Source organism: Nonomuraea antimicrobica (assembly GCF_039536965.1).
Taxonomy (GTDB): domain Bacteria; phylum Actinomycetota; class Actinomycetes; order Streptosporangiales; family Streptosporangiaceae; genus Nonomuraea; species Nonomuraea antimicrobica.
In genome coordinates, this window is the sequence record NZ_BAAAZP010000078.1 from 1 (window position 1) to 40,848 (window position 40,848).

The window sequence follows — 40,848 nt, forward strand, 5'->3', positions numbered from 1 at the left end:
CGAGCCGGGCCGAGCCGGGCCGAGCCGGGCCGAGCCGGGCCGAGCCGGGCGAAGAGGGCCGTGATCGCCGCTCCCCCAACCGTCCGTCAGGCGCACAGTCGTCCGTACGGGGCACGGTCATTCCTACAGGGCACGGTCGTTCGTACAGGCCGCCGGTCGTCCGTACGAGGCACAGTCGCCTGTACAGGCCGCCGGTCGTCCGTACGGCGCACAGTCGCCTGTACGGGGCGCAGTCCTTCGTACGGGGCGCCAATCTGCCGATACGAGGCGCGGTCGGGCAGCGGCAGGCACAGGGTGCACGACGAGCAACTGGTCGGCCGGGCCTGGCCATCGTCGTCCAGCTCGGCCGTTCTCTTGGATCGGGCCCACTTCGTCTCTCGCGAGGACTGACGCGTCTGTGGTGAGGGCGGGTGCGTCTTCGGTGGGACACGGTGCGGGTGGGTGTGTCGGGAGGGGCTTGGTGGTGGCGACGGCCGCACGAAGAACGGTCGTCGCCACCACGTTGGTCGGCCCGTCCGCGGCCATGCGCCGCCTCGCGGACCGGGCCGGACGATCTTTGCCCCCTGGCACGGTGTGGTCTGCGTGAGCGTCCCGGCCTTGGCCGGTCGCTATTACCGATCTTCTCACCGTATCGGTAGTGACGTCGCGGGTTCAGAGGGAGCGGTGCCGGATATGTGGGCTGACTTTGCGCAACAAGATGATCGTACGGCGTGCGGGCGGTGAGTGTGGAGTGTGCCGACGGTCAGTTGTGGGCGAACCAGTCCGGATGGCGGCCCAGGTAGGCGAGGAGGTGGTCCTGCGCGGGCGCGTACGCGGGCACACGCACAGGTGGCGCGAACCTGACCGGACGGTCCTCTTCCGTGACGAACAGGTGGGCCAGGTCGAGCAGTTCCTCGGCCATGAGAGGCGGGATCGGGTGGTGTTCGCCGCAGGCTCTGGCCACGTCCCAGCCGTGTACGGCGATCTCGATGGCCCCTGCCACGGCCACCATGGGGGCGGTCAGGTGGCGGTCGCCCACAGAGACGAGGTCGTCCTCGGCGGTCGTGGCGGTGATGGCGGTGGGGGCGACGGTGGCGACCCATCGGCCGAGCACCTCCGTGGCGTCGTCCCTGAGCAGGAGCGCGTCGAACGGACGGGCGGTGGGTGGTGCGCCTTCCTGGGCCGAATGGGGGGTGGTGGCGTCGCGGTCCTGATGGTGGGTGGTGGCTTGGTCGGCCGAACGGGGGGTGGTGACGTGGTGGATCTCATGGCAGGTGGTGACGTGGTCGGCCGAATGAGGGCCGGTGACGTGGTGGATCTCATGGCGGGTAGTGACGTGGTCGGCCGAATGAGGGCCGGTGACGTGGTGGAAGGTGGCGGCCTCGTTCAGGGCGTGGAGGGAGTCGTTCAGGTGCTCCAGCAGCCGCTGCAGGTTCCAGCCCGCGCAGGGGGTCGCCCGGCAGAGTGCGGCGGGTGTCACCACGCGCAGGCTGCCGAGCGTGTAGTCGATCGCCCGTTCCAGCAGCGCCACGCCCGCCATCAGCACCTGTCGTTGCTCGCCCATATCGCCTCCTCGTGGATGGAGACCCACGCCGAGATGAAAAATCATCGCCTCGCGGACGGCATTTCCCGCTGGCACCGGGGTTCGCGACACTGAGGCCGCAACGGCGTCCCCCGACGGCGATCGCGTTTTCCGGGCGTTTCCCAGTCAAGCGTCTGGAACCTCGCGGCCGGATCCGGAGTAAGGGAGGTGAGGGCAAGGAGGTTTCGATGTGGTGGTCCGGGGCGGTGGCCAGGGGTGTGGCGGTGTTCGGGCAGGCGTTCTTGGTGGCACTTGTGGTGACGGTGGCGGGCGGGTGCGCGGGGCCGGGGTCCGGCTCCCCCGGTGCTGCGGTCGGTACGCCGACGAGCCCCGCAAGGACCGGCATGCCGACCAGTTCCTTGGACGTCGGGACACCCACGAGCCCTGCAGGGGCCGGTACGCGGACGAGTTCCTCGGGTGCCGGGGCGGGGGCGGCGACGGGTGTGGGTGGTGGCGAGGGAGCTGCGACAGTGGGTGGTCCGAGTCCTACCGGTACCGGCGTGGGGTGCAACGGCACTCCGGTGTTCCTGGGCAACGGGTTCCCTGAGGTGCGGGGGACGGCTCGGGACGCGGAGTTGTGGGGCCTGTTGTTCGTGGGGAGGCCGCCGCTCGAACGGGGTGACGAGGTCAAGATCGTGTGGCGGATGACCGGGGAAGGGCCGCTACGGATTCGGGCCACGCTGCCCGACGGGACCGCCGCCAAGCTGGTCTGGGGCCCTGAGGAGCACGGCGGGTCGACCTGGCGGCGGCCCGGTCAGGAGTGGGGCACCGGGTTCGTGTTCCCGAAGGGCGGCTGTTGGAAAGTCGAGCTCGTCCGGACTCGGGGCTCAGGCCACGTCTGGCTGCCCGTTCAGTGAGACTCAGATCACGTCCGACTGCCCGTTCAGCGAGGCTCAGACCACGTCCGACTGCCCGTTCAGCGAGGCTCAGACCACGTCCGACTGCCCGTTCAGCGAGGCTCAGGCCACGTCTGGCTGCTCGTCCGGTGAGGCTCTGGCCGCGGGCTGCCCGTTCAGTGACGGCTTCCCCCGGTCGAACGGCCGGACGCGATGCTTTGGAGGGTGTGGTCTATGAAGGATGTGACGTCGTCGAGGACCTCGTCCTTGTTGGTCTCGTTGAAGGCCTCGTGCCTGGCGCCCGCGTAGATGCGTTCGGTCAGGGTGGTTCCCCGGATGGCCTCGATGCCGATGCGGGTGCCGGACAGCGGCACCAACTCGTCGTCGGCGCCGTGCACCCAGAGCGTGGGCAGGGTGCCGAGCGATCCGGTCTTGGTGATCGTGTCCAGGGTCGTCGCGAACGCCTCCAGCGTCGCGCGCCTGAACGGCCCGTGCCACACCAGCGGATCATCCGCGTACGCGGCCCCCACCGAGAGGTCGCGGGAGAGCGTGGCCGGGTCGATCGGCGTGTCGGGCGGCTCAGGGTAGGCCAGCAGCGTGGGTACGATCTCCCACACCCCGATCACCGGCCCGGACAGGACGAGGGCGGCCAACCTCGGGCCGTACCGCTGGGCGTGGCGGGCCGCGATCATGCCGCCCATCGAGTGGCCGATCAGTACGACCGGCGCACCGGGATGCTCGGCCCTCGCGTGCTCCTCGGCGGAGTGCACGTCAGTGACCACGTCCTCGAAGTCCTCGACGAGCACCCTGTCCCCCTCCGACCTGCCGTGGCCCATGTGGTCGACGCCGTAGACGGCGGCGCCGTGACGGACGAGCCGGTCGGCCACGTACTCGTAGCGGCCGATGTGCTCGCCGTAGCCGTGGACCAGGACGGCGAGGTAGCGCGGCCGTTCATGAGGCCATTCGCGAACGGTGTTGAGACCTTTGGTGCCGGTGAAGGTGTGCTCGCGGGATTCGGCCATGCTCTCACTCCTGACTGGTCACTTCCTGGCTGGTCACTTCGGGTTGGATGCTTCTGGCCGGACGCTTCTGGCTGGTCGCTTCTGGACCGGACGCTTCTGGCGGGAAATTGCGGTGAGCGTATGCCGTTCGTTCTTGGTCGTCCACGGAGGTGTGGGGAGGGTGGTGCGATGTCCGAAAACCGCTGACTTTCGAGGGGGCAGCGGTGTTGTAGGGAGTATGGATGTCTACACCACGATCGAAAGTCCGCTGGGTGAGCTGCTGCTCGCCGGGGACGGCACGGCGCTGACGCGCGTGTCGTTCGACGTGACCTCGGCGCGGGCGGGGTGGCGGCCGGAGCCGCTCGCGTTCGCCGAGATGGAGCGGCAGTTCCTGGAGTACTTCGCGGGTGAGCGCACCTCGTTCGAGCTGCCGTTCGCCACGCGCGGCACCGCCTTCCAGGAGCGGGTGTGGGAGGAGGTGGCGAAGGTGCCGTACGGACGCACGATCAGCTACGGCGCGCTCGCCGCGCGGATCGGCGCGCCCGCCGACCGGGTCCGCGCGGTCGGCGCGGCCGTCGGCGCGAACCCGCTGCCCGTCGTCGTGCCCTGCCACCGCGTCGTCGGCGCCGACGGCGGACTGACCGGGTACGCGGGCGGCCTCGAACGCAAGCGCGAACTGCTCACGCTCGAAGGCGTCCTCCAGCCCCGGCTCTGGAGCACGCCATGACGACCGGGCAGCAGACCGCTCTCGAGATGGCGCTACCTGGCCGGACGACGCCGACGCCGGAATCCAGGGACGGAACGCCGACGCCGGAATCCAGGGGTGGAGCGCCGTCGCTGGAGTTCGGCTGGGGAGAGTTGGCGCGGGAGGTCGACGCGTACGGATGTGCGCTGACGCCGCAGGTGCTCACCCCGGAGGAGTGCCGTGAGATCTCCGGTCTGTACGACGAGAGCGGGCTCTTCCGGGCCACCATCGACATGGGGCGCTACCGGTTCGGCGCCGGGCAGTACCGGTATTTCCGAAACCCGCTCCCACCGCTGGTCGAACGGCTGCGGGCGGCGTTCTACCCACGGCTGCTGCCGATCGCGCGGGACTGGGCGGCCCGTCTGGGGCAGCCCGCGCCCTGGCCGGACGAGTTCGGCCAGTGGCTGGACATGTGCCACCGGGCCGGGCAGACCAGGCCGACGCCGATCCTGCTGCGCTACCGGGAGAACGACTGGAACGCCCTGCACCGCGACCTGTACGGCGACCTGATCTTCCCGCTCCAGGTCGTGATCGGCCTCGACCGGCCCGGCGAGGACTACCGCGGCGGCGAGTTCCTGTTGGTGGAGCAGCGGCCCCGGGCCCAGTCGCGGGGCACGGTGACCCTGTTGCCGCAGGGGCACGGGCTCGTCTTCACGACCAGGGACCGGCCGGTGCGGTCGTCCCGGGGCTGGTCGGCCGCGCCGGTGCGGCACGGGGTGAGCACGGTACGCTCCGGGCTGCGGCACACGCTCGGCCTGGTCTTCCACGACGCCAAGTGAGACCGGACGAGCGGGTGAAGGGCCCCGCCGAACGGCCCCGAATCCGGGCAGTCCGCCGTAACGTGATCGATCGGGAAGCGTCATGATTCCACTGCCGCCGAGGGAGATCGCTCCCGGCGCGGTCCACGTGCCGGGGTGGCTCACGCTGGACGAGCAGCGCCGCCTCGTCCAGGCGTGCCGCGAATGGGCGAAGGGCCCCGTGCCGATCCGGCACACCGTGCTGCCGGGAGGCGGCGTCATGTCGGTGCGGACGGTGTGCCTGGGCTGGCACTGGCAGCCGTACCGGTACACCAGGATCGCCCACGACGTGAACGGCCGCCGGGTGGCCGAGTTCCCCGGCTGGCTGGCCGAGCTGGGCCGCCGCGCCCTGGCTGCCGCCTACGGCCAGGACGGAAGCGGCGCCGGGCCCTACGAGCCCGACACCGCGCTGATCAACTTCTACGACGACCGGGCCAGGATGGGCATGCACCAGGACAAGGACGAGCGGTCGGACGCCCCGGTGGTGTCGCTGAGCGTCGGCGACGACTGCCTGTTCAGGTTCGGCAACGCCGAGACACGCGGACGGCCGTACACGGACGTGCGGCTCGCCTCGGGTGACCTGTTCGTGTTCGGCGGGCCGTCGCGCTTCGCCTATCACGGGGTGCCGAAGGTCTATCCGGGCACCGGCGACCCCGCCACCGGGCTGGCCTCCGGCCGCCTCAATCTCACGCTGCGCGTCACTGGCCTGGGTTGACGTAGCCGAACTCGTCGTCGGAGAGCCCGCGCCGCAGCGTACGCAGCACCTTGGCCGGGTCGTCGTCAGGCCCCGGCACGTAGAAGGGCTTGCCGTCGCGGCCGAACGTGACGGCCGACTCTTCCTCCCACTTGCCGAGCACGTCGGCCCCGAGCGCGAAGAGGTCGTGCGGCTCGAAGCCGAGCGTGCGCCCGTGGTCGACCGACCCGAACACCAGGTGCCTGGCCAGCTCGATCGGCGCGTCCTGCCAGCCCGGGTACTCGCCGAAGAAGTATTCGCGGAAGCGAGCCAGCTCGCGGTCGTTGAGCACGTCGGGGCCGATGACGGCCTTGACGCCAATGCAGTAGACGTCGGCCAGGTAGCCACAGACCGTCAGCCGGTCCCAGGAGTGGCGCCGGGCGACGAGCACGCACACCAGGCCACCCACGCCCGAGTCTGGCGCCTCGTCCGCCCAGCCGCGCGCCGGGTCGACGCCGAGCCCCTCGCTCCAGCCGACGTTGATCCAGCATCCGGCCACCTCGGCCTCGCCCGGCCCGGCGGCCTGCGCGGCCTCGGCGTCCTCGCCCGCGATGGCGCGCACCAACGGCGCCACGACCGACGGCGACACCTTGAGCGCGCGGGCGATCTCCTTGGGAGACCTGCCCTGCCGGCGCAACTCGCGTACCTGGTCTTTCAGTTCCATTACGGCAGCCTAGCGGCACGCGGGGCGGTCATCACGCTCATTCCGCGAGGCGTCGGCTCAGCCACGCCAGGGCGAGCGGGTAGCGGTATTCGATGCCGCCGTGACCGGCGTCGAACAGCTCGAAGAAGACCCGCTCGTCCGGTACGCCCGCCGCCTCCAGTGCCCGGCGGAAGGCGACGGCCCCGAAGTCGAGGAAGTACTCGTCGCGGTTGCCGGCGTCCACCCAGATCGCCCGCATCGAACGCAGGGCCTCGGCGTGGCGCGGCTCGCCCGCCATCACGACCGGGTCGCAGGCCTGCCACCGCCGCCACACCTCCGGCACCACGGCTCCCGTGTCGTCGAACGGCAGGCGCACGGTGCCGTCGTCGTCGGCGGAGTAGGCAGCCGCGTAGGCGTACATCTCCAGCAGCTCCAGGTCGCCCTCCTTGGTGCCGGCCAGCCGGCCGCGGAAGTCGGCGAGGAACGTGTCGTACGAGCCGTCGTACATGTCGCGCAGCCTGCGCGCCAGCTCCGGGAACGAGCGCCGCGAGCTGACCTCGAACAACGCGTCACCGGCATGCGTGGCCAGCGCGCCGAACACGTCGGGCGCCAGCATGGCGGTCACCATGGCGCCGTAGCCGCCGCTGGACTTGCCGGTGACGGCCCGGTGGTCGCGGCCGGGCAGCGTACGGTAGCGGGCGTCCACGTACGGGACGATCTCGTCGCGCAGGTACGAGTGGTAGCGGCCGGTGCCGGGCGAGTCGAGGTACTGGCTGCCGCCGAGTGAGGTCCAGGCGTCCACGTACACGACGATGGCGGGCGGCACGACCCCTCCGGCGAACAGCGCGTCGGTCAGCTCCGGGTACGGCTGCCTGAACGGCATCCGGTTGAACCACATGGCGACGTGCCCGGTGTAGCCGAGCAGCACGTAGATCGAGGGGTAGCGGCGTTCGGGCGCGTCGTCGTAGCCCGGCGGCACGTACACGACGAGCGGCCGTTCGTGTGGGTCGCCCAGCGGGTTGCCGCGCAGCAGGGCGCTGTCGACGACGTGGTGGTCGAGGCGTCCGGCCAGTTCGGCGGACCAGGGCAGCATCGGGTCTCCTTCGTGGTGTCTCAGCCATGGCAGGTCAGTCGTGGTGTCTCAACCCAGGGACGCGGTCACCGTGTCGACGCCCGCCTGCCCGACGGAGCGGCCCGACACCAGCACGAGCACGAGGTTGCGCAGGTCGGAGAGGCGTTCGAGGGGGTCGCCCGCGACCGCGATGAGGTCGGCCCGCTTGCCCGCGTCGAGGCTGCCGGCCACCTCCCCCACCCCGCAGGCGTCCGCGGCCAGCACGGTGGCCAGCTCGATGATCTCCGCGTTGCGATAGCCGGCCATCGCGAACACCTCCAGGCCCCCGACGTACCCGTCGGTGGGGTTGCCGATGCCGCCGATCGCGAACCCGGCGTCGGTGCCCGCGATCTGGCGCACCCCCGCCTCCCGCATCGCGGACACGCCGCCCAGCCAGGCTTCGAGCATCGCCTCACCGTGCACCTCGCGGATCCGGTGGAACGCGCCGTGCACGGTGGGGCAGACGTACGTGCCGCTGGCCGCCACCACGTCGATCAGCTCGGGGTCGTAGCGGTGGCCGGACCGGGTGAAGAACGTGCAGTGCTCGATCGTGGTGACGCCGGCCTCGACGGAGCTGCGGATGGCCTCGTGCGCGTGGGCGTGGGCGGCGACGCCCTTGCCGCGCGCGGCGGCCTCCTCGACGACCACGCGGAGCTGCTCGGTGCCGTACTGCGACGTCCAGCTCGGCGGGGCGCCCGGCGTCATCTGGCCGCCGGAGGCCATCACCTTGAGGCAGTCGGCTCCGGCGCGCAGGTTCTCCCTGGCCACGCGGCGGATGGCGGGCTCGTCGTCGGCCTCGCCGCCCATGTACCAGCAGTGGCCGCCGGTGATGGTGATCGGGCGGGTGGCGGCCACGAGGTGCGGGCCGACGGCCAGGCCCTCCTCGATGGCGTCGCGCAGGTCGAGGTCGAGGAACCCGCGCGCGCCGAGGTCGCGGGCGGTGGTGACACCGGCCGAGACGAGCTTGCGGGCGTTCTCGGCCATCCGCAGCAGCAGGTGGTGGTCGCTCTCGGGGCTGCGCCTGGTCACCGGGTCCACCTTGGCGTCGAACCCCAGGTGCACGTGCGCGTCGATCAATCCGGGCAGCACGGTGTGACCGGGCAGCTCGATGACCTCCGCCGCCTCCCCAGCCTCCCCTGCGCTGCCGCGCGGCCCCACGGAGACGATCTTCGGGCCGTCGATGAGGACCTCGCCGTCCGCGATCACCTGTCCGGAACGCCCGGTGAGCACCTTTGTGGCGCGAATGATCCTCATGTGCTCCAGCGTGCCACGCGGCTAAAGGTCGCGAGAAGGGGATCGTAAGCACCTGCGGGCACGGTGGAGACCTCGCAGGCACCCAGCACGGAGGACAGCGACCATGCCCCAGACCGCCGAGTACGAGATCGTCCGCCGCTTCGACGCCCCCCGCGAGCTGGTATGGGCCGCCTGGACCGAGCCCGAGCGGTTCTCCCGCTGGTTCGGGCCCGTGTCGCTGACCGCGCCGCTGGGCCGGATCACCCTGGACACCCGGCCGGGCGGCGTCTGGCGGGCCACGCTGGTGGGCGAGGAGGGGTTCGAGATGACGCTGGACGGGACGTACCGGGAGGTGGCGGCGCCGGAGCGGCTGGTGTTCACGACCGGCGACCCCGACTCGCCCGGCGACGGGCCGGCGTCCGTCGTGACGATCGGGCTGACGGAGGCGTCCGGCGGGACCGAGATGCGCTTCCACCAGTACGGCGTCAACACCGACCAGGAGCATGCCGAGCAGGCCAGGGCGGGCTGGAGCGAGTTCTTCGACCGCCTGGCCGAGTATGTCAGGTCGGCCCACACCGCCCGCTGAGAGAACCGCGGCGCGGTGCCGACGCGGGCCTGCTCAGAGCAGCGCACATGCTCACCGCAACGGACATGCTCAGAGCAGCGGGCATGCTCAGAGCAGGTCGAGGGCGTCGTCGAGCTTGTACGTCGCCCCCTTCGCGTACGCCGCCACGAACGCCTCCTCCCCGAGCGCGTCGCGCACGCGCGCCGTGACCCGCTCGATGTAGGCCAGCTCCGACGGCCGCGTCGGGAGCCGGTGGTGGTGCCTGGCCGCGTCCGCCAGCCCGAGCAGCGTGGCGGCCAGCTCGGTCGGCCCCATGGCGCCGGCGGCGCCCTCCACGGCGCCCACCTTCGTCCAGGGGTCGCCGATCTTCCCAACCACGGCCAGCGCCTCGCTGTGCGACTCCATGGCCGCGGACAGGTCCCCGCGCAGTTCGTGGAGGTGGCCCAGCTCGATGAGCGTGTCCGCCAGGTGCATGGAGGGCTCCGCCTCGGGGTCGCGCGACAGCGGTTCGAGCAGGTTGCGCAGGTGCGTCTCGGCCAGCTCCAGCCGTCCAGAGCGGCGCGCGGCGTAGGCCAGGCCCAGCTCGGCCATGGTCGAGCCCTTCATGTAGCCCTGGTCGTCGGCCAGCTTGAGCGCCCGCCCGCACAGCTCGATGGCCTGGTCGTGGTCGCCGCTCTGCAGGGCGACCCAGCCCAGCCAGGCGATGTGCGTGGAGACCTCGGACCACAGCCCGAGATCCTCGGCCATGCGCAGCCCGTCGCCGAACAGCTTGGCGGCCCGTTCGGTGTCGTTCGTCATCTCCGCACCCGACGCCAGCCACTCCGTGGCCCGCAGCAGGCCCCACCGGTCCCCCAGCTCGGTGAACAGCCGGGCGCTCTCGCCCGCGATCCGTTCGAGCGCCTCGACGTCTCGCAGGGTGAAGGCGTCGCCCGCCTGCCTGGTCAGGGCGGTGGCGATGCCCCACCGGTCACCGAGTTCCCTGAACGTCGCCAGCGCCCGTTCCATCAGCTCCTGGCCGGACATCATGTCCTCGACGTGCAGCCCGGCGAACAGCTCGGCCCTGGCCCGCTCCCCCGGGTCCTGGATCGCCTCCAGCACGGGCCGCCAGTCGGCCTGCTCGCCCTGCATGAGTGCGAACCCGACCTCCCAGCCCGCCGTCCTGGCCAGGAGCCGCACGTCGTCGCCGGCCTCCGCCTCCGCCCGCGTATCCTGCTCGGCCCCCGCCTCGGTGCTTGGTGCCGGGTAGGTGGTCGGTGCCGGGGAGAGTGAGAGCGCGGTCGACAGTGCCCGCCTGCCCTCGGCCAGCCTGCCGCGCAGGAACCAGTACCAGGCCAGCGCGTTCACCAGCCGGGCCGCGCGGCCGGCGTCCCGCCGCGTCACCGCCGTGTCGAGCGCGGCCCGCATGTTGGCGGCCTCGGCGTCCAGGCGCAGCAACCAGTCGCGCTGGTCGTGCCCGTACAGCTCGGGCTCCGCGCGTACGGCCAGCTCCAGGTAGTGGTTGAGGTGCGCGAGGCGTACCCGATCGAGTTCGCCGGCGTCGGACATCCTGGCCAGGCAGTACGCGGACACCGACTCCAGCAGCCGGTAGCGCACCCCGGCGGGGCCGTCCACGACCACCACCAGGGAGCGGTCCACCAGGCGGGCCAGCAGGTCCAGCACGTCGAGCGGGTGGTCGTCACCGGCCACGCAGACGGCCTCGGCGGCCTCCAGCGTGCAGCCGTCGGCGTGCACGGCCAGGCGGCGCAGGACGACGCGCTCGTCCTCGGACAGCAGGTCCCAGCTCCAGGCGATCACGGCGGTGAGCGTCTGCTGGCGAGCCGGCGCGCCCCGCTGCCCGGAGGCCAGCAGCCGGAACCTGTCGTCCAGCCGGGCCACCACGCCCTGCACGCCGAGCGCGCGCACCCGGGTCGCGGCCAGCTCCAGCGCCAGCGGGATGCCGTCGAGGCGCCGGCACAGTTGCGCGATCGCCGACGCGTTCCCCGCGTCCAGCGCGAACCCTCTGGCGGAGGCGGCGGCTCTGGAGACGAACAGCCGTACGGCGTTGGAGCGCGCCATGACGGCCAGATCGGCGCTGGCGGGCACGTCGAGCGGCGGCACGCTCCACAGCACCTCGCCCTCCACGGCCAGCGGCTCCCGGCTCGTGGCCAGGATGCGCAGGTCGGGGCAGGCCCGCAGGAGCGACTCGGCCAGCTCGGCGACCTGCGCGACGACGTGCTCGCAGTTGTCCAGCACCAGCAGGGTCCGCCTGGGCCTGAGCGCGGCGGCCAGGGAGCCCGCGTCCTCCCTGATGTCCAGGGCCGCCATGACGGCCTCCGCCGGTGAGCGTGACCCCTGGTCCAGCGCGACCAGCCAGGCCCCGCCGGCGAAGCTGTCGACCAGCCGGTTCGCCGCCTCCAACGCCAGCCGGGTCTTCCCGACCCCGCCGCTGCCGGTGAGCGTCACCAGCCGCTCGTCCTCCACCAACCCGCACACCTCGGCCAGGGCCTCCTCCCGGCCGACCAGCTTGCTGACGGAGGCGGGCAGGTTCGTCGCGGGACGGTCGGCGGGCAGGCTCAGCGCCGGGTCCTGGCCGAGGATCGCCTGGTGCAGCGAGACGAGTTCAGGCCCAGGGGCGAGGCCCAGCTCGTCGGCCAGCCGCTCGCGCAGCTCGGCATAACCTGCCAGCGCCTCGCTCTGCCGCCCGGCCCGGTAGAGGGCGCGCATGTGGACGGCACGCAGGCGTTCCCTGAGCGGGTGGCGGCGCACCAGGTCACCCAGCTCGCCGACGAGCAGCCCGTGCTCGCCCAGCTCCAGCCGCGCCTGCGCGTGCTGCTCCAGCGCCGACAGCCGCTGCTCCTCCAGGCGGTGGACGGCCGACCTCGTGTACTCCTCGTCGGCGAAGTCCGCGTACGCCGGCCCCCGCCACAGCGCCAGCGCGTCGGCCAGCAGCCCCGCCCTGGTCCTGGGGCTTTCCGTGGTCTCGGCCCGCGCCAGCAACTCGGCGAAGCGTACGGCGTCCACGGCGCCGTCGTCGGCGCGCAGCAGGTAGCCGGGGGCGCGGGACACGACCAGGTTCTTGCCTCCGGCCTCGGCGTCCTCGAACGCCTTGCGGAGCTGCGAGACCCGCACCTGCAGCGCGCCCGCCGGGTTGGCCGGGGGCTCGGCGCCCCACAGGTCGTCGACCAGCCGGTCCACGGACACCGGATGCCCCTCGTGGACGAGCAGGTCCACCAGCAGGGCCCGAACCTTGAGACCGGGGACGGTGACCGCCTCTCCTGCGTCCGTCCACACTGCCAGCGGGCCCAGTACCCCGAATTTCATGCTGGTCACCCTATGCGTGCTTATGGGGCCACGAGAAGCGGCTTCCGCGCAGCCCCGATCGGCGCGAACAGCGGCTTGCGCGCGGGCCCGGTCAGGTGGGCGGCGCCTTCCGCGCGGACCCCCGGTAGAGGTCGGCGTCGTAGCGGCGGTCGTTGTCCGCCAGCTTGGCCCGCGCCGCCGCCACCAGGTCCACGCCGAGGACGTCGGCCAGTCGCACCAGGTAGAGGGTCACGTCGCCCAGCTCGGTGCGCATCCTGGCGAGCGCCTCGGGGTCGGGGTTCGCCGACTCCTCCGCCGTGAGCCACTGGAACTCCGCCACCAGCTCCCCGACCTCGCCCGCCAGCGCCATCGCGAGGTTCTTCGGCGTGTGGAACCCCTCCCACTCCCTGACCCGGGCGAACTCGCGCAGCCGCTCGGCAAGGCACTCCAACTCCGTCGTCACGCCACCCGACCTTACCGACCCGCGCCTCACCCCGGCCGCCCCCACGGCCGCGACCACCGCTGCCGCTCCTGCCGCCTGACCGCGCTACTGCGTGGCGCCCTTCAGCAGTGCGCGCAGACGCTCCACGAGGGCAGGGTCGCCGGAGAAGCTCAACGCCCCGCCGTCACCCCGCCCCCACAGCCACAGCAGCACGTCCTGGGGCCGTCCGAAGACCGACGCCCTCTCCACGTCGCCCTCCCCGACCTCGACCGCCCCGATCTCGGCGGCCTCGACCCCCGACGGGGCCAGACGCACCAGCCAGCGGCGCCCGCCCGCGCCGACCGAGACCGTACGCCCGTCGGCGCCCTTGAGACTCTCGCCCAGCTCCTCCGGCCACCTCATGGAGGTGTAGGCGAGGAAGGTCACGAGGACCTCGTCGATGCCGTCGAGCGCCAGGTCGTCGGGGATCGGCGCGATCGGCTCGCCCGCCGCCAGCTCGGCGTCCACCCGGTGAATGACCGTCTCCTGCGCCATCCGGCGGCCCCAGAAGGCGACCGTCCTGTCGGGGTCGTACCAGGTGATGGTGGGCTCCTCGGGCCCTCGGGAGGTGAGCTGCGCGCGCAGCTCCGACAGGCCGCGGTCGAAGTAGCCCGCGGGGTGGGCCGGCTCGGGCTCGGGCGGCCACGGGTGCGGCCAGGCGCCGCCGCGCATCGCCTCGGCCTTGTGCAGGAACACCTCGCCGACGTGCAGCAGGACATGAGCCGCCGTCCACCCGGGACACGACGGCACCGCCGCGCCGAGGTCGCGCAGGGCGGTCTCACGCAGCCGGGCGCAGTCGCGGTCGAGAAGCTCCAGGTACCGCTGATAGTCCATTCCCGAATTCAAACATACGATCGAGCGAGCCCGCCCATGTGAACCGATCAGCGCAGCCGCGAACGTCTCCCCACGGCGAATGCGCCCGAGCGCCGACGGCCGCGGGCGGTGCAGGGCCCGCGTCCCGGCCCGGCGGAAACGGGGTGACCGATCCCCTTGAACGCTCCAGACGGCGAGCGAGAGCCGCTCCTGCGGCACCGTACGATCGTGCTCGGCCGGACGCTCGTTCACGACAGCGCCGACCGGGTGGTCGCGGACCTGCTCCTGCTGGCGCAGGAAGATCCCCTGACCGACATCGTGCTGTTGATCGACTGCCCGGGCGGCTCGGTCGAGGCCGGGTTCGGCATCGTCGACACCATGGCGTACGTCACCTGCGACGTCGTGACGTACGCGACGGGGACGGCCGCGGGCATGGGTCACGTCATCCTCGCCGCGGGGGCCAAGGGAAAGCGTTACGCGCTGCCGCGGGCCCGCGTCACGATGCGTCGCCCGCAGGACGCGGACGGCCTCGGGAGACACGTGCACGCCCGGGGGGCGCGCTCGGTGCGCAACCGGGTGGCCCAGATCACGGCTCAGCACACCGGACGAGCCATCGAGCAGGTCATGAACGACCTGGACGCGGACCGAGGTGCGGTCGGCCAGGTCCACGTTCCTCGAACTGGCGGGCCTGGTCGACCCCCGCCACAGTTGGGGCGCGATCTCGCCGGCCTCGCCCGCCCGCCCGTCCCGCCGCCAGGAGACCGGACCGTATCTGGACGAACCCCGCCTCCGCCGCCCGGCTCTGCGCCCTGCATCGTGCGCGAATACCTCAACTGCGGCTCGCGCGAACTCGCCCACCTCGGACGGCGATGGGCCATCGGCCGACGCGCCACCCGCCCGGCCCTACGGCTCGTACGGGGCCGTGCTCTCCCGGACGATCAGCTCCGTGGCCAGCTCCACCCGCTTCGTCTCCGGCGCCTCCCCGCGCCCCATGGCCAGCACCGTCCGCGTGGCCAGGTGCGCCATCTCCTGGAGCGGCTGGCGTACGGTCGTGAGCGGGGGCCAGGCCGACTTCGCCAGGGGCAGGTCGTCGAAGCCCACCACGCTCAGGTCCTCGGGCACGCGCAGGCCCCGCCGCCTGGCCGCCTCGAAGACGCCGAACGCCATGAGGTCGCTGCCCGCGAAGATGGCCGTGGGCGGGTCGGCGAGGGAGAGCAGGGCGTGCCCGTGGTCGCGGCCCGAGTCGACGAGGAACGTGCCGCGCCTGATCAGGTCGGGCGCCACCGGGAGGCCGGCGGTCTCCAGGGCCGCGCGATAGCCGTCGATGCGGGCCTGGCTGCACAGCATGTCGGCCGGGCCGCTGATCATGCCGATGCGGCGGTGGCCGAGCTCCAGGAGGTGGCGGGTCGCGGCGAGGCCGCCGTTCCAGTTGGTGGCGCCCACCGAGACGACCCCGGGAGCGGGCTCGCCCTCCGGGTCCACCACGGCGAACGGCAGCGAGCGCGCGCTGAGCTGGGCCTGGATACCGGTGGAGAGACGGGAGGCGACGATCACCACGCCGTCGGTCCTTCTGGCGGCCAGGCGTTCCAGCCAGTCGCGGCCGGGGCCCGCGTGCGTGTGCAGGACCGAGATGACGACGCTGGCCCCGGCCGCGTGGGCCGCGCCCTCCGCGCCGCGGACGATCTCCATGGCCCAGGGCGACTCGATCTCGGCGAACACCAGGTCGACCAGCCCGGCGGGGGTGTCGTCCTGGCTGACGCGGCGCTGGTAGCCGTGCTCCTGCAGCAGGCGTTCCACCCGGTGGCGGGTCGCGGGAGCCACTTCAGGGCGCCCGTTGATGACCTTCGAGACCGTCGGGATGGAGACCCCCGCCTCCTCCGCGATCAGTGCGATCGTGACCCGCCTCTTCGCTGACACAAATCGGCAGTGTATCCGAAAGTTTCGGTTTGGGATCGCCCGGGGCCGAGGTGTTGACGCCTCATAGGGCGTTTCCTACGATCACGGCATCGAAATTATCGGAGGGCAAACGAAATTTTCGACTCACACGCCGAGGCCGTCAGGCTGAGGAAGGAGCCCCTATGAAACGCAGTCTGGTGTCGGCCGCGGCCGTCCTGCTCCTCGCGGGGTGCAGCGGCAGCGGCGGGGAGCCGGCTCCTCAGCAGGGCGCGGGCGGCTCTCCCGCGAAGGTCACGCTGGAGTGGTGGCACCTTTCCACGGCCGAGCCGCTCAAGTCGCTCTGGGCGCGGCGGGCCGAGCAGTTCGAGGCCAAGTACCCGCACGTGACGATCGAGGCGACGGTCCTGGAGAACGAGGCGTACAAGGCCAAGCTCACCACCCTGACGCAGTCCGGCAAGGCGCCCGACGTCTTCGCGTCGTGGGGCGGCGGCGTGCTCCAGCAGCAGATCGACGCGGGGCTGGTCAAGGACATCTCCGGCGACGTCTCCGCCGTGCTGCCGACGTTCACGCCCGCGGCGCTGAGCGCGTACCAGGTGGACGGCAAGACGTACGGGCTGCCGACCGACATCGGCCTCGTGGGTTTCTGGTACAACAAGAAACTTTTCGAGCAGGCGGGCATCACGCAGCCTCCGGCGACCTGGTCGGCGTTCCTCGATGACGTCAAGAAGCTCAAGGCCGCGGGCGTCACCCCGATCGCGCTGGCCGGCAAGGAGAAGTGGCCGGGCCACTACTACTGGGCCTACCTCGCCATGCGCATCGCCGGTCTGGACGCGCTCAAGCAGGCCGCCGTCGACCACGACTTCACCAAGCCCGACTTCGTCGCCGCCGGGCAGCAGGTGAAGGCGCTGGCCGACCTGCAGCCGTTCCAGAAGGGCTTCCTGGGCGCGGCCTACTCCACCCCCGACGGCCAGTCCGCCACCGTGAGCAACGGCAAGGCGGCCATGGAGCTGATGGGGCAGTGGGCACCCAGCGTGCAGACCTCCTCGGGCAAGGGTCTCGGCGAGGACCTCGGCTTCTTCCCGTTCCCGGCCGTCGAGGGCGGCAAGGGCCAGGCCGGTGACGCGTTCGGGGGCGGCGGCGGGCTCACCGTGGGCGCGGACGCGCCGAAGGAGGCCGTGGACTTCGTCACGTTCATGACCGAGATGGGCAACCACTCCGAGGCCGTCGGGTCCGGCGGCGTGCTGCCGGTGCTCAAGGGCGAGGAGAGCGCGGTCAAGGACCCCAACCTCAAGCAGGTGGCGACGCTGCTGGCCAGTGCCGTCGGCTACCAGCTCTACCTGGACCAGGCATATCCACCGGCCGTCGGCCAGCAGGTCAACGACAGCGTGGCCGAGCTGATCGCCGGGACGAAGACGCCGGAAGAGGTCGGCGCGGACATCACAGAAGTGGCCAAGAGCGAAGGATGACGACACTCACGACTGGGCCGGAGGCGGTCAGGCTTCCGGCCCCGGCCCCTGCCGGCGGGCGCCGGGGCCGCTGGGTGAGCATCGCGCTGTTCCTGCTGCCCGCGCTGGCGCTGTTCCTGCTGCTGGTCGTGGCCCCCATGCTGGTGGCCCTGTACTCCAGCGTCTTCAGGTGGAACGGCTTCGGCGGCCTGCCGACCGACTTCATCGGCCTGGACAACTTCACCCGGCTGTTCACCAGCGAGATCTTCGCCAGGGACCTGTGGCACCTGCTGGTCCTGGTCGTGTTGTCGGTCGGCGTGCAGTTGCCGTTCTCGCTGGCCATCGCCATGCTGCTGAACCAGCGCCTGCGCGGGCGGGCGCTCTACCGGGTGGTGTTCTTCGCGCCGTACGTGCTCAGCGAGGTCATCACGGGCGTGCTGTTCTCGCTGATCCTCTCGCCCGACTCGGGCATGGCGAACCAGGTCCTGTCGGTGTTCGGGCTGGAGTCGGAGTGGCTGGCCAACCCTGACACCGTGATGCCGTCGCTCTTCCTGGTCATGACCTGGAAGTACTTCGGCTTCCACATGATGATCTATCTCGCCGGACGGCAGAGCATCCCGAACGAACTGGTCGAGGCCGCCCAGATCGACGGGGCCACGGCCTGGAAGACGTTCAGGTACGTGACGCTGCCGCTGCTCGGCCCCACGATCCGGATCAGCGTCTTCCTGTCCGTCATCTACACCATCCAGTTGTTCGACCTGGTCTGGATCCTCACCGGCGGCGGCCCCTCCCACGCCTCGGAGACGATGGCCGTCACCATGATGGACTGGGGCTTCAAGCGTTCCCAGGTCGGCTACGCCAGCGCGATCAGCGTGGTGATGTTCGCGCTCAGCCTCGTCTTCGCCCTCGTCTACCAGCGGTTCGTGCTGCGCCGCGACCTGGAGGGCGCGATGACCTCCCAAGGGGGCCGGTGATGAACCACGGGAAGAGGCGGCGGCGCACGACGCTGCCGCTGCACGCGATCGCGCTGGTCGTGGGCGTCTTCATGATCATGCCGGTGTTCTACGCGCTGCTCGGCGGCTTCAAGGAGAACAGCGAGCTGTCCGCCAACCCGTTCGGACTGCCCGAGACGTGGGTGATCGCGAACTACACGGACGTGCTGGGCTCCGGCTCGTTCTGGCGGCAGATGTGGAACAGCATGTTCATCGCGGTGATCACGACCGTGGTGACGGTGGCGCTGTCGGCGCTGGCGGCGTTCGTCTTCGCCAGGTTCGCCTTCCGCGGCAGGGAGCTGTATTTCACGTTGTTCACGGCGGGGCTGATGTTCCCGTTCGCGGTGGCGATCCTGCCCATCTTCGTGTTGCTGCGCACGCTCGGCCTGTTGGACAACCCGCTCGGCGTCATCCTCACGCAGGCCGCCTTCGGCCTGCCGCTGACGATCATCATCCTGCGCGGCTTCTTCCGCGGCATCCCGGGCGAGATCGAGGAGGCGGCCACGATCGACGGGTGCACGCCGTTCGGGTTCTTCTGGCGGATCCTGCTGCCGATGGCCAGGCCCGCCATCGCGACCGTCTCGGTGCTGGCCATCGTGGGGAGCTGGAACAACTTCATGCTGCCCCTGGTGGTGTTCAGCGAGGAGGCGAGCTGGACGCTGCCGCTGGGCATCCAGCAGTTCCAGGGCCAGTACGCCTCCGACACCGCCCGCATCCTGGCCTACCTCGTCCTGGCCATGGTGCCCGCGCTCGGGTTCTACGCCGTCGCGGAACGTCACCTGGTCGGTGGTCTCACCGCCGGTGCGACGAAGGGGTGACCTCATGCCGCACGCTCGGCGACGACCGGGCCGAGCTGGTCTTCGACCGGCTGCTGACCTCGTTCTTCACCGAGCGGGACGCCGCCCTGCCGGCCGGGCTGGGCATGAACTGCGTACGCATCCCGGTCGACTACCTGCGTACGCCGCGAACCCCTGCTCGACCTGCTGGCCGACAACCTGCGGGGGTGACCTGTCGCCGTGATGCTTGCGTAGGTATGCTTCGCCTGTCCTAATTTAGGTAAGCCTTTCCTCAGCAAGCGGGTGTTGAGCGACGATGTTCGCCAGCTATCTCATCGGACTTCGCGAGGGGCTCGAGGCGACGCTCGTCGTCTCGGTCCTCATCGCCTTTCTCGTCAAGAGCGAACGCCGGGACAAGCTGCCCCACGTCTGGACCGGGGTCGGCGCGGCGGTCGCGCTGTCGGTCGGGTTCGGGGCCCTGCTGACGTTCACCGCGGCCCGGCTCGACTTCACCGGGCAGGAGCTGTTCGAGGCGATCACCTCGCTGCTCGCGGTCGTGTTCGTCACCTGGATGATCTTCTGGATGCGCCGGGCCGCCCGCGCGCTCTCCAAGGACCTGCGCGGCAGGCTCTCCGAGGCCCTGGAGCTGGGCTCGGCCGCGGTGGTCGTGATGGCGTTCCTGGCCGTGGCCCGCGAAGGGCTGGAGACCGCGCTGCTGTTCTTCGCCTCCGTGCAGGGCGCCGTCGCCACGGCGGAGCCGCTCATCGGCATCTGCCTGGGGCTGCTCACGGCCGTGCTGATCGGCTGGGGGATCTACCGCAGCGCCGTGCGGATCAACCTGACGCGGTTCTTCACCTGGACCGGGGTGCTGCTGATCCTCGTGGCCGCCGGGATACTCAAGTACGCCGTCCACGACTTCCAGGAGGCCGGCGTGCTGCCCGGCCTCAACACCCTCGCCTTCGACCTCAGCGCCGTCGTGCCCCCCGAGTCCTGGTACGGCACCCTGCTGGCCGGGCTGCTCAACCTCACCCCGCAGCCCAGCGTGGCCGAGATGGTGGCCTGGGCCGCCTACCTCGTGCCCGTACTCCTCCTCTTCCTGCGCCCGCGGCGGCCCAAGCCCGCCGCGGCGCCCGCGTCCTCCGCGGCCTGAACCGGGAGCCATCATGCGCACCGTTTTCCGCCTGTCCACCGGCGTGCCGGTCGTCCTGACGGCGCTGGCGGCGCTGGCCGCCTGCGGGTCGGACACCGCCCCGGCCACCTCCGGCTCCACCGCGCCCGGCAAGGTCGCGGTGGCCGCGACCGACACCGAGTGCAAGGTCGCCGTCACCCAGGTCACCGCGGGCACCACCACCTTCGCCATCACGAACGGCGGCTCCAAGGTCACCGAGTTCTACGTGTACGCGCCGGGCGACCGCGTCATGGCCGAAGTCGAGAACATCGTGCCCGGCCTGACCAGGGAGCTCATCGCCGAACTGCCCGCCGGCGCGTACGAGACCGCGTGCAAGCCCGGCATGGTCGGCAAGGGCATCCGCAACGCGCTCAAGGTGACCGGCGAGCACAAGCCGCTCAACGCCGACGCCCGGCTCGCCGAGGCCACCCGCAGCTACGCGCGCTACGTCAAGTCGCAGACCGACACGCTGCTCGTCAAGACCCAGGAGTTCGTGGACGCGGTCAAGGCGGGCGACCTCGACAAGGGCAAGCGGCTCTACCCGGTGTCGCGTACGTACTGGGAGCGCATCGAGCCGGTCGCGGAGATCTTCGGCGACCTCGACCCGGCCATCGACGGACGCGAGGCCGACCTGGCCGACGGCGAGGAGTGGACCGGTTTCCACCGGATCGAGAAGGACCTGTGGATCCACCGGGACCTCAGCAAGACCGGCCCCGTCGCCGACAAGCTGATCGCCGACGTCAGGACCATCGTGGCCAAGGCCAACGCCACCGAGCTGACCCCGCTGAACCTGGCCAACGGCGCCAAGGAACTGCTCGACGAGGTGGCCACCGGGAAGATCACCGGCGAGGAGGACATCTGGTCGCACACCGACCTGTGGGACTTCGACGCCAACCTCCAGGGGTCCAAGGCCGCGGTCCAGGCGCTCAGGCCGGTGCTGGAGGAACGCTCTCCCGACCTGGTCAAGACGCTGGACGAGAAGTTCGCGGCGGCCGAGTCGGCGCTCGCGGCGCACCAGAAGGGCGACGGCTGGCGGCTGCACAACGAGCTGTCCAAGGCCGAGCTGAGGACGTTGTCCGACGCGATCAACGCGCTGGCCGAGCCGATCAGCGAGATCGCCCCGATCGTGGCGAAGTAGCGGGGAGGCGGGCGCGATGGCGACCGAGCAGGAACCGCCGCCCTCCGGGCGGGTGAGCAGGAGGAAGCTGCTGGGCCTCGGCGCGGCGGGGGCCGCCGTGCTGGGCGCGGGGGCGGTGGCGGCCCGGCCCCTGATGAACGAGCCGCCGCCCGGTGCGGTGGCGCCGGCGAACGAACCGCCTGGGGTCGGCGCGGCGGCGTCGGCGGCGAACGAGCCGCAGGGAGCCCATGCCGCCCCGTACCCCTTCTACGGCGAGCACCAGGCCGGCATCGTCACCCCCGCCCAGGACCGGCTGCACTTCGTGGCCTTCGACGTCACCACGGGCGAGCGGGCCGAGCTGGTGGAGCTGCTCCAGGAGTGGACGGCCGCGGCGGCGCGGCTGACGCAGGGCAGGGAGGCGGGCTCGTTCGGGGCGGTGGGCGGCGCTCCCGAGGCCGCGCCCGACGACACGGGCGAGGCGCTCGGGCTGCCGGCCTCGGGCCTGACGCTGACGGTCGGGTTCGGGACGTCGTTGTTCGACGGACGGTTCGGGCTGTCGGGCAAGCGCCCGGCCGCGATGTCCGATCTACCGAAATTTCCGGGAGAGCAGCTCATTCCGGAAATTTCCGGAGGCGACCTCTGCGTGCAGGCGTGCGCCCACGATCCCCAGGTTGCCGTGCACGCCATCCGCAACCTGGCCAGGATCGGCTTCGGCAAGGTCTCCGTACGGTGGTCGCAGCTCGGCTTCGGCCGTACGTCCTCCACCTCCCGCGCCCAGGCCACCCCGCGCAACCTCATGGGCTTCAAGGACGGCACCAACAACCTCAAGCTCGAAGACGCCGACCTGCTGCGCGAGCAGCTCTGGGCCGGTGCCGGGGACGGCAGCCCGTGGATGACCGGCGGCAGCTACCTGGTCACCAGGAAGATCCGCATGACGATCGAGACCTGGGACCGTACGTCGCTGGCCGAGCAGGAGCAGATCTTCGGCCGGGACAAGGGCGTGGGAGCGCCGCTGGGCAGGAAGGCCGAGTTCGACCCGCTGGACTTCGCGGCCAAGGGACCGGACGGGGAGCCGTACATCAGGGCCGACGCCCACGTACGCCTCGCGCACCCGACCTCCCACGGCAACGCCCACCTGCTGCGCCGCGGCTACAACTTCGTGGACGGCTCCGACGGGCTCGGCCGCCTGGACGCGGGGCTGTTCTTCATCGCCTACCAGCGGGATCCACGTAGGCAGTTCGTACCGGTGCAGATGAGCCTGGCGCGCAAGGACCCGCTCAACGAGTACATCAAACACGTCTCCAGCGGGTTGTTCGCCTGCCCACCCGGCGTACGGGACGCCGGAGACTACTGGGGCCGCACCCTTTTCGAGGGTTAATCCGGAAATGTCAGACCAGCCTCCCCCGTACGCGCTGCCCGATCGACCGACCCGGCAACTCCCATCAGCGGAAGGCGTACGGGGTGGTGCTGGAGTGGCCGGTGCCGTTCGTCGCGCTGACGCCGGTCCACGCGCCCGAGGGTACGTAGGGCGCCCACGCCGACTCCAGCCGGTCGCGTCCGTACCATTCCTGCGGCACGACCACCTCCGCGCCCCCAAGGGGTGCGAACCGCAGTGTGCCCCCGTGCAGGTTGTAGCCCTCGACGAGCACGCCGGGCCGGCCGTTCAGCTCCTTGCGGGAAACCGCGACGATGATCGGCTGCTGCCACCCGGCCGCGATGTCATCGGCCAGCGAGGGCGTGTCGTAGCGGGCCTGGCAGGTGAAGAAGGGCTCCCACCCGTAGGAGATGATCTTCGCGGCGTGCCGCCCCGCCGCCATGACCTGCTGGTCGAGGCGGCTCTTGGTGGTCCGCCCGCGCAGCGGCAGCGGTTCGACCCGGCCGCACTCGCCGGCGGCGGGGGTCGGTTCGAAGCCCTCCGCGTTCACCCACAGCTCCACCCCGTCGGGCACCCCGCGGGCCGCCGCCTCGACGTAGTCGCTCGTGGACCCGTAGTACGCCTGCGTGTTGCTCACGTCCCCCACGACCGGCACCAGCCGGGCGGCCACCTTGGCGTCGGCCTCGTGCGCCCCGTGCACCGGGACCTTGCCCGTGCCTCGCCCGTCCTGGACGGCGATGGCCATGGGCAGCCCGGCCCGGGTGCCCGCGATGTCCGCGAGCCCCTCCTCCATCTCCGACGGCGGGTAGCCGCGCCCCCGGCGACCGTCGATGTAGGGGCTGACGACGATCTTCGTCCCGGGCAGTTCGGCGGCGACCACGGCGTGCTGGGCCGCGTACAACTGGACGATCGGATCCTGGTCGGACCGGGCCCGGACAGCCAGCTCGAACGACTGGTACACGCCGCGGAAGGCTGACAGCGTCCTGAACCGTTCGCGGTAGTCGGCCAGCACCCGCGCGGTGAAGGCGTTGAGCGCGGCGGTGTGCGCGTGGTCGGGCTCCCACGGCTTGCCCTCCCGCTGCGGCGCGGCGGGCAGCCCGGGGAAGACGGTCATCCCGTACGCGCTCGCCTCGCGCATCAGGTTGCCCAGCCCGTCGCCGTCGGTGGAGACGAGCACGAGGTCGTGTACGGGGTCGGCGCAGCCGACGGCCAGCGACAGCCGGTAGAAGACGCGCTCCCCGCTCACCACCCGCCGGTCGATCCCCGGGCAGCGCAACATGCCCTGACCGAACTCCTCGCTGGTCACGTACGTGTAGACCTGCCGGACCCGCTGGCCGGGTAACTCGGCGCACGGCCGCCCGTCGACCAGGCAGTCGGCGAACTCCGGCTCGGCGCGCGTGTCGAACCGCGGCCCGAACGTGATCAGCGTGTCACCGCCGATCGCGTGGACGGCCTCGACCATGCGCTGGGTGACGCACCGGTCGGCGCGCGGGATGACCCAGTAGCCGGTCACCGCGTACGGGGCCAGGACCCTGGTGTCGCGCGACGGGCACTCTGATAACTCGGGGTCGTCGGGGATGACCAGGCCCACCACGAAGGCCACCGCCACGACCAGCCACAGAATCCGGTGCACCCACGCCCCTTCCACGCCACCCCAAGCCTACGCATCCCGGCACCGGCACGGGCCCCCTGACGGCCGCCCCTGGGTGTCGAGGGCGCCCGAACCGCGCTCGCCTCCGTCGCCGCCCCGGGCGCGATGGCGCGGACTTCACGGAGATCAAATCACTCTTTGCAGGCACATTCAGATCATGTTAGAAGGGAGGTAAGCAGAGAGGACCGGGCACAGTGACGGTGATTCTCGACGGCATCTCCGTACGGCAGCGTGGCGAGACCTGGCTCGACGACATTAACCTCGAATTTCCCCGTGGAATGACCACCCTCCTCGGCCCGATGATGGCGGGAAAGACGACGTTGATGCGCGTCGCCGCCGGTTTGCTGGCACCGGATCGCGGGCGGGTGGTGGTCGGCGGGAAAGACGTCACCAGAATTTCGGTGCGGAAACGTTCGGTCGCCTTCGTCTATCAGCAATTCATCAATTATCCGTCGCTCACCGTCTACGAGAACATCGCCTCCCCCCTCCGCCTCGACGCCGCCTACCGGCGCGACGGCGTGGACCGGCGGGTGCGCGAGGTGGCCGAGCTGATGGGCCTGTCGAGGCTGCTCGACCGCAGGCCCGCCGAGTTGTCGGGCGGGCAGCGGCAGCGCACCGCGATCGCCCGCGCCCTGGCCCGCCCGGTCGACGTGCTGCTGCTCGACGAGCCTCTCGCCAACCTCGACTTCAAGCTGCGCGAGCAGTTACGCGCCGACCTGAAGGCCATGTTCGCCGACTCCCCCGGCGTGGTGCTCTACTCCACCGCCGACCCGAACGAGGCGCTGACGTTCGCCGCTCCGACCGTGGTCCTGGGCGAGGGACGGGTGCGGCACACGGGCGACGCCGCCGACATGTACGCCCGCCCGCCGACCTTGACCGTGGCCGCCACGCTCAGCGACCCGCCGCTCAACCTGCTGCCCGGCGTCGTACGCGACGGGCGGATCGAGGTGCTCGGCACGTCGTTCCCTATGCCCCCCGCAGAGGTGCTCGGCACGTCGTCCCCGGCGCCCTCCGCAGAGGTGCTCGGCACCTCGTTCCCGGTACCCCCCGCGGGCGCCGCCGGCCGCGACGTCCTGGTGGGCGTGCGCCCCCACCAGGTGACGATCACCCGCGACCGGCCCGGCGCGCTGGAGCTGCCCGCCGAGATCAGGGTGGCCGAGGTCACCGGCAGCGCGACCTTCCTGCACCTGCTCCTCCAGGACGGCCGCCACCTGGTCGCCCAACTGCCCGGCACCCGCCGCTTCACCCCGGGCGAGACCACGGTCGCCTACGTGGACCCCGCGCACGTCTTCGTCTTCGGCGAGGACGGCGACCGGCTCCCGTCCACCGGCGACCGGCTCCCGTCCACCGGCGCCGCGGAGGTGGACCCGCATGGCTGACATCCGGCTGGAAGGCGTCGGCCACAGCTACGACGGCGGCCGGACGTGGGCGCTCAAGCCGACGACGTGGACGTGGCACAGCTCCCGTGCGTACGCGCTGCTCGGCCCCAGCGGCTGCGGCAAGTCCACGCTCCTGAACATCATCTCCGGCCTGCTCACCCCCACCGTCGGCCGGATCTTCCTCGACGACCGCGACGTCACCGGCGTGCCCACCGCGGGCCGCGAGATCGCGCAGGTCTTCCAGTTCCCTGTCCTGTACGAGGAGATGTCCGTCTACGACAACCTGGCCTTCCCCCTCCGCAACCGCAAGTATCCCAAGGACGAGGTGGACCGGCGCGTCCGCGAGGTCTCCCGGCTGCTCGGCCTCGACCAGGTGCTGCGCCGCAGGTCGCGGCGGCTCGACCCGGGCCGTCAGCAGATCGTCAGCCTGGGCCGCGGGCTGGTCCGCCCGCACGTGGCGGCCGTCCTGCTCGACGAGCCGCTGACCGTGGTGGACCCGGCGCTGAAATGGACGCTGCGCGGCAAGCTCAAGGAGATCCACCGCGACACGGGCCACACGCTGATCTACGTCACCCACGACCAGACGGAGGCGCTGACGTTCGCGGACGAGGTGGTCGTGCTCAACGACGGGGAGATCGTGCAGGCCGGCGAGCCCGCGGAGTTGTTCCTGTCGCCGGCGCACGAGTTCGTCGGCCACTTCATCGGCTCGCCCGGCATGAACGTGCTGCCCGCCGAGATCGTCGGCGACGTCGTCCGTGTCGGACAGGACGACGTGGGCTCGGTCGTGCCAGCCGGCGGCGACGAGGGCGTGCTCCCGCCGGGGCCGGTGCGGATCGGGGTGCGGCCCGAGTTCGTCGGGATCGGCGGCGCGCACGCCTCGCCCGGTGTGCCGGCCCGGGTGACCGGGGTCGACCGGATGGGCGCGTACGACCTGGTCCACACCCTCGTCGGCGGGCACCCGATGGTCGCCAGGACCGAGGCGGGCTCCTCCCACGAGCCGGGAGCGCTCACGTTCCTGCACTTCCCCGCCGAGCGCACGTTCCTGTTCCGGGACGAGGTCAGATGCGGCTCACTCGCGCCCCTGAACGGAAGGGGCCGCCCGTGAGCGAGCAGACCACCGCGACCACAGCCGCCACCACCGAGGTGGCCGACGACGAGCCGCGCGCCGCGCTGAAGCGCAAGGACAACCGGGCCTGGTGGCTGGTGCTGCCGGTGGTCGTCTCGGTGGCGTTCACCGCCGTGATCCCGCTGATGACCGTGGTCAACTTCTCCGTGCAGGACGTCTTCAGCCCCAGCGAACGGGTCTTCGTCGGGCTGGAGTGGTTCCGGTCGATCTCCCGGGATCCGGAGGTGCGCTCGGCGCTGGTCCGCACGCTGCTGTTCTCGGCGCAGGTGCTGCTGCTGGAGATCCCGCTGGGGGTGGCGCTGGCGGCGGTCATGCCGCGCCGCGGCGTGTGGGTGTCGGCGGCGCTGGTGCTGGTCGCGTTACCGCTGCTCATCCCATGGAACGTGGTGGGCACGATCTGGCAGATCTTCGCCCGCGGCGACATCGGGCTGGGCGGCTGGACGGTCAACAACGTGCTGGGGATCAACTTCAACTACACGCTCGACTCGACCGACGCCTGGATCACGGTGCTGGTCATGGACGTGTGGCACTGGACTCCGCTGGTGGCGCTGCTCGCGTACGCGGGGCTGCGGTCGATCCCGGAGCCGTACTTCCAGGCCGCGCAGATCGACGGGGCCTCGGCGTGGGCCACGTTCCGGCACGTCCAGCTCCCCCGGCTGCGCGGGGTGCTGACGATCGCGATCCTGCTCAGGTTCATGGACAGCTTCATGATCTACACCGAGCCGTTCGTGGTGACCGGGGGCGGCCCCGGCAACGCCACCTCGTTCCTCAGCATCCTGCTGTCCAAGATCGCGGTGGGCCAGTTCGACGTGGGGCCGGCGGCGGCGTTCTCGCTGCTCTACTTCCTGATCGTGCAGATCCTCTGCTACGTCTTCTTCACCGTGCTCACCAGGTCGGGGAGGTGAGGTCATGGCGGTGACGGCGGACGGGCACCTCGGCCGGCGGCTCCCCTGGGCGCGTACGGTCTTCTGGCTCTACGTGGCCACGCTCATGCTGCCGCTGCTGTGGATGTTCGGCATGTCGATCCGCCCGAACGAGGACATCCTCGGCAGTTTCTCTCTCATTCCCGAGCGGGTGACGTTCGACAACTACGCCACCTTCTTCACCGACTCCGCGTGGTATTCCAGCTATCTGAACTCCATCGTCTACACCTCGCTGAACGCCGTGATGTCGCTCGTCGTGGCGCTGCCCGCGGCGTACGCGTTCTCGCGTTTCCGGTTCGCCGGGGACAAACACCTGTTCTTCTGGCTGCTGACCAATCGCATGGCCCCGCCGGCGGTGTTCCTGCTGCCGTTCTTCCAGATCTACCAGAGCGTCGGGCTGTTCGACACGCACCTCGGCGTGGCCATCGCGCACATGCTGTTCAACGTGCCGCTCGCGGTCTGGATCCTGGAGGGGTTCATGTCCGGGATTCCCCGCGAGATCGACGAGACCGCGGCCGTCGACGGTTATTCGCTGCCGCGGTTCTTCATCCGGATCTTCCTGCCGATGATCCGGTCCGCGATCGGCGTCACGCTGTTCTTCTGCTTCATGTTCAGTTGGGTCGAGCTGCTGATCGCGCGCACGATCACCTCGGTCGACGCCAAGCCCATCGCCGCCACGATGACCAGGACGGTCAGCGCGGCGGGCGTGGACTGGGGGCTGCTGGCCACGGCGGGAGTGCTCACCATCGTCCCCGGCGCGGTCGTCATCTGGTTCGTACGCAACTACATCGCCAAGGGCTTCGCCCTGGGAAGGGTCTAGCCGATGCTCGAGTGGATGGTCTGGACCGTACCCACGGCCCTGGTCTTCGCCGGGCTGGCCGTGCTCCTGGTCGTCATGGCGATCTGGGGCCGGCTCTCCCCTCCCGTGGCCAGGCGAGGCTTCCTGCGCATCGAGACCGATCGGGGCGATCGGCTCTACATCGGCCTGATCAGTGCCGCCGTCGTGCTGGCCGGCTGGATCGCAATCACCGACCTGTCCATGTGGCTCGCGCTCGGCTGCGCGGTGCTCGTGGCGGTCGTGATCGGCATATGGGGCTAACAGAGGAGGAGCCAAAGCGATGAGGCATCGGGCAGGCAGGTCCCTGGCCGCAGGTCTGGCCGCGCTCGCCCTGGTGGCGGCCGGCTGCACACAGAGCGCGCAGCGCCCGGCGAGCGACTTCAAGGAGGCCGACGGCAGGGCGGCGGCCCAGCGGTGGGTGTCGGAGGAGTTCACGCCGAGCACGCTGAGCAAGGATCAGCAGCTCGCGGAGATGGACTGGTTCATCAAGGCCGCGGCCCCGTACCGGGGCATGCAGATCAACGTGGTCTCCGAGACGATCACCACCCACCAGTACGAGTCACAGCAGCTCGCCAAGGCGTTCACCGAGATCACCGGGGTCCGGATCAAGCACGACCTGATCCAGGAGGGCGACGTCGTCGAGAAGCTCCAGACCCAGATCCAGGGCAACCAGAACATCTACGACGCCTACGTCAACGACTCCGACCTCATCGGTACCCACTCGCGCGGCGACTACGTCGTGCCCCTGTCGGACTACATGGCGGGCGAGGGCAAGAACGTCACCTCGCCCACCCTGGACCTGAACGACTTCATCGGCATCAGCTTCACCACCGGCCCGGACAAGAAGATCTACCAGCTCCCCGACCAGCAGTTCGCCAACCTCTACTGGTTCCGCTACGACTGGTTCACCGACCCGGAGATCAAGAAGCAGTTCAGGGACGCCTACGGCTACGACCTCGGCGTACCGGTCAACTGGGCGGCCTACGAGGACATCGCCGACTTCTTCACCAACAGGGTCAACGGCAACGGCACCGTCGACGGCAAGAAGGTCTACGGCCACATGGACTACGGCCGCAAGGACCCGTCGCTGGGCTGGCGCTTCACCGACGCCTGGCTGTCCATGGCGGGCAACGGCGACCCCGGCATCCCCAACGGCTTGCCGGTGGACGACTGGGGCATCCGCGTGGAGAACTGCCGCCCGGTCGGCTCGTCGGTCACCCGCGGCGGCGACACCAACGGCCCGGCCGCCGTCTACGCGCTCACCAAGTACGTCGACTGGCTGAAGAAGTACGCCCCCCGCGAGGCCGCGGGCATGAACTTCAGCGAGGCCGGCCCGGTCCCCGCGCAAGGCGACGTCGCCCAACAGATCTTCTGGTACACCTCGTTCACGGCCGACATGACCAAGCCCGGCCTGCCGGTCGTCAACGCTGACGGCACACCCAAGTGGCGCATCGCGCCGAGCCCGCACGGCGCGTACTGGAAGACCGGCAACAAGCTGGGCTACCAGGACGCCGGCTCCTGGACGCTGCTCAAGAGCACGCCGCAGGACCGCCGCGCCGCGGCCTGGCTGTACGCGCAGTTCGTCACCTCGAAGACGGTGTCGCTGAAGAAGTCGATCACCGGCCTGACGTTCATCCGCGACTCCGACATCAGGAGCGAGTACTTCTCCGACAACGCGAAGAACTACGGCGGCCTCATCGAGTTCTACGGCTCGCCGGCCCGCAAGCAGTGGACCCCCACCGGGACCAACGTGCCCGACTACCCGAAGCTGGCCCAGCTCTGGTGGCAGAACGTGGCCACCGCCGTGACCGGCGAGACCACCCCGCAACAGTCGATGGACAACCTGGCCAGGCAGCAGGACGACATCCTGTCCCGGCTGGAACGGCTCTCCCGCGAACGCCAGGGCTACGGCGGCCAGTGCGCGCCCAAGCTGAACCCGGAACGCCCGGCCCAGTACTGGTACGACCAGCCGGGCGCCCCCGCACCGAAACTGGCCGACGAACGCGGCAAGCCGGAGACGGTCGACTACGACCAGCTGATCGCCACCTGGAAACAGGGAAACTGAGCCACTGACCGCCGCCCGCGACGAGACGGGCGGCGGCCATCCCATCACGCGCCCGCCCGTCTCGAAGCCGCGCGGCACAGGTCGGCGGGCCCGGCCCGGTCAGCGGACGCGGGTGCCGTTGTCCGTCAGGTGGACGGGGGTGCCGGTGCTGGCGGAGAGGTTGGCCGCGTGGCCGGTCAGTACGCTGCGGATGCCGTCGCGGTAGCCGGCCTGGCGGGCCAGGGGGTCGGTGCCCGGCCCGCGGAAGACGTCGTCGAGCAGCAGCCGGTCGCCGCCGCCGTGCCCACCGGCCCCTGTTTCGATGGGCACCTCCTCCGGCCGGCTCCAGTGCCGGTGCAGCGTGAGCCGCTCCGACGAGCCGGTGGCGTGCTTCCTGGACGCGGCGCTCGGGTCGATGGCGGCGTGTACGGGCGTCCAGTCCCGTTCGACCACGTCCAGCTCCAGCCGCCCGGCCGTGCCGTTGAAGGCCACCCGGTAGCCCTCCCAGGGGGCGTGGGCGTGCAGGGAGTAGGTCATCACGGCGCGGTTGTCGTAGCGGACCATGACCGACATGTTGTCGTCGATGGTGATGCCGTCGCCGAAGACGTCCTGGTCGCGGTGGTAGCCGTCCTCGTGCTCGGCGTCCAGGTAGAGGCGGCTGAGCCGTTCGTCGGCGGAGAGGTCCAGCAGGAACGGGTCCGTGCCCAGCCCGGGGGCGCCGTGCGCGCGCTCGGGCCGGTCGGCCAGGCCGCGCTTCCTGGCGTTCTCGGCGCCGTAGAAGCGCAGGTCGGTCTGGGCGAAGACGAGTTCGGGCGCCGCGCCCAGCCACCAGTTGACCAGGTCGAAGTGGTGGGTGGACTTGTGCACGAGCAGCCCGCCGGAGTTGGCCCGGTCGCGGTGCCAGCGGCGGAAGTAGTCGGCGCCGTGGATGGTGTCGAGCGTCCACTCGAAGTGCACCGACGTCACCTCGCCGATGGCGCCGTCCATGAGCAGGCGGCGTACGGCGGAGTTGCGCGGCGAGTACCGGTAGTTGAAGGTCACGATCAGCTTGCCGGTGCTGCGCTCGGCCGCCTCGGCGATGGCCGCGCAGCCGTCGGCGTCGATCGTGAGCGGCTTCTCCACGACGACGTCGCGACCGGCGTCGAGCGCGGCGCACACGTACGTGGCGTGCGTGGCGTCGACGGTCGTGACGATGACCGCGTCGGCGAGCCCGAGCACCCGGTCGAACTCCTCGGGCGCGAAGCACGGCACCTGCCCGCCGATCCGGTCCGCGTAGTAGTTCATGCGGGTCCGGTTGGTGTCGCACAGGGCGGCGATGGTGCCGGCGTCGCTCCACTCCCCGAGCAGCGCGTCGACGTACATCTGCGCGCGGTGCCCGAGCCCGACGAACGCGTACCTCATGTTTCTCCTCAGCCCGCGATGGAGGCGTTGGCCTCCGTGATGAACTTCTGGGCGGCGTCGTCGGGGGTCATCCGGCCGAACATGACCTCCTCCGAATACCGCGTGAGAATGTCCTCCATGGCGCTGGCGCCCTTCGGCGGGGCGGCGGGCGGGTCGGTCAGCTCGCCCTTGGTCTCGTCGAGGAAGGCCAGCGTCTTCTTGTCCGCCTCGGGCAGCTTGTCGCGTACCGCCGCGAGCACCTTCGAGCTGGCGGGCAGGCCGCGGTCGCTGAGGATGATCTGGCCCGCCTCGGGGTCGTTGATCATGAAGTCGATGAACGCGGCGGCCTCGGCCGCGTGCCCCGTCGTGGACGAGGCGCTGTAGAACATGGCCGGTTGCAGGAACATGCCGCCGCTCGCGGCCCCGCTGAGCTTCGGCATCCGCAGCAGGTCGAGCTGCCCGCCGGACGCCTTGGCGGCGGCGCCGAGCTGGTTGCTCCACCACATGCCCATCGCGCCGGAGTTGGTGCCGAGCAGCGACTGGTCGATGCTGGTCGCGCCGATCTCGGAGCTCTTGGCGGCGTCGGGGGCGCCCTTGGTCCTGATCAGGTTCTGCATGATCGCCCACCATTCCTTGACAGTCTCCGGCGACAGGCCGAGCCTGTTTCCCTCGTAGAACGGCTCGCCCTTCTGCGTGGCGTAGATCTGCAGGTACGCGGGGTTCCAACTGAGCTGGGTGCCGGTGACCTCGCCGCCGCTGCCCGAGGTGATCCGGGCGGCGAGCTCGACGTAGTCGTCCCACGTCCACTGGGTGTCGTCGGGCAGCTCGGCCTTCGACCGCTCGACCAGGGCCGGGTTCACGAGCAGCGAGAAGGCGTTGACCCCGGTGGGGACGGCGAACTGCTTGCCGTCGATGGCGCCGGTGGCCAGCACCTTGGCGTCGAGGTCGGCGGTGTCGACCTTGCCGGCCAGGTCGGCCAGGGTGCCGCGGTCGGCGTACTCGCGCAGGCCGCGGATCTCCAGGCTGATGACGTCCGGCGCGTCGCTGCCGGCGACCTTGGTGGACAGCGTCTCGTAGTAGCTGGCCCAGTCGGAGAACTCGCCCTCGACGTCGACGCCCGGGTTCTTGGCCTCGAACTTCTTGATCGCCTCCTCGGTCATCTTCTGCCTGGCGTCGCTGCCCCAGTAGGCGAAGCGCAGTTTGACCGTCCCGTCGGCGCCCTCGCCGCCGCCCGCGCCGCCGCAGGCCGCGGTGACCACCAGCACCGTGGTGGCGAGCAGGGTCGCCGACCACGTCTTCTTGCCAGAGCTCACGGCTCTACCTCCTTGGATGTTCTGCTCTGTTGGGGGGTGGAGGAGCTACTTCAGGCCCGTGGTCGCCACACCACGGATCAGGTACTTCTGGCCGGCCAGGAAGAACCCGAAGATGGGGCCGAGCGCGACGATCGACATGGCGAACATCGGGCCCCACGACGAGTCGCTGCTCGCGTCCAGGAAGGTACGCAGCGCCACGGTCACGGTGAAGTTGTCGGGATTGTTGAGGTAAAGGAGCTGGCTGAGGAAGTCGTTCCAGGTCCAGATGAACGTGAAGATCGCGGTCGTGGCCAGCGCCGGCAGGCACAGCGGCATGACGACCCTGACGAAGATGCGCCAGTAGCCGGCCCCGTCGATCTCGGCCGCCTCGTCCAGCTCCCGCGGCAGCGTACGGATGAACTGCACCATGAGGAAGACGAAGAACGCGTCGGTGGCCAGCACCTTGGGCATGACCAGCGGCCAGATCGTGTTGATCAGGTCGAGTTCGGAGAACATGATGTACTGCGGCACGATCGTCACGTGGTGCGGCAGCATGATCGTGCCCAGCATGATCGCGAACCACAGCCGCTTCAGCGGGAAGTCCAGCCGGGCGAACGCGTACGCGGCCAGCGAGCAGGCCACCAGGTTGGCCACCACCGACAGGCCGGTGACCACCGCGGAGTTCCACAGGTAGTAGCCGAAGGGGTGCTTGAGCGCGTACCAGCCCTCGGTGTAGTTCTCCAGCGTGACCTCCCCGGGCCACAGACCGGGCTGCCGGAAGATCAGCTCCTCCGGCTTCAGCGAGCTGGAGATCATCCAGAGCAGCGGGTAGAGCATGACCAGGCCGAAGCCGATCAGCAGGACGTGCCTGACCACGCGCCCGCCCCTGAGCGGGCGGAACAGCGCCGGGATCGGCCTACTTCGTGTCGCCATAGAAGACCCAATACTTGGAAGCGAGGAAGTTCACCCCGGTCAGCCCGGCGATGATCAGCAGCAGGACCCACGCCATCGCGGCGGCGTAGCCCATGTCGTAGTTCTTGAACCCCTGCAGGTAGAGGTAGAGCGTGTAGAACAGCGTGGAGTCGGCGGGGCCGCCCTTGCCGCCGCTGACGATGAACGCCTGCGTGAACGACTGGAACGACTTGATGAGCTCCAGCACCAGGTTGAAGAAGATGATCGGCGTGAGCAGCGGCACCGTGATCGACCTGAACTGGCGCAGCGGCCCGGCCCCGTCGACCGCGGCGGCCTCGTAGTAGCTGGCGGGGATCTGGCGGAGCCCGGCCAGGAAGATGATCATCGGGGCGCCGAACGTCCACACGTGCAGGAGGATCAGCGTGCCGAGCGCGGTGTCCGGATCGCCCACCCAGCCGGGGCCCTGGATGCCGAAGACCGACAGCACCGCGTTCACCAGGCCGTCCGCGCCGAAGACCTTGCGCCACAGGATCGCGATCGCGACGCTGCCGCCCAGCAGGGAGGGCAGGTAGAAGATCGAGCGGTAGATCGACAGGCCGCGCAGCCCCCGGTCGAGCACCAGGGCCAGCGCGAGCGCGAAGGCCAGTTGCAGCGGCACCGAGACGACCACGTAGACCGTGGTCACCTTCAGCGACGACAGGAACCTCGAGTCCTCGGTGAACATCCTGACGTAGTTGTCGAACCCGACCCACCTGGCCTCCTCCAGGAGGCTGTAGTCGGTGAACGACAGGTAGAGCGAGGCCACGATCGGGCCGATCGTGATGACGAGCAGACCGGCGAACCAGGGAGCCAGGAAGAGGTACGCCGCCCGCGCCTCCCGGCGCGATCGTCTCGTGGCGCGGGGACCGCCGCGTACGGGCCGGCCGGGCACCGCGCGCCGGGGTTTCACCGCCACCGAAACTTCAGCCATCACGGACCCTCCGGCGAGAAGTGAACGGATAGCGCTTTCCTATAGCTGACAGTGAAGTTGCGTCAACCCTTTGCAGGCGTTACATCGCTGTTATCGATATATCGCCACAGCATTATCCCAGCTAACACGCTTGATCGCTCGATACGTCGGATGAATAAAACTGCGCTTCAGTACAACCGTTTGCAGATGCGACCACTAGCGTGGAGCGGCGGTGGAGTCCCTGATGACCAGGCGGGTCTCCAGCGAAGTGGTGGCGCTCACCCCTTGGATGAGCAGATCGACCGCCAGGCGACCCGCCGCGGCCGTGGGCATGGCGACCGTGGTGAGCTTGGGGCGGCTCAGCCGGCCGGGGACGATGTCGTCGATCCCCACCACGCTGACGTCCTGCGGCACGCTCAGCCCCAGCTCGCCCAGGCCCTCGATGAGACCGATGGCCACCAGGTCGTTGTAGGCCAGCACGCCGGTCGCACCCGAGTCGCGCACCCGGGCCGCCGCCGCGTGGCCGCCGCGCTCGGTGGGCGCGTTGGGGCCGACGACCACGACCTCGACGCCGGGCACCTGGCCGGCGGCCGTACGGATCTCGTCGCTCGTCCACGAGCCCGCGGGCCCCGACACCAGCGCGACGCGCGTGTGCCCGAGCCCGGCCAGGTGCTCGACCGCGAGCCCGGCCCCGTGGCCGACGTCCATCAGCACGGTGGGCACGCCGCGCAGCCGCCGGTTGACCACCACGACCGGCACCCGCTCGGCCAGCCGCTCCAGCGTCCTGCCCGACGAGCGCGGGCTGCACAGCACCAGGCCGTCCACCTGCTTGGAGAACGCCAGCGCCAACTCCTCCTCCGCGGCCGGCTCCTCGTCGGTGTCGGCCACGAAGAGGTGGTAGTCGCGCTGCCTGGCCGCCGCGTGCGCGGCCTTGATCAACGGCGGGAAGAACGGGTTGGCGAGGTCGGCCACGATCAGCCCGAGGTTGTGGGTGCGCCCGGTGGTGAGCGCCCTGGCCGCCCGGTTGGGCCGGTAGCCCAGCTCCTCGGCCACGCTCAGCACCCTCGTGCGGGTGGCGGCGTTGACCAGGTGCGGGGCGGAGAACGTCCGGGACACCGTGGACACGTGCACGCCCGACGCCCTGGCCACATCGCGAATCGTCACCGTCACGATCATCCAGCCTATCGCAACCGCTTGCATGACGGTTTTCGAGCAGGAAACCGGCTCCTGGCCGGATCGGCACAAGGAAGCCCCAGCTAGACGCCGGGCTATCGCGACGTCGACGGCAGGTGCCGAAATCACCTCTTGACGCTTCGCCTCTTCTGAGACATAGGTTTGATGCAACTGTTTGCAATCTTGAAGGAGCCCTCCACGGTGAGCAGAGTCCTCGTCACCGGAAGCGCGGGACGCCTCGGCCGCAGCGTGGTCAGCACGCTCGCGGCGGCCGGGCACGAGGTCATCGGCGTCGACCGCGCCCCAGGCACACCGGCGGAGGCCGCCGCGACGGCACCGGCCGACCTCACCGACACCGGCGAGGCGTTCGAGGTGATCGCCAGGTTCCGGCCCGAGTCGGTGATCCATCTGGCCGCGATCGCGACCCCGTTCAGCCTCCAGGAGTCGGTCATCTTCAAGGTCAACACGCGGCTCGCGTTCAACGTGTGCGAGGCGGCGGTGGCCCTGGGCGTGGCGGGGGTGGTGGTGGCCAGCAGCCCCACCGTCTTGGGGTACGGCGCCCCCGGCGGCTGGTTACCGGCGTACCTGCCGATCGACGAGGAGCACCCGCTGCGCCCCTGGAACGCCTACAACCTGTCCAAGGCGACCGCCGAGCAGACGATGCGGGCGTTCGCCGTGGCGGGGCGCACGAGGCTGGCCGCGGTACGGCCGTGCTTCGTGATCCCGCCGGAGGAGTGGGCGGGCGCGCCCACGCAGACCGGCCACACCGTACGCGATCGGCTGGACCGGCCGGAGCTGGGCGGGGTGTCGCTGTTCAACTACATCGACTCCCGCGACGCCGCCGAGATGATCGCCGTGCTCACCGAGGCGCTGCCCGAGCTGCCGAACGGCGAGGTCTTCTTCGCCGGCGCGGCCGACGCGCTGGCCCGCAAGCCGCTTGCCGACCTGCTGCCCCAGGTCGTGCCCGGCACCGAGGCCCTCGCCTCCGGGCTCACCGGCACCACCCCCGCCTTCTCCGTCGCCAAGGCCGGCAGACTGCTCGGCTGGCGGCCGAAGCGCACCTGGCGTACCGAGCTGAAGGACGTGACCGCGTGAGGGCGGGCGGCTCGCCGGTCGCGGGCCTGCGTACGGAGCTGCGTACGGTGCCGCTGCCGCGCCCCTGGGGCGAGGACGTGCCCGCCAACCACGTGATCGTCACCCACGTCACGCTGGAGGACGGGCGCACCGGCACCGGGTTCGCGTGGACGCCGCAGATCGGCGCGCACGCCGTCAAGGCGCTGCTCGACCATGACCTGCGCGCGGCCCTGGCCGGGCTGCCCGCCCATCCCGAGGTGGTGTGGGACCGGCTGTGGCGGCACCTGCGCGAGGCAGGGCCCGGCGGGATCACCACGATCGCGCTGGCCGGCGTCGACCTGGCGCTGTGGGACCTGCGCTGCGGCGGCGACGCCCTGACCGACGTCCTGGGACGGCGGCGCGACGAGGTGCCCGTCTACGGCAGCGGCGTCAACCTGCACTACCCGCTGGACGAGCTGGTCGGGCAGGCCCGGCGCTGGGTGGCGGCCGGACACCGGGGCGTCAAGATCAAGGTGGGCCGCCCCGACCTGGCCGAGGACGTCACCAGGGTCGCGGCCGTACGCGAGGTGATCGGCCCCGACCGGCTGCTGATGCTCGACGCCAACCAGCGCTGGGACCTGCACCGGGCCCGCCGGGCGCTGGCCGCGCTGCGGGAGTTCGGCCCGCACTGGATCGAGGAGCCGCTGCCGGCCGACGACGTGGCCGGGCACGTGGAGCTGCGCCGCTCCGTCGACGTGCCGGTCGCGGTGGGCGAGAACGTCTACACCGCCTACGGCTTCCGCGACCTGCTGGCGGCGGGGGCCTGCGACGTGGTGCAGCCGAACGTGGTGCGGGTGGGCGGGATCACGCCGTTCCTGCGGATCGCGGAGCTGGCCAGGACGTACGGCGTACCGGTCCATCCGCACCTGCTGAGGGAGGTGTCGGGGCAACTGGCCCTGTGCCTGCCGCTGCCGGGCATGGTGGAGGACGTGGAGGACGCCTCCTTCGCCCGGCTGGGCCTGCTGGCCGAGCCGTACCCGGTGGAGGTCTCCGACGGCGTGCTGCGCGCGGGCGGGCACGCCGGGCTCGGGCTGAGGTGGGCGTGATGGCGCCGGTGAAGGTCGTCCTGGCCGGGGCCGAGGGGCACGGCCGCCACCACCTGGACGTCCTGCGCGGGCTGGCCGGGCGTGGCGTGGTCGAGCTGGCCGGGATCTGCGACCTGCGGCCGGTGGAGGTGGACTTCGCCGCGCCCGCGCAGTCGCCGGACCTGGCCGGGCTGATCGGGAAGACCGGCGCGCGGCTCACGATCGTCAGCACACCGATCAACACGCACGCCGACCTGGCCGTGGCCGCGCTGCGCGCCGGTTCGCACGTGCTGCTGGAGAAGCCGCCCGCGCCCAGCCTGCGGGAGCAGCGCAGGATCGCCGCCGCGGTGGCGGAGACCGGGCTGGCCTGCCAGGTCGGCTTCCAGTCGCTGGGCTCGGCGGCCGTCCCCGCGCTGCGGCGGCTGATCGCGGACGGCACGCTCGGCCGGGTACGCGGCATCGGCGGCGCGGGCGCCTGGGACCGGAGCCCGGCGTACTTCACCCGCTCCCCGTGGGCGGGCAGGCGGCGGCTGGACGGCGTGGACGTGATGGACGGCGCCCTGACCAACCCGTTCGCGCACGCCGTCGCGACCGCGCTCGCGCTGGCCGACGGGCCGATCGAGGAGATCGAGACCGAGCTGTACCACGCCCATCCGATCGAGTCGGACGACACGTCCTGCGTACGGATCCGGCTCGGCGGCGGGCAGGTGATCACGATCGCGGTGACGTTGTGCGCGCCCGAGCGGAGCCCGCGGCATGAGCCGTACCTGGTGGTGCACGGCGACCGGGGCCGGGCCACGCTCGGTTACACCCGCGACCGGCTCGAGGTGCAGCTCGCGGGCGGGCCGGTCACGACGACCGTGCACGAGCGCGCGGGGCTGCTGGAGAACCTCGTCGACCACGTACGCACGGGCACCGACCTGCTGGCGCCGCTCGCGGCCACCGAGCGGTTCACCCAGGTGGTGGACGCGGTGCGGCTGGCCCATGAACCGGTGCCGATCCCCGAGCACCACCAGCTCCTGCGGCGGGACGCGGCGGGCGAGGTCGTGAGCCGGGTGCTGCCGGGGGTGGTCGAGCTGACCGACCGCTGCGCGGCGGAGCTGGCGCTCTACTCCGAGCTGGGCGCCCCGTGGGCCCGACGGCCCCGCCGCGCCCTCCTCGTCGAGGGTGGCCACCGCTACGATCGGTGAAATCGCTCTCCTGAAGGAGAACCACCGGCATGGCCATCGACTTCACCCTCGCCCCCGAGCACGAGGAGATCCGCGAACGGGTCCGCGCCTTCATCCGGGACACGGTCGTCCCCGCCATGGAGGACCTGGCGGAGGGCGATCGCGACGCCTACCTCCGTACGATCTTCCACCTGCGCTCCCTCGCCAGGGCGCAGGGCCTGTGGCTGCCCCACATGCCGAAGGAGTGGGGCGGCATGGGCCTGGGACACGTGGAGCTGGCCATGGTGCAGTCGGAGGCGGCCAAGACGCGCATCGGCCCGTGGGTGCTCAACTGCCAGGCCCCCGACGAGGGCAACATGCACACCTTGCTGCACTGGGCGACGGACGAGCAGAAGGAGAAGTACCTGCGGCCGCTGCTCGACGGCACGCAGATGTCCTGCTTCGCCATGACCGAGCCGGAGGTGGCCGGCTCCGACCCCACCCTCATCCGTACGGAGGCGGTCCAGGACGGCGACGAGTGGGTCATCAACGGGCACAAGTGGTTCATCTCCAACGCCCGCCGGGCGAGCTTCGCCATCCTCATCGCCCGGACGGAGCAGGACGTGCCCGAGGGCTCACGGGGCGCCAACACCGCCTTCCTCGTCGACCTGCCCGCCCCCGGGTGGAACGACGTACGCGAGGTGGCGACCATGCACGGCTCCACCGGCCACAGCGAGATCGTCATCGAGGACCTGCGGGTGCCGGACAGCGCCGTGCTCGGGGGCCGCGGCAACGGCCACCGGCTGGGGCAGTACCGCCTCGGCCCGGCCCGGCTGGCCCACTGCATGCGCTGGATCTCACAGGCGGAGACGGCCCTGGACATGATGGTCGACCGCGCGCTCAAGCGCTACAGCCACGGCTCGCTGCTGGCCGAGAAGCAGGGCATCCAGTGGCTGATCGCCGACTCGGCCATGGAGCTGTACCAGTGCAAGCTGATGGTGCTGCACGCCGCCTCCAAGATCGACCGGGGCGAGGACTTCCGTACGGAGGTGTCGATGGCCAAGCACTTCGTGGCCAACAGCCTCAACCGCATCGTGGACCGCGCCATCCAGGTGCACGGGGCACTCGGCTACTCGACGGACACGCCGCTGGCGAGCATGTTCCAGCACGCCCGCTGGGCCCGCTTCGCGGACGGCGCCGACGAGATCCACCAGATGCGCATCGCGGAACGTACGATCGCCGCCTACCGGGCGACCGGCAGCACCAGTTCCGCCACCGGCGGCCTTCCCCTGTAGAACTGACGAACGGCGCCATTCGCGGAGGGGTCC

37 protein-coding genes and 1 pseudogene are annotated in these 40,848 nt (G+C 70.9%); 23 read left to right on the forward strand and 15 right to left on the reverse strand.

Features of this window, described 5'->3' with window-relative positions:
• Positions 1–742: 742 nt before the first annotated feature.
• A complete protein-coding gene (locus ABD844_RS20525) occupies positions 743–1,543 on the reverse strand; it encodes a maleylpyruvate isomerase N-terminal domain-containing protein (protein WP_344879967.1) in 801 nt (266 codons plus the stop codon).
• Between the two features lie 518 nt (positions 1,544–2,061).
• Here ABD844_RS20525 and ABD844_RS20530 point away from each other — a divergent pair.
• Entirely contained in the window at positions 2,062–2,418 is a 357-nt protein-coding gene (locus tag ABD844_RS20530; protein ID WP_344879970.1) for a hypothetical protein, read from the forward strand.
• Between the two features lie 155 nt (positions 2,419–2,573).
• On the opposite strand, the gene ABD844_RS20535 is transcribed toward ABD844_RS20530, so the two are convergent.
• Complete coding sequence (locus ABD844_RS20535; protein WP_344879973.1) at positions 2,574–3,419, reverse strand: alpha/beta hydrolase; 846 nt, start codon at positions 3,417–3,419, stop codon at positions 2,574–2,576.
• A 217-nt stretch (positions 3,420–3,636) separates the two neighbouring features.
• Here ABD844_RS20535 and ABD844_RS20540 point away from each other — a divergent pair, with 217 nt between their 5' ends.
• From ABD844_RS20540 to ABD844_RS20550, 3 genes are all read left to right on the forward strand, one after another.
• On the forward strand, positions 3,637–4,125 hold the full coding sequence (locus tag ABD844_RS20540) for a methylated-DNA--[protein]-cysteine S-methyltransferase (protein WP_344879976.1): 489 nt from the start codon (positions 3,637–3,639) through the stop codon (positions 4,123–4,125).
• Positions 4,122–4,922, forward strand: a complete 801-nt coding sequence (locus tag ABD844_RS20545; protein ID WP_344879979.1) for a 2OG-Fe(II) oxygenase — start codon at positions 4,122–4,124, stop codon at positions 4,920–4,922. Before ABD844_RS20540 ends, ABD844_RS20545 begins: the two co-directional genes overlap by 4 nt.
• An 82-nt stretch (positions 4,923–5,004) precedes the next feature.
• Complete coding sequence (locus tag ABD844_RS20550) at positions 5,005–5,655, forward strand: alpha-ketoglutarate-dependent dioxygenase AlkB family protein (protein ID WP_344879982.1); 651 nt, start codon at positions 5,005–5,007, stop codon at positions 5,653–5,655.
• Here ABD844_RS20550 and ABD844_RS20555 read toward each other — a convergent pair.
• The 3 genes from ABD844_RS20555 to ABD844_RS20565 are packed head-to-tail and all read right to left on the reverse strand — an operon-like array spanning position 5,639 to position 8,681.
• On the reverse strand, positions 5,639–6,337 hold the full coding sequence (locus ABD844_RS20555) for a helix-turn-helix domain-containing protein (RefSeq protein ID WP_344879985.1): 699 nt from the start codon (positions 6,335–6,337) through the stop codon (positions 5,639–5,641). The two genes, ABD844_RS20550 and ABD844_RS20555, sit on opposite strands and share 17 nt — an antisense overlap.
• A gap of 37 nt (positions 6,338–6,374) precedes the next feature.
• Positions 6,375–7,409, reverse strand: a complete 1,035-nt coding sequence (locus tag ABD844_RS20560; RefSeq protein ID WP_344879988.1) for an alpha/beta hydrolase — start codon at positions 7,407–7,409, stop codon at positions 6,375–6,377.
• A gap of 48 nt (positions 7,410–7,457) precedes the next feature.
• On the reverse strand, positions 7,458–8,681 hold the full coding sequence (locus ABD844_RS20565; protein WP_344879992.1) for an amidohydrolase family protein: 1,224 nt from the start codon (positions 8,679–8,681) through the stop codon (positions 7,458–7,460).
• A gap of 103 nt (positions 8,682–8,784) precedes the next feature.
• Here ABD844_RS20565 and ABD844_RS20570 point away from each other — a divergent pair, with 103 nt between their 5' ends.
• Positions 8,785–9,246 (forward strand): SRPBCC family protein, encoded by a 462-nt coding sequence (locus tag ABD844_RS20570; RefSeq protein ID WP_344879995.1) that lies wholly within the window; start codon positions 8,785–8,787, stop codon positions 9,244–9,246.
• An 87-nt stretch (positions 9,247–9,333) separates the two neighbouring features.
• Here the strand turns inward: ABD844_RS20570 and ABD844_RS20575 are convergent, their stop codons facing one another.
• The 3 genes from ABD844_RS20575 to ABD844_RS20585 form a co-directional block, all read right to left on the reverse strand.
• Complete coding sequence (locus ABD844_RS20575; protein WP_344879998.1) at positions 9,334–12,525, reverse strand: AfsR/SARP family transcriptional regulator; 3,192 nt, start codon at positions 12,523–12,525, stop codon at positions 9,334–9,336.
• 91 nt (positions 12,526–12,616) lie between these two features.
• Positions 12,617–12,967, reverse strand: coding sequence for a nucleotide pyrophosphohydrolase (locus ABD844_RS20580; RefSeq protein WP_344880000.1), 351 nt, complete (start codon positions 12,965–12,967; stop codon positions 12,617–12,619).
• A gap of 84 nt (positions 12,968–13,051) precedes the next feature.
• Positions 13,052–13,819, reverse strand: coding sequence for a maleylpyruvate isomerase N-terminal domain-containing protein (locus ABD844_RS20585; RefSeq protein WP_344880003.1), 768 nt, complete (start codon positions 13,817–13,819; stop codon positions 13,052–13,054).
• Between the two features lie 207 nt (positions 13,820–14,026).
• Between ABD844_RS20585 and ABD844_RS53220 the strand changes: the two are divergent.
• Positions 14,027–14,386: pseudogene (locus ABD844_RS53220) on the forward strand (ClpP family protease); the annotation flags it as partial.
• A gap of 315 nt (positions 14,387–14,701) precedes the next feature.
• On the opposite strand, the gene ABD844_RS20595 reads toward ABD844_RS53220, so the two are convergent.
• Positions 14,702–15,715, reverse strand: a complete 1,014-nt coding sequence (locus tag ABD844_RS20595; RefSeq protein ID WP_344880009.1) for a LacI family DNA-binding transcriptional regulator — start codon at positions 15,713–15,715, stop codon at positions 14,702–14,704.
• 161 nt (positions 15,716–15,876) lie between these two features.
• Here ABD844_RS20595 and ABD844_RS20600 point away from each other — a divergent pair, with 161 nt between their 5' ends.
• Genes ABD844_RS20600 through efeB form a run of 7 tightly spaced genes read left to right on the forward strand, consistent with a single transcriptional unit; the run spans position 15,877 to position 22,570 of the window.
• Entirely contained in the window at positions 15,877–17,160 is a 1,284-nt protein-coding gene (locus ABD844_RS20600) for an extracellular solute-binding protein (RefSeq protein WP_344880012.1), read from the forward strand.
• On the forward strand, positions 17,157–18,113 hold the full coding sequence (locus tag ABD844_RS20605) for a carbohydrate ABC transporter permease (RefSeq protein WP_344880015.1): 957 nt from the start codon (positions 17,157–17,159) through the stop codon (positions 18,111–18,113). Before ABD844_RS20600 ends, ABD844_RS20605 begins: the two co-directional genes overlap by 4 nt.
• Positions 18,113–18,949 carry a carbohydrate ABC transporter permease gene (locus ABD844_RS20610; protein ID WP_344880019.1) on the forward strand — a complete coding sequence of 279 codons (837 nt, stop codon included), beginning with the start codon at positions 18,113–18,115 and terminating at the stop codon, positions 18,947–18,949. Before ABD844_RS20605 ends, ABD844_RS20610 begins: the two co-directional genes overlap by 1 nt.
• Positions 18,946–19,182, forward strand: a complete 237-nt coding sequence (locus tag ABD844_RS20615; protein WP_344880022.1) for a hypothetical protein — start codon at positions 18,946–18,948, stop codon at positions 19,180–19,182. The genes ABD844_RS20610 and ABD844_RS20615 overlap by 4 nt, the downstream gene beginning before the upstream one ends.
• 41 nt (positions 19,183–19,223) lie before the next feature.
• On the forward strand, positions 19,224–20,057 hold the full coding sequence (gene efeU / locus ABD844_RS20620; RefSeq protein ID WP_344880025.1) for an iron uptake transporter permease EfeU: 834 nt from the start codon (positions 19,224–19,226) through the stop codon (positions 20,055–20,057).
• Positions 20,058–20,070: 13 nt separating this feature from the next.
• Positions 20,071–21,213, forward strand: coding sequence for an iron uptake system protein EfeO (efeO, locus tag ABD844_RS20625; RefSeq protein WP_344880028.1), 1,143 nt, complete (start codon positions 20,071–20,073; stop codon positions 21,211–21,213).
• 16 nt (positions 21,214–21,229) lie between these two features.
• Positions 21,230–22,570, forward strand: a complete 1,341-nt coding sequence (gene efeB, locus ABD844_RS20630; RefSeq protein ID WP_344880031.1) for an iron uptake transporter deferrochelatase/peroxidase subunit — start codon at positions 21,230–21,232, stop codon at positions 22,568–22,570.
• 64 nt (positions 22,571–22,634) lie between these two features.
• Here efeB and ABD844_RS20635 read toward each other — a convergent pair whose 3' ends face one another.
• Entirely contained in the window at positions 22,635–24,200 is a 1,566-nt protein-coding gene (locus tag ABD844_RS20635; protein ID WP_344880034.1) for a DUF4434 domain-containing protein, read from the reverse strand.
• A gap of 212 nt (positions 24,201–24,412) precedes the next feature.
• Here ABD844_RS20635 and ABD844_RS20640 point away from each other — a divergent pair, with 212 nt between their 5' ends.
• From ABD844_RS20640 to ABD844_RS20665, 6 genes are read left to right on the forward strand one after another with little or no spacing between them, the layout of a single operon-like run.
• Entirely contained in the window at positions 24,413–25,597 is a 1,185-nt protein-coding gene (locus ABD844_RS20640; RefSeq protein ID WP_344880037.1) for an ABC transporter ATP-binding protein, read from the forward strand.
• Positions 25,590–26,702, forward strand: a complete 1,113-nt coding sequence (locus ABD844_RS20645) for an ABC transporter ATP-binding protein (protein ID WP_344880040.1) — start codon at positions 25,590–25,592, stop codon at positions 26,700–26,702. The genes ABD844_RS20640 and ABD844_RS20645 overlap by 8 nt, the downstream gene beginning before the upstream one ends.
• The gene (locus tag ABD844_RS20650) at positions 26,699–27,628 is read left to right on the forward strand and encodes a carbohydrate ABC transporter permease (RefSeq protein WP_344880043.1); all 930 of its coding nucleotides are present in this window, start codon (positions 26,699–26,701) and stop codon (positions 27,626–27,628) included. Before ABD844_RS20645 ends, ABD844_RS20650 begins: the two co-directional genes overlap by 4 nt.
• Positions 27,629–27,632: 4 nt before the next feature.
• Positions 27,633–28,466 (forward strand): carbohydrate ABC transporter permease, encoded by an 834-nt coding sequence (locus ABD844_RS20655; protein WP_425568619.1) that lies wholly within the window; start codon positions 27,633–27,635, stop codon positions 28,464–28,466.
• 3 nt (positions 28,467–28,469) lie between these two features.
• Positions 28,470–28,745, forward strand: coding sequence for a DUF2160 domain-containing protein (locus ABD844_RS20660; RefSeq protein ID WP_344880046.1), 276 nt, complete (start codon positions 28,470–28,472; stop codon positions 28,743–28,745).
• Positions 28,746–28,764: 19 nt separating this feature from the next.
• Positions 28,765–30,549: an ABC transporter substrate-binding protein gene (locus ABD844_RS20665; protein ID WP_344880049.1), complete on the forward strand. Its 1,785-nt coding sequence runs from the start codon at positions 28,765–28,767 to the stop codon at positions 30,547–30,549.
• Between the two features lie 99 nt (positions 30,550–30,648).
• On the opposite strand, the gene ABD844_RS20670 is transcribed toward ABD844_RS20665, so the two are convergent.
• The 5 genes from ABD844_RS20670 to ABD844_RS20690 all read right to left on the reverse strand — a co-directional run bounded on the left by ABD844_RS20670 (position 30,649) and on the right by ABD844_RS20690 (position 36,231).
• Positions 30,649–31,929: a Gfo/Idh/MocA family protein gene (locus tag ABD844_RS20670; RefSeq protein WP_344880052.1), complete on the reverse strand. Its 1,281-nt coding sequence runs from the start codon at positions 31,927–31,929 to the stop codon at positions 30,649–30,651.
• A gap of 8 nt (positions 31,930–31,937) precedes the next feature.
• The gene (locus ABD844_RS20675; protein ID WP_344880055.1) at positions 31,938–33,221 is read right to left on the reverse strand and encodes an ABC transporter substrate-binding protein; all 1,284 of its coding nucleotides are present in this window, start codon (positions 33,219–33,221) and stop codon (positions 31,938–31,940) included.
• Positions 33,222–33,266: 45 nt separating this feature from the next.
• Entirely contained in the window at positions 33,267–34,133 is an 867-nt protein-coding gene (locus tag ABD844_RS20680; protein WP_344880057.1) for a carbohydrate ABC transporter permease, read from the reverse strand.
• Positions 34,117–35,082, reverse strand: coding sequence for a carbohydrate ABC transporter permease (locus ABD844_RS20685; protein ID WP_344880060.1), 966 nt, complete (start codon positions 35,080–35,082; stop codon positions 34,117–34,119). The genes ABD844_RS20680 and ABD844_RS20685 overlap by 17 nt, the downstream gene beginning before the upstream one ends.
• Positions 35,083–35,277: 195 nt before the next feature.
• Positions 35,278–36,231 carry a LacI family DNA-binding transcriptional regulator gene (locus ABD844_RS20690; RefSeq protein ID WP_344880063.1) on the reverse strand — a complete coding sequence of 318 codons (954 nt, stop codon included), beginning with the start codon at positions 36,229–36,231 and terminating at the stop codon, positions 35,278–35,280.
• Positions 36,232–36,435: 204 nt separating this feature from the next.
• On the opposite strand from ABD844_RS20690, the gene ABD844_RS20695 reads away from it, so the two are divergent.
• Genes ABD844_RS20695 through ABD844_RS20710 form a run of 4 tightly spaced genes read left to right on the forward strand, consistent with a single transcriptional unit; the run spans position 36,436 to position 40,815 of the window.
• Positions 36,436–37,329 (forward strand): NAD-dependent epimerase/dehydratase family protein, encoded by an 894-nt coding sequence (locus ABD844_RS20695; protein ID WP_344880066.1) that lies wholly within the window; start codon positions 36,436–36,438, stop codon positions 37,327–37,329.
• Positions 37,326–38,393: a mandelate racemase/muconate lactonizing enzyme family protein gene (locus ABD844_RS20700; protein ID WP_344880069.1), complete on the forward strand. Its 1,068-nt coding sequence runs from the start codon at positions 37,326–37,328 to the stop codon at positions 38,391–38,393. Before ABD844_RS20695 ends, ABD844_RS20700 begins: the two co-directional genes overlap by 4 nt.
• Positions 38,393–39,562, forward strand: coding sequence for a Gfo/Idh/MocA family protein (locus ABD844_RS20705; RefSeq protein WP_344880072.1), 1,170 nt, complete (start codon positions 38,393–38,395; stop codon positions 39,560–39,562). The genes ABD844_RS20700 and ABD844_RS20705 overlap by 1 nt, the downstream gene beginning before the upstream one ends.
• Positions 39,563–39,591: 29 nt before the next feature.
• Positions 39,592–40,815 (forward strand): acyl-CoA dehydrogenase family protein, encoded by a 1,224-nt coding sequence (locus tag ABD844_RS20710; protein WP_344880075.1) that lies wholly within the window; start codon positions 39,592–39,594, stop codon positions 40,813–40,815.
• Positions 40,816–40,848 lie beyond the last annotated feature (33 nt).

Bases quoted from the DNA above. Each gene is read 5' to 3' on its own strand.
- ABD844_RS20525 (WP_344879967.1), bottom strand. From the start codon at position 1,543: ATGGGCGAGCAACGACAGGTGCTGATGGCGGGCGTGGCGCTGCTGGAA.
- ABD844_RS20535 (WP_344879973.1), bottom strand. From the start codon at position 3,419: ATGGCCGAATCCCGCGAGCACACCTTCACCGGCACCAAAGGTCTCAAC.
- ABD844_RS20540 (WP_344879976.1), top strand. From the start codon at position 3,637: ATGGATGTCTACACCACGATCGAAAGTCCGCTGGGTGAGCTGCTGCTC.
- ABD844_RS20545 (WP_344879979.1), top strand. From the start codon at position 4,122: ATGACGACCGGGCAGCAGACCGCTCTCGAGATGGCGCTACCTGGCCGG.
- ABD844_RS20550 (WP_344879982.1), top strand. From the start codon at position 5,005: ATGATTCCACTGCCGCCGAGGGAGATCGCTCCCGGCGCGGTCCACGTG.
- ABD844_RS20555 (WP_344879985.1), bottom strand. From the start codon at position 6,337: ATGGAACTGAAAGACCAGGTACGCGAGTTGCGCCGGCAGGGCAGGTCT.
- ABD844_RS20560 (WP_344879988.1), bottom strand. From the start codon at position 7,409: ATGCTGCCCTGGTCCGCCGAACTGGCCGGACGCCTCGACCACCACGTC.
- ABD844_RS20565 (WP_344879992.1), bottom strand. From the start codon at position 8,681: ATGAGGATCATTCGCGCCACAAAGGTGCTCACCGGGCGTTCCGGACAG.
- ABD844_RS20570 (WP_344879995.1), top strand. From the start codon at position 8,785: ATGCCCCAGACCGCCGAGTACGAGATCGTCCGCCGCTTCGACGCCCCC.
- ABD844_RS20575 (WP_344879998.1), bottom strand. From the start codon at position 12,525: ATGAAATTCGGGGTACTGGGCCCGCTGGCAGTGTGGACGGACGCAGGA.
- ABD844_RS20585 (WP_344880003.1), bottom strand. From the start codon at position 13,819: ATGGACTATCAGCGGTACCTGGAGCTTCTCGACCGCGACTGCGCCCGG.
- ABD844_RS20600 (WP_344880012.1), top strand. From the start codon at position 15,877: ATGAAACGCAGTCTGGTGTCGGCCGCGGCCGTCCTGCTCCTCGCGGGG.
- ABD844_RS20605 (WP_344880015.1), top strand. From the start codon at position 17,157: ATGACGACACTCACGACTGGGCCGGAGGCGGTCAGGCTTCCGGCCCCG.
- ABD844_RS20610 (WP_344880019.1), top strand. From the start codon at position 18,113: ATGAACCACGGGAAGAGGCGGCGGCGCACGACGCTGCCGCTGCACGCG.
- efeU (WP_344880025.1), top strand. From the start codon at position 19,224: ATGTTCGCCAGCTATCTCATCGGACTTCGCGAGGGGCTCGAGGCGACG.
- efeO (WP_344880028.1), top strand. From the start codon at position 20,071: ATGCGCACCGTTTTCCGCCTGTCCACCGGCGTGCCGGTCGTCCTGACG.
- efeB (WP_344880031.1), top strand. From the start codon at position 21,230: ATGGCGACCGAGCAGGAACCGCCGCCCTCCGGGCGGGTGAGCAGGAGG.
- ABD844_RS20645 (WP_344880040.1), top strand. From the start codon at position 25,590: ATGGCTGACATCCGGCTGGAAGGCGTCGGCCACAGCTACGACGGCGGC.
- ABD844_RS20655 (WP_425568619.1), top strand. From the start codon at position 27,633: ATGGCGGTGACGGCGGACGGGCACCTCGGCCGGCGGCTCCCCTGGGCG.
- ABD844_RS20660 (WP_344880046.1), top strand. From the start codon at position 28,470: ATGCTCGAGTGGATGGTCTGGACCGTACCCACGGCCCTGGTCTTCGCC.
- ABD844_RS20665 (WP_344880049.1), top strand. From the start codon at position 28,765: ATGAGGCATCGGGCAGGCAGGTCCCTGGCCGCAGGTCTGGCCGCGCTC.
- ABD844_RS20670 (WP_344880052.1), bottom strand. From the start codon at position 31,929: ATGAGGTACGCGTTCGTCGGGCTCGGGCACCGCGCGCAGATGTACGTC.
- ABD844_RS20680 (WP_344880057.1), bottom strand. From the start codon at position 34,133: ATGGCGACACGAAGTAGGCCGATCCCGGCGCTGTTCCGCCCGCTCAGG.
- ABD844_RS20685 (WP_344880060.1), bottom strand. From the start codon at position 35,082: ATGGCTGAAGTTTCGGTGGCGGTGAAACCCCGGCGCGCGGTGCCCGGC.
- ABD844_RS20705 (WP_344880072.1), top strand. From the start codon at position 38,393: ATGGCGCCGGTGAAGGTCGTCCTGGCCGGGGCCGAGGGGCACGGCCGC.
- ABD844_RS20710 (WP_344880075.1), top strand. From the start codon at position 39,592: ATGGCCATCGACTTCACCCTCGCCCCCGAGCACGAGGAGATCCGCGAA.